Source organism: Pseudomonas agronomica (assembly GCF_025917275.1).
Lineage (GTDB): Bacteria > Pseudomonadota > Gammaproteobacteria > Pseudomonadales > Pseudomonadaceae > Aquipseudomonas > Aquipseudomonas agronomica.
Window position 1 is genome coordinate 1 of sequence record NZ_JAOSHO010000003.1, and the last position, 50455, is coordinate 50455.

41 protein-coding genes and 1 pseudogene are annotated in these 50455 nt (G+C 59.2%); 27 read left to right on the forward strand and 15 right to left on the reverse strand.

Features of this window, described 5'->3' with window-relative positions; all coding sequences use genetic code 11:
- The 5 genes from OC610_RS00535 to OC610_RS00555 form a co-directional block, all read right to left on the reverse strand.
- The coding region (locus OC610_RS00535; protein ID WP_264426024.1) for a TonB-dependent receptor at nucleotides 1–1253 on the reverse strand (1253 nt) is incomplete at its 3' end.
- Nucleotides 1254–1324: 71 nt separating this feature from the next.
- Complete coding sequence (locus OC610_RS00540) at nucleotides 1325–1714, reverse strand: DUF2946 family protein (protein WP_264426026.1); 390 nt, start codon at nucleotides 1712–1714, stop codon at nucleotides 1325–1327.
- Nucleotides 1715–1775: 61 nt separating this feature from the next.
- Entirely contained in the window at nucleotides 1776–2351 is a 576-nt protein-coding gene (locus OC610_RS00545) for a c-type cytochrome (RefSeq protein WP_264426027.1), read from the reverse strand.
- Complete coding sequence (gene soxC, locus OC610_RS00550; RefSeq protein ID WP_332880450.1) at nucleotides 2338–3645, reverse strand: sulfite dehydrogenase; 1308 nt, start codon at nucleotides 3643–3645, stop codon at nucleotides 2338–2340. Before soxC ends, OC610_RS00545 begins: the two co-directional genes overlap by 14 nt.
- 182 nt (nucleotides 3646–3827) lie before the next feature.
- Entirely contained in the window at nucleotides 3828–4445 is a 618-nt protein-coding gene (locus OC610_RS00555) for a TetR/AcrR family transcriptional regulator (RefSeq protein ID WP_264426028.1), read from the reverse strand.
- A gap of 191 nt (nucleotides 4446–4636) precedes the next feature.
- Here OC610_RS00555 and OC610_RS00560 point away from each other — a divergent pair, with 191 nt between their 5' ends.
- Together OC610_RS00560 and OC610_RS00565 are read left to right on the forward strand one after the other, a co-directional pair.
- Entirely contained in the window at nucleotides 4637–5518 is an 882-nt protein-coding gene (locus OC610_RS00560) for a DMT family transporter (RefSeq protein WP_264426029.1), read from the forward strand.
- Between the two features lie 158 nt (nucleotides 5519–5676).
- Nucleotides 5677–6999 (forward strand): APC family permease, encoded by a 1323-nt coding sequence (locus tag OC610_RS00565; protein WP_264426030.1) that lies wholly within the window; start codon nucleotides 5677–5679, stop codon nucleotides 6997–6999.
- Between the two features lie 124 nt (nucleotides 7000–7123).
- Here OC610_RS00565 and OC610_RS00570 read toward each other — a convergent pair.
- Nucleotides 7124–7198: pseudogene (locus tag OC610_RS00570) on the reverse strand (VOC family protein); the annotation flags it as partial.
- Nucleotides 7199–7387: 189 nt separating this feature from the next.
- Here OC610_RS00570 and OC610_RS00575 point away from each other — a divergent pair.
- The 3 genes from OC610_RS00575 to OC610_RS00585 are packed head-to-tail and all read left to right on the forward strand — an operon-like array spanning nucleotide 7388 to nucleotide 9881.
- Nucleotides 7388–7663: a metal/formaldehyde-sensitive transcriptional repressor gene (locus OC610_RS00575; protein WP_264426031.1), complete on the forward strand. Its 276-nt coding sequence runs from the start codon at nucleotides 7388–7390 to the stop codon at nucleotides 7661–7663.
- A 20-nt stretch (nucleotides 7664–7683) separates the two neighbouring features.
- On the forward strand, nucleotides 7684–8601 hold the full coding sequence (dmeF, locus tag OC610_RS00580; protein ID WP_264426032.1) for a CDF family Co(II)/Ni(II) efflux transporter DmeF: 918 nt from the start codon (nucleotides 7684–7686) through the stop codon (nucleotides 8599–8601).
- A 32-nt stretch (nucleotides 8602–8633) separates the two neighbouring features.
- Entirely contained in the window at nucleotides 8634–9881 is a 1248-nt protein-coding gene (locus tag OC610_RS00585) for an MFS transporter (RefSeq protein ID WP_408636509.1), read from the forward strand.
- 11 nt (nucleotides 9882–9892) lie between these two features.
- Here OC610_RS00585 and OC610_RS00590 read toward each other — a convergent pair whose 3' ends face one another.
- Complete coding sequence (locus OC610_RS00590) at nucleotides 9893–11014, reverse strand: hypothetical protein (RefSeq protein ID WP_264426033.1); 1122 nt, start codon at nucleotides 11012–11014, stop codon at nucleotides 9893–9895.
- A gap of 350 nt (nucleotides 11015–11364) precedes the next feature.
- On the opposite strand from OC610_RS00590, the gene OC610_RS00595 reads away from it, so the two are divergent.
- Nucleotides 11365–12423 carry an MBL fold metallo-hydrolase gene (locus OC610_RS00595; protein ID WP_264426034.1) on the forward strand — a complete coding sequence of 353 codons (1059 nt, stop codon included), beginning with the start codon at nucleotides 11365–11367 and terminating at the stop codon, nucleotides 12421–12423.
- 217 nt (nucleotides 12424–12640) lie between these two features.
- The gene (locus OC610_RS00600) at nucleotides 12641–14356 is read left to right on the forward strand and encodes an alkaline phosphatase D family protein (protein WP_264426035.1); all 1716 of its coding nucleotides are present in this window, start codon (nucleotides 12641–12643) and stop codon (nucleotides 14354–14356) included.
- 101 nt (nucleotides 14357–14457) lie between these two features.
- Here the strand turns inward: OC610_RS00600 and OC610_RS00605 are convergent, their stop codons facing one another.
- Nucleotides 14458–15993: an ATP-binding response regulator gene (locus OC610_RS00605; RefSeq protein WP_264426036.1), complete on the reverse strand. Its 1536-nt coding sequence runs from the start codon at nucleotides 15991–15993 to the stop codon at nucleotides 14458–14460.
- 272 nt (nucleotides 15994–16265) lie between these two features.
- On the opposite strand from OC610_RS00605, the gene OC610_RS00610 reads away from it, so the two are divergent.
- A complete protein-coding gene (locus OC610_RS00610; protein ID WP_264426037.1) occupies nucleotides 16266–17423 on the forward strand; it encodes an HD-GYP domain-containing protein in 1158 nt (385 codons plus the stop codon).
- A 57-nt stretch (nucleotides 17424–17480) separates the two neighbouring features.
- A complete protein-coding gene (locus OC610_RS00615; RefSeq protein ID WP_264426038.1) occupies nucleotides 17481–21872 on the forward strand; it encodes a response regulator in 4392 nt (1463 codons plus the stop codon).
- Nucleotides 21873–22037: 165 nt separating this feature from the next.
- On the opposite strand, the gene OC610_RS00620 is transcribed toward OC610_RS00615, so the two are convergent.
- The gene (locus tag OC610_RS00620) at nucleotides 22038–22964 is read right to left on the reverse strand and encodes an alpha/beta hydrolase (protein ID WP_264426039.1); all 927 of its coding nucleotides are present in this window, start codon (nucleotides 22962–22964) and stop codon (nucleotides 22038–22040) included.
- A 120-nt stretch (nucleotides 22965–23084) separates the two neighbouring features.
- Between OC610_RS00620 and OC610_RS00625 the strand changes: the two genes are divergently transcribed.
- The 14 genes from OC610_RS00625 (at nucleotide 23085) to OC610_RS00690 (ending at nucleotide 38768) form a co-directional block, all read left to right on the forward strand.
- Complete coding sequence (locus OC610_RS00625) at nucleotides 23085–23999, forward strand: LysR family transcriptional regulator (RefSeq protein WP_264426040.1); 915 nt, start codon at nucleotides 23085–23087, stop codon at nucleotides 23997–23999.
- Nucleotides 24000–24331: 332 nt separating this feature from the next.
- The gene (locus OC610_RS00630; protein ID WP_264426041.1) at nucleotides 24332–25636 is read left to right on the forward strand and encodes an MFS transporter; all 1305 of its coding nucleotides are present in this window, start codon (nucleotides 24332–24334) and stop codon (nucleotides 25634–25636) included.
- An 81-nt stretch (nucleotides 25637–25717) separates the two neighbouring features.
- Entirely contained in the window at nucleotides 25718–26938 is a 1221-nt protein-coding gene (locus OC610_RS00635; protein WP_264426042.1) for an alpha/beta fold hydrolase, read from the forward strand.
- A gap of 98 nt (nucleotides 26939–27036) precedes the next feature.
- The gene (locus OC610_RS00640) at nucleotides 27037–27873 is read left to right on the forward strand and encodes an alpha/beta fold hydrolase (protein ID WP_264426043.1); all 837 of its coding nucleotides are present in this window, start codon (nucleotides 27037–27039) and stop codon (nucleotides 27871–27873) included.
- A gap of 336 nt (nucleotides 27874–28209) precedes the next feature.
- Nucleotides 28210–29421, forward strand: coding sequence for an ABC transporter substrate-binding protein (locus OC610_RS00645; RefSeq protein WP_264426044.1), 1212 nt, complete (start codon nucleotides 28210–28212; stop codon nucleotides 29419–29421).
- The gene (locus tag OC610_RS00650) at nucleotides 29343–30368 is read left to right on the forward strand and encodes a branched-chain amino acid ABC transporter permease (RefSeq protein ID WP_264426046.1); all 1026 of its coding nucleotides are present in this window, start codon (nucleotides 29343–29345) and stop codon (nucleotides 30366–30368) included. Before OC610_RS00645 ends, OC610_RS00650 begins: the two co-directional genes overlap by 79 nt.
- Nucleotides 30369–30379: 11 nt before the next feature.
- Nucleotides 30380–32161 carry a branched-chain amino acid ABC transporter ATP-binding protein/permease gene (locus tag OC610_RS00655; RefSeq protein WP_264426047.1) on the forward strand — a complete coding sequence of 594 codons (1782 nt, stop codon included), beginning with the start codon at nucleotides 30380–30382 and terminating at the stop codon, nucleotides 32159–32161.
- Nucleotides 32154–32858 carry an ABC transporter ATP-binding protein gene (locus OC610_RS00660; RefSeq protein WP_264426048.1) on the forward strand — a complete coding sequence of 235 codons (705 nt, stop codon included), beginning with the start codon at nucleotides 32154–32156 and terminating at the stop codon, nucleotides 32856–32858. The genes OC610_RS00655 and OC610_RS00660 overlap by 8 nt, the downstream gene beginning before the upstream one ends.
- A 32-nt stretch (nucleotides 32859–32890) precedes the next feature.
- Nucleotides 32891–33661 (forward strand): SDR family oxidoreductase, encoded by a 771-nt coding sequence (locus tag OC610_RS00665; RefSeq protein ID WP_264426049.1) that lies wholly within the window; start codon nucleotides 32891–32893, stop codon nucleotides 33659–33661.
- 36 nt (nucleotides 33662–33697) lie between these two features.
- Nucleotides 33698–34828: a glycerol dehydrogenase gene (locus OC610_RS00670; protein WP_264426050.1), complete on the forward strand. Its 1131-nt coding sequence runs from the start codon at nucleotides 33698–33700 to the stop codon at nucleotides 34826–34828.
- Nucleotides 34829–34887: 59 nt separating this feature from the next.
- Nucleotides 34888–35850: a cyclase family protein gene (locus OC610_RS00675; protein ID WP_264426051.1), complete on the forward strand. Its 963-nt coding sequence runs from the start codon at nucleotides 34888–34890 to the stop codon at nucleotides 35848–35850.
- A gap of 149 nt (nucleotides 35851–35999) precedes the next feature.
- Nucleotides 36000–37022 (forward strand): LacI family DNA-binding transcriptional regulator, encoded by a 1023-nt coding sequence (locus OC610_RS00680; protein WP_264426052.1) that lies wholly within the window; start codon nucleotides 36000–36002, stop codon nucleotides 37020–37022.
- A gap of 172 nt (nucleotides 37023–37194) precedes the next feature.
- On the forward strand, nucleotides 37195–37731 hold the full coding sequence (locus tag OC610_RS00685; protein WP_264426053.1) for a 2,4'-dihydroxyacetophenone dioxygenase family protein: 537 nt from the start codon (nucleotides 37195–37197) through the stop codon (nucleotides 37729–37731).
- 89 nt (nucleotides 37732–37820) lie between these two features.
- On the forward strand, nucleotides 37821–38768 hold the full coding sequence (locus OC610_RS00690; protein WP_264426054.1) for a LysR family transcriptional regulator: 948 nt from the start codon (nucleotides 37821–37823) through the stop codon (nucleotides 38766–38768).
- Here OC610_RS00690 and OC610_RS00695 read toward each other — a convergent pair.
- The gene (locus OC610_RS00695; protein WP_264426055.1) at nucleotides 38748–40235 is read right to left on the reverse strand and encodes an aldehyde dehydrogenase family protein; all 1488 of its coding nucleotides are present in this window, start codon (nucleotides 40233–40235) and stop codon (nucleotides 38748–38750) included. The genes OC610_RS00690 and OC610_RS00695 overlap by 21 nt on opposite strands.
- Nucleotides 40236–40472: 237 nt before the next feature.
- On the opposite strand from OC610_RS00695, the gene OC610_RS00700 reads away from it, so the two are divergent.
- Nucleotides 40473–41642 carry a p-hydroxyphenylacetate 3-hydroxylase oxygenase component gene (locus OC610_RS00700; protein ID WP_264426056.1) on the forward strand — a complete coding sequence of 390 codons (1170 nt, stop codon included), beginning with the start codon at nucleotides 40473–40475 and terminating at the stop codon, nucleotides 41640–41642.
- 56 nt (nucleotides 41643–41698) lie between these two features.
- Nucleotides 41699–42655: a p-hydroxyphenylacetate 3-hydroxylase reductase component gene (locus tag OC610_RS00705; RefSeq protein WP_264426058.1), complete on the forward strand. Its 957-nt coding sequence runs from the start codon at nucleotides 41699–41701 to the stop codon at nucleotides 42653–42655.
- Nucleotides 42656–42705: 50 nt separating this feature from the next.
- Here the strand turns inward: OC610_RS00705 and OC610_RS00710 are convergent, their stop codons facing one another.
- The 4 genes from OC610_RS00710 to OC610_RS00725 form a co-directional block, all read right to left on the reverse strand.
- Nucleotides 42706–43812 (reverse strand): class II histone deacetylase, encoded by a 1107-nt coding sequence (locus tag OC610_RS00710; RefSeq protein WP_264426059.1) that lies wholly within the window; start codon nucleotides 43810–43812, stop codon nucleotides 42706–42708.
- Between the two features lie 35 nt (nucleotides 43813–43847).
- A complete protein-coding gene (locus OC610_RS00715) occupies nucleotides 43848–45011 on the reverse strand; it encodes an MFS transporter (RefSeq protein WP_264426060.1) in 1164 nt (387 codons plus the stop codon).
- A 22-nt stretch (nucleotides 45012–45033) separates the two neighbouring features.
- Nucleotides 45034–45915, reverse strand: a complete 882-nt coding sequence (locus OC610_RS00720; protein ID WP_408636511.1) for a transporter — start codon at nucleotides 45913–45915, stop codon at nucleotides 45034–45036.
- 126 nt (nucleotides 45916–46041) lie between these two features.
- The gene (locus OC610_RS00725) at nucleotides 46042–47019 is read right to left on the reverse strand and encodes a helix-turn-helix transcriptional regulator (RefSeq protein ID WP_264426061.1); all 978 of its coding nucleotides are present in this window, start codon (nucleotides 47017–47019) and stop codon (nucleotides 46042–46044) included.
- A gap of 265 nt (nucleotides 47020–47284) precedes the next feature.
- On the opposite strand from OC610_RS00725, the gene OC610_RS29535 reads away from it, so the two are divergent.
- On the forward strand, nucleotides 47285–48256 hold the full coding sequence (locus OC610_RS29535) for a methyl-accepting chemotaxis protein (protein ID WP_269807858.1): 972 nt from the start codon (nucleotides 47285–47287) through the stop codon (nucleotides 48254–48256).
- Between the two features lie 38 nt (nucleotides 48257–48294).
- Here OC610_RS29535 and OC610_RS00740 read toward each other — a convergent pair whose 3' ends face one another.
- The gene (locus OC610_RS00740) at nucleotides 48295–49623 is read right to left on the reverse strand and encodes an alginate export family protein (protein WP_264426062.1); all 1329 of its coding nucleotides are present in this window, start codon (nucleotides 49621–49623) and stop codon (nucleotides 48295–48297) included.
- A 286-nt stretch (nucleotides 49624–49909) separates the two neighbouring features.
- Here OC610_RS00740 and OC610_RS00745 point away from each other — a divergent pair.
- Nucleotides 49910–50455 (forward strand): amino acid permease (locus OC610_RS00745; RefSeq protein WP_264426063.1); only part of this gene is annotated, 546 nt, incomplete at its 3' end.

The window sequence follows — 50455 nt, forward strand, 5'->3', positions numbered from 1 at the left end:
TTACTGCGCGGCGCATCCATTCCCGGAATGTCCAAGAAGTGGCCCGGCTCGAAGCTGCCTGGACCAATAGTGTCGAAAGAGCCTTTGGACAATGGGTAGTTGGTTTGCTGATTGGTGTTGTAATCCACGCCCAAGGCCCAATCGCTGGCCAGGCCGAACAGTTGAGCCTGGTGAGTCAGCTCGATACGGTCACCGTTGACCTCCTGATCGTGCCGCTGGCGGTAACCGCCGGAGCGGGTGATGGCGCTGTTGTCGCTGTTGTAGCGGTAGACCTCAAGGTTGCGGTAATCACGCTGGCCGTCGTAATGGTAGAAGGTATTGCGCAACTGGGTGTTGTCGTCCAGATGGTAGTCGGTGATCGAGCGTATCCAGCGGGTGCGCTGCTCGTAGCGGCCGTCCTCGACGTTGTAGTTGTTGAAGCGGTTGTGCTTGTCGATCTGCAGCTGGCCGGTCAGCGGTTGCAGCACCGGCGCGCCCCAGTAGGGGCTGTCTTCCTTCTCCTCCAAGTATTCGATCGCCAACGTATGGGAGAGTCGGTCGTTGATGTCACTAAGCAGCGAGAAGGCCAGGTTGCCCGCACCGTTCTCCTGGCGATCGATGTAGCCGTTGCTGCTGGTGCGGCTGTAGTCGAGGCGTGCATAGTGGCGTGGGCCATCGCCGCTGTTGAGCGCTTTATTGAAGCCGACCGCGGTTTCCCAGGTGTCGTACCAACCGTAGCTCATCCGGCCTTCGAAGATGTCTTCCTCGCGGTTGGCAAGCTTGGTGATCACGTTCAGGCTTCCACCCACGGCACCGCTGCCGTTGAGGAACGAGGAGGGGCCGCCGAGCAATTCCACCCGGTCATAAATCCAGGCGCCGACCGGACGTGCTGCGCCGCCGTATTGCAGATTGATGCCGTTGAACAGCTGACTGATCTGGGCACCGTTGAAGCCACGGTACGACACATAGCCGCCCCAGCCGGGTGGCGCAGAAGCGTTAACCCCAGGCAGAGCGTTCGCCGCGTCTTGAAAGTTGCGTGCGCCGATACGTTCCATAGTCTTGCGATCGGCCACGCTTACCGAGGCGGGATTTTCCCGGGCGCTGAGATTCAGGCGCGAGCCGCTTTCGATGGGGGTATCCAGGTCCAGGCGGGTGGCCGGTTTCGGCTGGTCGGCCGAGGCGTTGATGTAGCTGGTGGGTAAGTTCAGGGCAGTGTCTTGCGCCCACGCGCAGGTGCTGCCCGCGAGCAGCGCGAAAGTAGTCAAGCGAAACATGAAGAGCTTCCTGGCTTAATTCGATGAGCACACACTCGCCGCGTGTCATGCAGCGGCAAGTGGTGATGATGTCAAGGCGAAGGAAGCAGGGCGGGGGAGGCGCGAGGATTAATCAGCGGCCAGCGCTGCCTGGGTAGGCAACGGGTCGGTTGTGCGGGCAAGGGCTTGGCTGGCTCGCCGGCAAGCCGGGCGAGCAGCCCGAAAAACGCCGCCAGCAGGATCGCACCGAACAGGCTGGCAATGACGCAATCGCCGACGACGGGCAGTGAAGGGGGGGGTACGTCCCGCAGGCTTTCGAATGCTGCCCCGCCGTCTGTAGAGCAAAACAGTCCGCCATTCAAACCGCTCAACTGCAAGCCGGCCATTTGTCCATGGCCTGTCGCGCACAGCAACGAACCGAACAGGACGCTGAAATACAGCACCCAGGCAATCATCGATTTTTCGCGGCTGGCCAGCTTCATCAGCAAAGCTCGTTGGGAAGGAACGGTTTTTCGGCGGGCGGATTCTACATTTTTTGATCCGTCAGTGGGCTTTTAAACAGTCCGACATGCAGGCAACCGCCTTGCTGTCCGGTCTGTCATCGATATAAAAACCGTCTTGATTCGGCATCCTTACATCCGCCAAGGTCGTCGCATCCACTGTCGCGTTGGCGTCCAGCAGCTTGTTCATGTGCAGGATGTAGCCGGTCACCGCATAGACTTGCTCGTTGGACAAAGACTGTGGCGCCTGGAAGGGCATGGCTCTGCGTATGTAGTCGAAAAGCGTCGTTGCATAAGGCCAATAGCTGCCGACTGTCTTGAGCGGTTTGTCAGTCGTCAGCGTTCCTTCGCCCCCCGCCAACGCAGGGCCGACGCCGCCTTCGAGCTTCACGCCATGACAGCTGACGCAACTACTCATGTAGACCTTTTCACCATCCGCCACCGTTGCGCGCCCTGGAGGCAAGGCCTTGCCGTCGGGTGCCACGTCGATGCTCCAGCTGGCGATCTGCGCTTCGGTAACCATGGTGCCCAAACCGTACTGGGATTGTGCCGAGGCGTGATTCAGCGCACAGGCGCACAGCAAACCGATGAGTAACGATCCACCTTTAAGCCCGTCCATTGGTCACCTCCCCATTGCTGGAAACACGCCACGGTTGCACCGAATTGTTGTGGTAGAAAGAGACCTTGCCACGTTCATCGATCAACTGTTCCAGCATCGGCTGAATATAGCCGGTCTCGTCGATGGCGCGGCTCATGATCATCAATTCCTGGCCGTTCCATTCGAAAGGCGCCCTGAAGGCAGTCAGCGCCTTGGTCAGAATGGGCTCCTGTAATTTGGCTTGCGTCCAGTTATTGCCGCCGTCGACGGAGACATCGACACGGGTGATTTTGCCGTGGCCGCTCCAGGCGATGCCACGCATCTCATGCAGGCCCTTGCGTGTCAGTTTCTGGGTGCCGGAAGGGTAGGTGACCAGCGATTTGCATTCCATGACAAAGGAAAATTTCCGAGCTTTGCCGTCGGCCATCAAGTCGGTGTATTTGGCAGTTTCTTCCCGGCTGTAGGCGGGCGCGTCGGTGACGTGCAGTCGGCGCAGCCATTTGATGTGGGTATTGCCCTCGTAGCCGGGGACAAACAGGCGCAGCGGGTAGCCCTGTTCCGGCCTTAGACGCTCGCCGTTCTGGCTGTAGACGACCATCACATCGTCCAGGCATTTCTCGATGGGAATGCTGCGTGTCATTGCCGCGCCGTCCGCACCTTCGGCAATGATCCACTTGGCTTGCGGTTTGAGCCCGGCTTCATCCAGCAGTGTCTTCAAGGTAACGCCAGTCCACTCAGCACAACTCACCAGGCCACTGACTTCGGCGGCGGTTTTGCCCCACGGAGGTAGAAACGATGGGTTGCCCGAACACTCCATGAAGTGCACGCGCGACACAGCGGGGAACTGGCGTATCTCGTCCACGGTAAAGATCAAGGCTGTTTCGGTGAGGCCGTGGATCACCAATCGATGTTGCGCCGGATCGATTTGTGGGACGCCCGCGTGATGACGCTCATAGAACAGGCCGTTCGGGGTAATGATGCCGTCCAGCTCCTGAAGTGGCGAGGTGCTGTAGGCGGACATCGTGTCCTTCAGGCCGGGATACAGATTCCTGACGGCTTTGGTTTCGAACGTTGAAGGTTTGCCATAAGGGCTTGCCGTCGGGGCGCCAAGACTGCGGGTCCATTGCGGAACTTCAAGGGGCTGGCTCGGATCAAGCGGGGCGATGTTGGTCGTCTCTGCGTTGACCAGGGCGCTATCACTCAGAGCAAAGGCGGCAGTGCCAATAACGGCCCCACTTTTTATCAGGAAATCCCTGCGAGCCAAAGATGCCTGAGACGTGTCTTGCTTGGTGGGGACCATGGATTTTTTTGTCATTGTTGTTCCCTCTGGTTCTTTGTCGGGATGGACCCAACGGCAAGTCTATAGACCGATCGGTCGGTCTGTAGGTAGCCTAGAACGAAAAACGCGCGTGGTCCAGTCGCAAGGACAACCATCGGTGATGGAGCGTGAATGAGGGGGCGAGGGCGGCGGCGCATTTGAGGCGCCGCTGATGGCAGTCAAGCCAGGGGTGGCTCAACCTTCAGTCCGGGCAGGAGGGTGTCGCAGAAAAACGTCGCGATGGATTCCGGGGAGCGCGGGCCTCCGGGCTTGATCCACAAATAGCTGTAGTGATGAATACCAAGGATAGCCTTCACGGCTAACGAGTCCGATGTGCGGAAGGTCCCCTCGCTCGCGCCAGTCTTGAGGATTTGGGACCAGAGCTTTTCATACTGGCGGTGCAGGTCGAGCAACTCGGTCTGGCGCTCGCCAATAACCGAATACACCTCCCGAAAACATACCGTCATTTCGGCCAGGTGAGTGACAATCGTGCGCATCACGATGGCAGAGAACTGGCGAAATTTATCTTCCGCAGGCAGATCGCTCTCGCATAAAGGCGTGCCTTCTGCGATGAGCACCCGCAGATACCGGCTGGTGATTTCGAACAGCAATTCGTCCTTGCTGCCGATGTGGTAATACAGCGCGCCGCGAGCCAGGCCAGTGGCTTTCTCCAACTCAGCCATGCCGGTCGCGTGAAACCCGCGCGTCGAAAACAACTGCGCGGCGATTTTCAGTATTCGCTCCTTGGTGCTTGTTTCAGCAGGTTCGGCAGCGACGACGGCGTTCTTTTTTCCCATGGGTCGATTCCAACCGGTTGAGCGCCAATCATACCCATGCGTGCGCGCTGAAGGATACAGACGGGAGAGGCTCATCCCTAGGTCGTAGGAAGATGTTGTATTGACCGATCGGTACAGAGGCGCTTAACGTATTTTTAAAGGCGCGGTGGCGTCGAGCGTTCTGAGAGCCTGCCTGGGCATTGGGATCGACCATGATAATAAGCAAACCCGTAACGAAGGCGCCCAGCTCGTCAGCATCGGCAAGACTGATAGCGATGATCTGTTTCGCCATGCTCGCCTTTGCGGCGAACTCACTGCTGTGCCGCCTGGCGCTTAAGCACACCGCCATCGATGCTGCGAGTTTCAGCGTTGTCCGGCTGTTCAGCGGGGCCTTGGCGCTATGGCTGATGTGTGCCTCGAGACGGTCGCCAACCATAGTCAAAGGCAGTTGGAAGGGCGCTGCAACCTTGTTCATCTATGTTTTTGCTTTTTCCTTCGCGTACCGTCATTTGGAGACCGGGACGGGGGCGCTGCTGTTGTTTGGCGCGGTTCAACTGAGCATGGTTCTGTACGGCATGTTCAAAGGCGAAAGGATGCACACGCGGGCAATCGTTGGGTTTGTATTGGCAATTGCTGGCTTGGTCAGCCTGCTGCTTCCAGGCGCAGCCGCCCCTGACCCCGTCAGCGCACTTACGATGTTGTTATCGGGAGTGGCATGGGGGATCTACTCGCTGCTTGGCAAAACTGTCGCCGATCCGCTGGCAACCACAGCCGGCAACTTCTTGCGCGCGATTCCCCTGGTCCTGATGGCAAGCTTGCCGTTTCTCTCAGAGCTGCGGTGGGATCCGCAGGGGATACTTTATGCGGTTCTTTCCGGCGCGCTTGCGTCAGGCGTCGGTTACGCGGTCTGGTACGTCGCGGTGCGTCATCTGGCAGCGTTTCAAGCCGCGACGGTGCAACTGAGCGTGCCCATCCTGGCTTCGCTGGCTGGCATTGTTTTTCTGGGGGAAAGCCTGAGCGTAAGGATGGCGTTGGCATCCGTCGCTGTGCTGGGCGGCGTTGCGTTGGTGTTGAGTAGCAAGCAGTACGGCTGATTGACACCGGATGAATGATTGTTCGTTTGGCTATGGCCCAGTTCATCATCGGTAATTTAGTGAACTTTTACCCTGCCAATTTATTCCACTGGTGCAGACGTTGTGCGGGGGCATGACGCGTGGAAGTTCGCCAAATCACATGGGTGACAGGGCCTTCAATGAAAGTTAACACGTCACAATCCAATAACTCTTTGCGTCGCGCTATCACAGGGCCGATGCTGTTCCTCTTCATACTTGGCGATGTGCTAGGCGCTGGCGTTTACGCTCTTGCGGGTACCATCGCCGGAGAAGTAGGCGGCGCGATCTGGGTGCCATTGTTGATCGCGCTATTGTTCGCAATGTTGACGGCAGGCTCGTATGCCGAACTGGTCTCGAAATATCCCCACGCGGGCGCAGCGTCGATGTTTGCCGAAAAGGCTTTTAAGTCTCCGTTGATATCTTTCCTGGTCGGTTTTTGCATGCTCGCCGCGGCGGTGACAAGCGCTGCCGGTCTCTCGCTAGCCTTCGCGGGGGACTATCTCGCGACGTTCATTGAAATACCACCCCACATTGCTGCTTTGATTTTCTTATTGGTCATTGCGCTTTTGAATGCGAGAGGGATCAAAGAATCCCTGGGGGCGAATATGATAATGACCTTGATCGAGCTCTCGGGGCTGATTCTGGTCATCGTTGCTGCGGGTAGCTTTTTCAGCTCTGGCGAAGCCGAACTCGCAAGGTCGCTTGAATTCAAGCCTGGGGTCAGCCCGGCGCTCGCCGTCCTGGGAGCTGCGTTACTCGCCTTCTACTCGTTCGTCGGTTTTGAAACTTCCGCTAACCTCGCGGAAGAAATCAAAGACGTTTGCAAGGTATACCCCCGCGCCTTGTTCGCGGCGCTGATCACTGCGGGTGTCATTTACATGGCCGTTGGGGTCGCCGCCTCGTCAGTATTGCCAACGGAGAAACTGCTCGCGACCTCGGCCCCGTTACTTGAAGTGGTTCGGGCTTCTGGGCTAAACATTTCGCCTCGTCTGTTCGCGTTTATCGCACTCATCGCAGTGGCCAACGGAGCCCTGCTAACCATGATCATGGCCAGTCGCCTCACCTATGGGATGGCAAATCTAGGACTGTTGCCAGACTTCCTGGCAAAGGTACTGCCGCAAAGGCGCACGCCATGGGCGGCCATTATCGCAACAACGCTCGTCGCAATCGCACTGACGCTTACGGGAACCTTGGCTACGTTGGCGCAAACCGTAGTTCTGCTTTTACTGTTCGTTTTCCTCAGCACCAACATAGCTGTGCTGGTGTTACGCAAGGACAAAGTCGCACAGGAGCATTATCAAATTCCTACCTGGGTACCCTTGCTGGCCATCGTGTCGTGTCTCGTATTGCTGAGTCAGCAAGATATGGGCACTTGGCTGCGAGGCGGGGCACTCATTTTGGTGGGTATGTTGTTGTATGTCTTTACTCGAATGACTGTCCCTGCCGTTGTAAAACCAAACTAGCCCGTGCTGTGCTTCCAGCTTCAGGCTCAAGGAAAAGCCTCTTGATTCGCCGCCATCAAGGCGTTCACCTCGCCGTATGTGCAGGCTTTCAAGGCATGGGTATCGAGTTGGCCATTGTGGAGGAGGTCCAACCGAATGCGCTGCCGTAGAAGGCTTTGCTACGGGCGATGTCGCCTACATTCAGCTCGATATTGTCGATTTGTCGGTCTTTGCCGCGAACGCTCGTGCTTGCCTCCCTGGCTGATGTCTAGGGGGCGAATGTAACGTAAGCGCGATGGTGAAAGTGCTTGCACAATTCGCGCATTGGGCCTGTTCAGGCACTTTAGATTGCCTGCGGATAGGGGTAGGGGGTATACCTATAATATGCAACGCATGGCAGAGGTATCCAATGGGTCATATCGCAGCAAACAAAGACGATCTTCTCAAACGGGTGAAACGTATCGCCGGACAGATCCAGGCCGTTGAGCGGGCCTTGGAATCGGATCTCGATTGCGCCAAGACACTTCATCTCGTGGCCGCCACCCGTGGCGCCATCAACGGTTTGATGGAAGAAATCATCGAAGACCACGCACGAGAGCACGTCGCGAACCCTGCTCTCAGCGAAGCAGCGCGCAACAAAGGCGTCGAAGAGCTGCTCGAAGCCATTCGCCGTTATTCCAAGTGAACGCATCCAGGTACACCCCCATGAGCAGCACACCCCCCACCTACACCCACCATCACATGTTCCTTGGCTCGGCACACGACGAAAACGCCAAGCGTACGCTTTGGGTCGTGGCACTGACCGTCGTGATGATGATTGGCGAAATCATCGCCGGCTATATCACCGGGTCGATGGCTTTATTGGCCGATGGTTTTCATATGGCAACCCATGCCGGCGCATTGGGCATCGCGGCCGCCGCCTACGCATATGCAAAACGCCACGCTTCCAGTCAGCGATACAGTTTCGGTACCGGGAAAGTTGGCGACTTGGGCGGGTTTGCCTCGGCGTTGATACTCGGCATGGTCTCCCTGGGGATTGGCGTTGAGTCTGTCATGCGTCTCTTGCAGCCAACAGACGTCCAGTTCGGCTCCGCGACGCTCATCGCGATTGTCGGTTTGATCGTCAACATTATCAGCGCACTGCTGCTGGGCCACGGACACAGTCATGAGCACGATCACGATGATCATGACCATCACCACCACGGGCACGACAACAATCTGAAATCGGCCTACTTCCATGTCATCGCAGACGCGCTGACGTCGGTGCTGGCCATCGCTGCGCTGCTCGCCGGCCGCTACCTCGGTTGGGTGTGGCTGGACCCGGTCATGGGCATTGTCGGCGCTATCGTCATCGCGCGTTGGGCATGGTCGTTGATGGGCGTCACCGCGGCTGTACTGCTGGACCAGACAGATGCCCACATTGCCGAGGAAATTCGCGAGCGGGTGGAGAAGAAGGGGGATGCCACCATTACGGACTTGCACGTATGGCAGATCGGACCGCAAGCCCATGCGGCCATTGTCAGCGTAATGGGTGACTACACTGTGGACGCCGATGGCATTCGTGAACGCCTCAAGCCGGTTCACGAAGTCAGCCATCTGACCGTCGAGTATCGCCGCGTCTGACCCAACGCTCCAGGTCGTTTCCGAGGCTTATGATGAAAACCACTGACAGGCCGGGCGGTGTTTCAACGACTGCGCCAATCCGCAAGGCTTCGACCGGCAATGCCTGGCGCACCATGCCAGGCGGTATCTGGGCACTGGGCTTTGTCTCGATGTTGATGGATATCTCCTCGGAGATGATCCATGCCTTATTGCCGCTCTACATGGTGACCGTACTGGGTACCTCCGTCCTGGCGGTGGGTCTCATCGAAGGAATCGCCGAGGCTACAGCCTCGATCACCAAGGTATTCTCGGGGGCACTGAGTGATCGATTGGGCAAGCGCAAACTGCTTGCGGCGCTGGGTTACGGATTGGGGGCGCTGTCGAAACCGATCTTTCCCCTGGCGGGCTCGCTGGACTGGCTGACCGGCGCCCGTTTTATCGATCGTATTGGCAAAGGGATTCGCGGTGCCCCACGCGATGCATTGATAGCCGACATCACCCCACCGGCGATAAGAGGGGCCGCGTTCGGCCTGCGCCAGACGCTGGATACCGTGGGTGCATTCCTGGGGCCGCTGCTTGCGATTGGCTTGATGTGGCTGACGGTGAACCACTTCCAGACTGTGTTTTGGGTGGCCGTCATCCCGGCCTTCCTCGCTGTTGCGGTGCTGCTTTTGTTTGTCCATGAGCCCGAACAGGTACCAGGAACGCAGCGGGTGCGCATGCCCTTGAGCCGACGGGAGTTGGCACGACTGGGCGCCGGCTATTGGTGGGTGGTGGGTGTTGCTGCGGTGTTCACCCTGGCACGCTTCAGCGAAGCCTTCCTGATCCTGCGAGGCCATGCTGTTGGACTGGCGCCGTTGTGGGCGCCTGCGGTTCTTGTCTTGATGTCCGTGGCGTACTCGCTGTCAGCCTATCCAGCAGGGGCACTGTCTGATCGTATCAACCGCCTGTCGGTGCTCGGCGTAGGGCTGGTCTTGCTGACCATTGCCGACCTGACGCTGGCATTTGTTCCGGGCATCGCTGGCCTGGCCGCCGGGGTGGTGCTATGGGGATTGCACATGGGGTTTACCCAAGGAATATTCGCTGCCCTGATCGCGGATTGCGCGCCGACTGAACTGCGTGGGACAGCATTCGGCATGTTCAATCTGTTGACGGGGTTGACCTTGCTGATGGCGAGCGTCACCGCAGGTGTTCTGTGGGATTCGGTGGGTTACCAGGCGACCTTCGTGATGGGAGCCGGCTTCGCCGTGCTGACTCTTCTGGGACTGTGGGTAATAAAGGTGAAAGTTCAGGTTCGGTAGCCATGCAGAGCCTAAGGCTTGCCTGACGGCGATTGTGTTGAAGAGGGCTGCCCGAAAGCCCCCGTGATCCTATCCATGAAGTTCAATACCAAGTCCACCGAATACCCGGCAATCAGCGCGATCCCGATCTGGGGTAAATTACTCAAGGCGTCCGTCTTCGAAGGGGTCAGCAACACCAGAGACGCGACGCCCAGGATCGGTCCGAGGGCCAATCGCGCGGACCCAAGCAGGCGCCGTGTCCTGGTGAACGTGAAGGTCTCCAATTGTGAACTGACGGAGCGCAACACAAACACGCAGCTACCCAGCAAACCGTACAACGCTGGCAAGAGCAGGCGATAGAGAATGTCGTATTGGTTTTGGGCCTGTTGGCGAGGACGGTATTCATCAACGGACTCGCCCAGGGACAATGTCGGACGCTCGGATGACTCCATAGGGGGGGGCATATCTTTCGCAGAAGATTTTGTCGTAATGGTCGGTTCATCAAAGAATGTAACCATCCAGAATGTCCTGGAGTAATTCAGCAAGTTGGCGGCAGAAGCGCGTGCCGACTGTATCGCGCGATTTTGTTCATAGGCTGCTACAAAGGCAGAATAGGCGGCGGTTTGTTTTGCCATGGTTTCGGTTATAAGGGGTAAGTGGGTGTTAGCGTCCATTGATTTTATAACCAGCGTCGCATTCTGACTCTCCACCCAGCGTTTCCATACGGTATCAACGGAGGCCTTGTTCTTCTCGACCAGGTCATCAAAACCTTGAATGCGAGAGGAGAGCTGCACCGCCTGAATTTGCGTGCACAATATTATCAGCAAGGTGGCCATCGACCCCCATGCGACATATTTGCTGGCCCGATTGGTAAACAAACCAATCGATGGACTCCCGGTAACCAGCCTTGTGTCTTGAAGGCTGGCGATGGTCACTGGCCGTACAGCGACGGCCAACTTCGACAGGGACGTCCAAAATGCCACTTCTTGGTCGACTTTCAATTCCCCCGTTTCGAGCGCCTGCTCTGCAGCAATGATTGCTTTCAAGTCGGCGTCGGCAATTGGGATTCCGGTTTGTGTAGCGAATGCCAACAGAAGCTTGGCTCGCTTGACCGAGTCTGCGAGATGATCGGTTTCAGGGAGCACAATGGGCATGTTCTGGGATCCCTCTGCAATGGAGCGAGATTATAGATCTGTTACATGGGCGTAACATGGGGGCCATTATTATGTCGCGAACAGGTGTCGCGCATCAAAGTTGAGAAATTTATTTTGAAGTGGTATGCGCTGATTAAGCTGGACGTTAGCAGTAGGCTATTTAAGTGTCCAGTTGCAGTTGTTGATCGGCTAAATAATTGTGGCGTTTTTTTGAGTTCTGCAATAACGCTATTTCAATTGCGTGCGTTATTTCTTTTTAAAAGCCAGCGCGATATAGCGGTGCCGCGGAAACTAAACTAGCGTGTAATGGCTGAACCGGAGAGCTTTAAGATTGGCTGGGGAGATTGGCGATGCGTCTGGTCACTGTGCTGATGCTGCTGTGTCTGGTGGGTTGCGCCAAGGATCTCACTCCCGGCCTGGTGGGTTGCGCCGAGGATCCTTCCCCAGGAAGCGACTGTCGTGAAGAACCCACCACCAACGAACACAATCTGAACGGGCCGAAGATCACCTACCTCGGCGTAGGCGGCTGGCTGCTCGACTGGCACGGCGAAGGTCTGTTACTCGCACCATCCTTCAGCAATCCGAGCATGCCGCCGATCTTCGTTCGCGCGAACGAGCAGCGTATCGCCGATTACCTGCCGGACGTGAAGAACGTCAAAATCATCCTGATTGGCCATGCGCATTATGACCACTTGCTTGATGTTCCATTGATCATGCAGCGCTACGCGCCTGACGCGATCGCCTACGGCAACAGAACGGCCGGCCACATCCTTGCCGTGCCGGAGTTGCACCTCAAGCACAGGTTCATCAACGTAGAGCAAAGGATGTATCGCGTGTACTGCACTACGCCCCAGTGCTACCAGGCCAATCCGGACCAGTGGACCAAGGTGGGCCGCGTGCGTTTCATGGCGATCCAGAGCCAGCATGCTCCCCACTTTGCAGGGGTGGATTTGCTCGAGGGCAGTTATTACGAAGACTTGAAGGCGCTGCCTGTGTATGTCCGCGACTGGAAAGAGGGCACCACCCTGGCGTTTCTGATTGACCTGCTCGATGACGCTGGCAGGCCTGCCTACCGTATTCATTACCAGGACTCTGCGAGCAATCCGCCATTCGGTTTCCCGCCCTTGATTGCGGATGGCAAGGATGTAGACGTGATGATCATGTGTGCAGCGTCGACTTCTCAGGTCTCGCAATATCCTGACGCACTGCTGCGCTATCTGCATCCGCGCAGGCTACTCATCGGGCATTGGGAAGATTTCTTCGGCAATGATCTGGGCAGGCCGCCGCGGCTGCTCAGAGCCCAGAAAGAACACCAGATGCTCACCCGTATCAGTACCGGATTCAAGGACACACGGATGGTCATGCCATTCCCGTTGAGCGAAGTCGCATTACGCGACGACGAGCCATGACCGAAGCACCGGATGGCGGGGAGGGAAATTCGAGCGGTGTCCCTTGTCGAGCGTCATCGGCCTTAACCACTGAGGATAGCAAGGAGGTGTTGTTCAATCTCAAGCCAGAAATCAGGAACTGAACCCGGTCCTCGATGCCCCTCTGCGCTTTCTTCGCAATGGCTGGCTCGGATGTGGACGGAACCGTTGCACAAACCAGCCTGGAAGGATGCCCCCAATGAGTACGCTTCGCGCACCCGCACTCGGTCCCATCGTGGGACACACTACCCATCGTTCGTGTCGGTTGTGGATTGCCGCCTCGGATTGCCTCGATCAAAAAGGACTCGATGAAGAGGTCCGCTCCATTGGTGTGCTCGGTGTCGTGGGAAAAAACGGCAAGGTCAAGCCGGGCGATATCTTCTATTTTCGCCTGCCCCGCGAATACGACCGTACCGGCACGTTGAATCTCGGTGTCGACAAGTCCCTCTGGAAAAATGCGGCAGAGGAAAAGAAGCTGCAGCCTTACACGCTCGATCCCGCCACCACCTACACGGTGCGCATGGCGTCGCTGAATCAGGATGACGCTTATCCCAATGACAGCAATGTCACCAGCGAGGAGATTGCCTCCAAGCTCCCAGACGCGTCCGTGTGGGCGGACAAGTTGAATCTCGAAAATGGTTTGGGCGAAGCCTTTGCCGAGGCAACGTTCACCACACAGCCGGCGCCAGGGCAAGCCGCATCTCCACTCAGTTTTCTGCTGGGCTCGTGCCGTTATCCCGGTTTGCTATGGAAGCGCAAGGAAGCCGACCGCGTCTTTCGCCCCATGCTCCAGCAGCACGAGGCCAGGCCGGTCAACCTGTCACTCATGGTCGGGGATCAGATCTATGCGGACATGTTCAATCGCATGGTGCCCATCGGCCTGGCGGACACCTACGAGGAGTTTCAAGAGCGCTACCATATTGCGTTCGGGTCGCGAAACATGCGCAAGCTGTTGAGTCGCGTGCCGACCTACATGATCCTGGATGACCACGAAATCGAGGACAACTGGTCACAGGATCGCCTGCACCAGAGCAACAGCAAACGGATACTCTTCAACCTGGCCATCGGTGCCTACATGAGTTACCAGTGGAGCCACGGGCCGCGTTTCACCGACAGCTACGTCAATGATCCGGCGTACGGGGTGCCAGCCTCGCTCAAGCGGATGCGCACGCTGAACCTGTTCTACGACTTCGTCTGCGCCGGCTACCCGTTCTTTGTCCTCGACACCCGCACCCAGCGTTTTCTCGCCGACCTGCCGCGGCTGGCCGACAATCACCTGCTGGGCCGGCCCTCGCTTGATCCCAACGAGCCGAGCCAACTGGACCGGGTCTGCGCGTGGCTGGCGCACATGCAGCAAACCCGTGGCAACGTGCCGAAGTTCATCGTAACGTCCAGCGTCTTCCTGCCCAACGGGGTGGATACGTTGCTCAGCGATGAACACAAGGAGAAGGATGATGCGTGGCCGTGTTTTCCCAACACGCGTCGGCGGATTCTGCAAACCATGGTGGACGCAAACGTGCAGAACGTGATTTTCCTCTCCGGCGACATCCATTGCTCCAGTGTGGCGCAGCTGGAGTTCTCGGCCCCCGCTGCGGCGCTCAAGGCTTACTCCATCGTCTCTTCCGCATTTTATTGGCCGTTTGCTTTTGCCGATGGCGACCCCGCTGGCTACGTCCACGATTCCCGCGCTGCGAATACCCAGGATGGCTTCGCCATCAGTCCCGCCCAGGGCACCTTGCACTACAGGGCGTGGGGTTTCACCCAGGATGATAATTTCTGCCGAATCGACGTGGACCCGGTGGCAGCGGAACTGGCCGTGCAAGCGTTCGACGGGGATGGGGATCCGATTGCACGAAGCCACGGAGACGGTCAGATACGCAAGATGCCGGAGAGGTTGAAATTGGCGCCTTGGTAAGGCGGCGTACATCCCCCGAGGATTAGCCTGACCGCGTGAGTCGCAACAAAACGGTCGAACCAGAGCTTGATAGCCCTGGCGATCACGAAGGCAAGCCTGACTCAGTTCCTGGACGGTAGCTGCAGCCGTAACCGTGTCAGGTTCGCCTCGTCATCGACCTCAAGCGTCAAGCTGCCTTGCTGGGCCATGGCTAATAATCTGGCTGAGTAGGTTCCAAGTCCCGTACCACCAGATTTGCCATGGCTTGCATATTTTTCGAAGAACTGTGACCGAAATCCCACGGGTACCGCCGGCTCGTTCTCCATGATCAATTCAATCGGCTCGGTAGGTGTCAATGTCAGTCGCACGCGGCTTTTCTCGGGAGCCGCCTCGCAAGCATTCTTCAACAGGTTGTTAAGTAGCGAAAAACACAGCAGTTCATCTCCACTGGCGAGCACCGGTGTCGATTCGTTGGTGTTCTGCGCCACGACCTCGATGGTCAGTTTTTTTGCCTGGTAGGTCAGCCTGGCCGATTCGCACAGGCGCCGTACCAGGGGCAGCAGTTCGACCGCGACCGGCTTGAGTTCGAAATGACCGGTTTCGATTTTGTAGATGTCGCCAGCCATGTCGATCATGCCAAGCAGGTTCCGGCTGTCGGTTTCCAGGCTCTGCAACATTTGCAACTGGCGCGGCAGCAGGTTGCCGCCTTCGAGCAGGTTGCGGGCCAGCCCGAGGATATTGCACAGCGGCGCCTTCAGATCATGCCGTGAAATACAGCTGGCCTCCTCGCGCAAGCGTTCCAGCTCCAGCATGGTGTCGTATTCCTGCTGCAGCGCGTTGCGCTGCTCGACCAGGCGCAGCAGATTGCTCACCCGAAGGTGCAGCGACTTGGGATCGACCGGCTTACTGACAAAATCCACTGCGCCCAGCTCCAACCCACGCAGTTGTGCCGCCGGATCGCTCATGGCGGTGATAAAAATGACCGGGATGCGGCTAGCGCTGGGATGGCTGCGCAGGTGCTGGGCCAGCTCGAAACCATCCATGTTCGGCATCATCACATCCAGAAGCAGCAGGTCTGGCGGGGGCTCGGACGTACAGATGGCCAACGCGCGGCGTCCGTCGCGAGCCGCCAGTACGCGGTATTCGTCTTGAAACAGCCCGGCAATCAGCGCCAGGTTGTCCGGTACGTCATCGACGACCAGCAATGTCGGACGGTATTTCTCCTCCTTTGTCTCTTGCGCGGGTTCAGTGATCGCGGGTGGTGAATGCAGCCGAGGACGGTGGTGCATGGCCCGTGTGATGCGCTGCGAAAGGTCGTTGGCGGTAAAGGGCTTGATCAGAATGCTGCTGACCCCAGCAGCGATGGCCTCGGTGATTTGGGCGCGGGAGCTCTCTGCGGTAATCATGATGAAAGGCAGCATGGCCAACTGGGGGTCGCTGCGTACCTTGCGCAACAGGGTGAGCCCGTCCATGACCGGCATGTTCCAGTCGGAAAGAATCATGCTGACCTTACGCGTCCTCAGCAGAGCGAGTGCTTCCGCGCCATTGGCAGCGGTCAGTATGTGTCGTGCACCCAAGCGCTGTAATTGACTGCTGTTGACCTTGCGCATGGTGTCCACGTCGTCGACGACCAGGAATACGGTATCAGCGATGATCATGACGCCTGGGCCTCCAGTGGAAAGGGGGGGCAACGCAGTCAGGCGCTTGGTACCGAGTCGCCTTGCAGCGTACCTTTGCCTGGCGGCCAACCGCGCCGCGCAGTGCACCTGGAGGAGAGGCTAGACCAGTATTCGGGGCAGGGCAGATTTATACCGCCAGGCCTGCGTCTTGGCTGGCGCGGCAGTACCGCAGAAGCCAGCTACGCTTTACTCCATTGGGGGGCACGAAGTCACTTCGGGATGCCACCTCCTTGGCAAGGGAGCCGCTCGCCATGAGCATCGGACAGCGCCACGATCTGCAGGCCACTATTCTTTTGGTCGACGACACACCGGATAACTTGCTGTTGATGGCTGACCTGCTCAAGGATCGCTACCGGGTCAAAGCCGCGAACAGTGGTGAAAAAGCCTTGCGGGTGCTGAGCGGCGACGCCTTACCGGATTTGATCCTGTTGGATGTCATGATGCCGGGGCTGTCCGGTCACGAAGTGGCGGACCAGCTCAAGCGTGATCCGCGAACCCGCGACGTTCCCATCATCTTTCTCACGTCCCTGGCGGCCATCGAAGATGAGGTCCATGGCCTGGAATTGGGTGCGGTCGACTACATCACCAAGCCGATCAATCCGGCATTGGTCCTGGCGCGGGTGGATACCCAGCTCAAGATCAAGGCTGCGGCGGACTTCCTGCGTGATCAGAACGATTACCTCGAAAAGGAAGTGGAGCGCCGCACCCGCGAGGTGATGGCCATCCAGGACGTGACGATCCAGGCCATGGCTTCCCTGGCGGAGACACGCGACAACGAGACCGGCAACCACATCCGGCGAACCCAACACTACGTGAGGGTGCTGGCCGAGCTGTTACGCGATCATCCTCGTTTCAGCCATTTTCTCAACGACGAGACGATCCGCCTGCTGTTCAAGTCGGCACCTTTGCATGACATCGGCAAGATCGGCATTCCTGATCACATCCTCCTCAAGCCGGGGCGTTTCACCGCCGAGGAGTTCGAAATCATGAAGACTCACACCACGTTGGGGCGTGATGCCATCCAGCGCGCCGAGGATCAGCTCGGCGTTCAGGTGGACTTCCTCAGCCTGGCCAAGGAAATCGCCTACAGCCACCAGGAAAAATGGGACGGTAGCGGGTATCCCCAGGCGTTGATCGGCGACGACATTCCCATCAGCGCCCGGCTGATGGCGGTGGCGGATGTCTATGACGCCTTGATCAGTCGACGGGTCTACAAGGACGGCATGCCCCACGAGGAGGCCGTCGAGATCATTCGCCAGGGACGAGGCTCGCATTTCGATCCGGACATCTGTGACACCTTCCTGGCGAACGTCGAACAGTTCCAGGCCATTGCGCAGCGTTTCGCCGATAGCGATCAGGACATGGCCAAGCAGGCGGCGGCCCTGGAGCGTATCGGCCAGAAGCCTTGAGCGAGTCCTGCGGTCGCCTTCGCCAGCTTCTTTTCATCGTGGTCATCGGGGTATGTCATGGTCAGATTGCGCACGTTGCTTGAGCGTCTTCCGCTTCGCCACAAGCTGATCCTCGGCTTTGCCACTCTCCTGCTGTTAGTGCTGGTGCTCGGTGTGCAAAGTCTGCGCACCCAGGAGTCGCTGAAGCAGGACATGCAGAACCTCTATAGCCAGGAGCTGGTGGGCATGGAGCACTTGCACGAGGCGCGGGTGCAATTGCCGCACCTGGTGCAGACGTTGCAGCGGGCCGTGGGAACGAACAGCGCGGATATCCGCATCGAATCACTGAAACAACTGCATGAGATTCAAAGCCGTCTGCAGCAGGCTCTGGCCCAGGCCAAACCCACCCTCAGGCGTTCGGAAAATCTTGCGCGTCTCGCCGAGTTCGACGTGCTGCTGGACCAGCTCCAGCATGACAGCGAACAGGCTTTCCAACTGATTGATCAGGGTCGCCAGGGCCAGGCATTACTGCTGCTCAACAGCAGTGAGTTCCAGCAGCTCGACCAGAAGGCGGACGCCCTGTTGTACGCAGTCGCCCAGATCAAGGAAGCGTCGATCCGCGACACAGCCAAGGACATTGCCGGTTTTGCCGAACGCAGCACCACGCAGACCTACATTCTATTGCTCGGCGGATTGTCGCTGGCGCTCCTGCTGTGCGGCTTGGTCAGCCAGTCGATCCGCAACCCGCTCAACCGAGTGCGAGTCGCCGTGGACCAGTTGGCGGCAGGGAAACTCGACCAACCGATTCCGCATACGGAGTTGAACAATGAAACAGGTGACCTGGCGCGAGCCATCGCCAAACTGCAGATCGAGTCGCAACAGCTGGAGCGCCAGCGGTCGGTCAAGGCGCAAATCGCCCAGCTGCAGATCGATCTGCAGCAGGCAGAGGCGCCTGGCGAGCTGGCGCTGGTGTTCTTGCAACATATGGCGAACCTGCTCGGTATCTGCCAGGGCGTTATCTATAGCGCTCACCAGGATTCCACCCGGCTGGTGCTGATGGGCGGCTATGCCACCGATCCCGAGCGACCACCGCAGGCGCAGATCGCGTCCGGCGATGGCCTGCTGGGCCAATGCGCGGTCGATCGTCAAGCGCGCCAGATGCGGGCGCTACCGGAACACTACTGGCGCCTTCACTCGCAGCTCGGCGAGACCCCGGCCACGTGCCTGCTGCTGCACCCGATCCTGCGCGGCGAGCGGCTGCTGGGCGTGCTCGAACTCGCCGCACTGACGGCCTTGGATGATGACCAGGCACTGCTGCTCCAGGAAGCCACCCCTCGCCTGGCTGCGGCGATGGCTATCCTGGAGCGTAATCAGGCCGTCCAGGCACTGCTGGAGGAAACCCGTCGCCAAGCCGATGAAATGGCCAGGCAAACGCTGTTGTTGGAGCGTCAGGCCCAGGAACTCGAAGCCCAGCAATCGGCACTGCGCGCCACCGAGGCGTGGTATCGCGGGATCATCGAGGCAGCGCCAGACGGCATGCTGGTGGTAGGCGCCGACGGGAGCATCTTGCGGACCAACCAACAACTGGACCGGTTGTTCGGTTACAGCGCCGGGGAGTTGGTGGGCGAGGCGATCGAGCGCCTGGTGCCCGTCGCCAGTCGCGGGCGCCACGTCGAGCTGCGCAACGGCTTCATGGCCCATGGCGATACCCGGCAGATGGGCGCCGGCCTGGAGGACCTGAAGGGTGTGCGCAAGGACGGCAGCCTGTTTTCCGTGGAGATCGGCCTGTCACGCCTGCCGAACCTGGAAGGTCGCGGCATATGCGTGTGCGCCTCGGTGCGCGACGTCAGTGAGCGTCGCCAACTGCAGGCGGCGCTCAAGGCCAGCGAAGCGCAACTGCGCGCGGTGCTCGATAGCAGTCCGGTAGCGATGCTGATCAGAGATGTCGAGGGCCGGCCAACCTACTGCAATCCGCAGTTCGAGCATCTGTTCGGCGTCGATATTGTTCAACTCGAAGGGATCGATCCCAGGCGCTTCTGGGTCGATCAGCCGGCACACCAGCGCTTCGTCGAGGCGGCGGAGCAGGGCGCCGTGCTGAACTTCGAGGCCACTCTGCAGCGCACCGAGGGGCAGCGCTTCGATGTGCTGGTGTCGGCGGTGCCATTGGAGCAGCGCGAGCGAATCATTCGCGCCCATTGGTATTTCGACATCACCGACCGCAAGGCCGCCGAGGCCGAAGTGCATCTGGCGCGGGAGATTGCCGAGGAGGCGACCCGGGCCAAGAGCGACTTCCTGGCCACCATGAGTCATGAAATCCGCACGCCCATGAACGCCATCATCGGCATGAGCCACTTGGCCCTGCGCACCGACCTGGATCATCGGCAGCGCAACTACATCGAGAAGGTTCATCGTTCTGCGGAGAATCTGCTGGGGATCATCAACGACATCCTGGATTTCTCCAAGATCGAAGCTGGGAGGATGAACCTTGAATCCATCCCCTTCCACTTGGAAGACGTGCTCGAAGGCTTCGTCAGCATGATTGGCTTGAAGGTCGAGGACAAAGGCTTGGAGCTGCTGTTCAGCACCCCGCCGGGCCTGCCGACTGCGCTGATGGGCGATCCGTTGCGCCTGGGTCAGGTGCTGATCAACCTGGGCAATAATGCCGCAAAGTTCACCGAGCAAGGCGAGGTCGTGGTGGGCGTGGAACAGAATGGGGGAGACGCGGAGCAGGCGCAGTTGCATTTCTGGGTTCGCGATAGCGGTATCGGCATGAGCCCGGAACAATGCAGTCGGCTGTTCCAACCCTTTAGCCAGGCTGACAGCTCCACCACGCGCAAATACGGTGGCACCGGCCTGGGCCTGGCCATCTCCAAGCACTTGGTGGAACTGATGGGCGGGCGTATCTGGGTGGAGAGCGAGCTCGGTTGCGGCTCCATTTTCCATTTCGAAGTGAGCCTTGGCGTGCAGCGTGATGCCCAGCCGCGGCGGATGTTCACCGCTGACGAACTCTTGGGCATTCGCGTGCTGGTGGTCGACGACAACGCCAGCGCGCGCGAGATTCTTTCCAGCATGGCGTGCAGTTTTGGTGTTGAGGTGGACGTGGCGCAAAGTGGGCGCGTGGCGCTGGCGATGCTGGTGGAGGCGGAGCGCAAGGCACTACCCTATGACCTGGTGCTGATGGATTGGCGCATGCCCGGCATGGACGGTGTGGAGACGGTGCGGCAGATGCACGCCGCCAATCTGGCACAGACACCTTCGGTGATCATGGTGACCGCGTTTGGGCGCGACGAGGCACGCGAAGAGGCTAGCCGGCACGGTATCCAGTTACCGGTGGTGCTGACCAAACCGGTGACGCCGTCCACGCTGCTTGAGGCGATCGGCACCGTGCTTGGCAAAACCCCCCAGGCCGATACCCGGGCCAGCGAGCGCTCCGGGCAGAGCGCCCATGCGATGGCCAGCCTGCAGGGCGCGCGCCTGCTGCTTGTCGAAGATAACGAACTGAACCGTGAACTGGCCTGCGAGCTGCTGGGCAGCGCTGGCATTGAACTGGGCGTGGCCGTCCATGGCGAAGAGGCTCTCGAGCTGTTGGCGCGGGATGACGATTTCGACGGTGTCCTGATGGATTGCCAGATGCCAGTCATGGACGGCTATACCGCAACCCGCAGGATTCGCGAGCAGCCGCGCTGGGCAACGTTGCCCGTGATCGCCATGACCGCAGACGCCATGGCGGGAGACCGCGAGCGTGCGCTGGGCTGTGGCATGAACGACCATATCTCCAAACCCCTGAATGTCGAGAGCATGTTCGTCACATTGGCCAAATGGATACACCCCGGGCCCGGCCGTAGCGCCCATGCCCGGCAGGTACCAGTGCTGGCGGAGGGACGCTTGCCCGCTGAGCTTCCCGGAATCGACCAGAAAGCTGGCCTGGCCACTTGCATGGGCAAAGCCGACCTTTACCTGCGCATGCTGTGCAAGTTCAGGTCCGGTCACTGTGCCTTCCGCGCCGAGTTCCTGGCCGCCCGTAGCGATGATGATCGTTCAGCGTCGACTCGGCTCGCCCATACCTTGCGAGGCACGGCGGGTAACATTGGTGCCCGGGACGTCGCGAATGCTGCCATCGACCTGGAGCAGGCTTGCCTGGCCGACGCCAAGGAGGAGGTCGTGGCGGATCGGCTATGGGAGGTGGAGCGGTGCCTGAGCCTCGTATTGGAAGGGCTGGCGGGGCTAGCGGAACCGCGACCAACCAACGAGTCGCTGCCCGTTTCGCATTCCGATGTCGAATTGAAGGTGCGGTTGGCCCACGCCAGGGACCTGTTGGCCGAGAGTGACACAGAGGTGCTGACGGTCCTGCACCAATTACAGGGGCTGGCGTCAGACCCCCGGGTGGCCGAGCAACTGCGTCGGATCGTCCGGCACGCCGAGCACTTCGATTTCGATCAAGCCTTGGCGCTGTTGGAGAATCTGACCTGACCTGGCCAAAGGAAGCGGAGAGTAGGGGCGGCGGTGCCGAGGGCTGTGGGAGCAGGAAAATAATCGGCACCATTTACGTAGGGCTTCAAGCCAATTGTTTGCCGGGCAACGGCGCCTATGGCATAAGCGCGACACCACAAAAGCGGTCGCGCCTTAACACTCCCCTCAGCGGTTGGCTTCGATCAGCCCCGCCTCGATGAAGCGTACTGAACTTTCCATCGCCAGCTGACCTTCCGGTAGCATCTGGGAGTAGAAGTGCCAGGCATGAAACATTGCTGGCCATACTTCCAGATTGACCCGGACACGGTTATCCGCCAAGTGATTGGCGAGACGCATTGCGTCACTGAGCATCAACTCGTTCTCGCCAATCTGTACCAGAATGGGAGGCAGTCCGGTGACGTCCGCGAATACTGGAGAGGCCAGAGGGTGATTGGCCAATGTGTCCCCCAGGAATGCCCTGGCAAGAATATCCAGCACCGGCTTTGAGTTCAGAGGATCCAGGCCTTCACGGTTGCTCATTGAAGCACCGGTGTGTTCAAGGTTGGCCCATGGCGAGATGGAGGAGCCGACCGCAGGCAATGCAAGCCCTTTGGATTTTGCCGCCACCATGACGCTGATAACCATCGCGCCCCCCGCTGACTCGCCTGCAAATGCGATCTTGCTGGCCGGGGTGTTCTGCTCCAGCAACCACTCATACGCACGCAAGGTGTCGTCGATGGGGGCGGGGAACTGATGCTCGGGAGCGAGGCGGTAGTCAGGCATGTACACCCGGGCTCCGAGCATTTTTGCGTAGTTGCCGCCGATGCCGTGGTAGCCGTCAGGACGGCCGACGATGTAGGCACCACCGTGGATGTACATCAACACGGCGTCGGTCTTTAGTTCGTCTGGGGTAGCCAGCGTGCCGGGCACGCCGCCCATGTCGACGGGTTCGAATTTGACGCCGATCGGCGCTGGATTTTGCGCGAGCATTTTCGCGTAGGCGTCGCGTATGTCGCTCATTTTCGTGGTGGTATCGATTCCCTTCAGAACGGGGACCAGATCGCCAAGGCTGTTGGCCCAGGTTTGGACGGCTGCTTGTACTTCAATGTTCATAAAGACCTCAATCAGGATTACGCAGTGGAGTCGCTAATTGAGATGTTATGCTCGGTATTGGGGAATAGGGTTCCCCATAACAGGTGCCAAGCGGCCCGAACATTGCGACCCAGAGGCCCCATGGAACTCCACAACCTGAACGATATCGCAGCGTTTGTAAGCTCGGTAAACGCTGGAAGCTTCACGGCGGCAGCCAAGCAACTCGGTCTTACCCGCTCGGCAGTAGGGAAGTCGATTGTCCGGCTGGAAGCCCGATTGCAGGTGCGTTTACTCAACCGTACAACCCGCAGCCTGAGCATGACGGATGATGGTCAGATTCTGTATGAGCGATGTGTTGGCGTGTTGCAGGATCTGGACGATGTGGAGGACGCCCTCGCGTTTCGTCGCTCTACACCCAGTGGGAGATTACGGATGAGCCTGCCCGTTGCCTTGGGCAGGCTTCACGTTCTCCATCACATCCAGTGCTGCTTGGAAGATTGGCCTTCGCTCGGCATCGACGCCACGTTCTCCGACAGGCTGGTGGACCTGATCGATGAGGGGTTCGACTTGGCGATTCGCATTGGTCCTCCCAAGGAGGACTCCAGGTTACTCACCCGCACGGTGGCATATCAGCAAATGATCACCTGCGCTTCGCCAAAATACCTGGCTGCGCATCCGACCCCGCAGACGCCCGGAGACCTGTCAGCACACGCGTGCCTGCATTTCGTGAGCGGTGGAAGATTGCTTCCCTGGAATTTTCGAGTGAACGATCAGCCTGTTTCCATCATTCATGCTGGGCGTTTGCAGATGGACAGCGCTGAGGCTTTGCATCAATCCGCTATCGCGGGCTTGGGAATCGCAACGCTGCCATCCTATGTCATTAACGATGAGCTACGCAGTGGCAAGCTCGTTCAACTGCTCGCAGAGTATGCCGAGGCAGCGGAGCCTATCCGGGTGATCTACCCGAGCAAGCGACACCTGTCTCCCAAGGTGCGCCTCTTCATCGATAAGCTTGTTGAAGCATGGTCGCCCTGTCCGCCATGGGAGCGACGTTAGAGCAACGTAGGTTTAGCTTGCCCCTTCCAAAGCGAGAGCCCCCCTCGCATCTCGTCAACCTGTGCCAAAAATTCAAAGCAGGTGTGATTTTCTAGCTATATCCATCAAATCTCGTCGAGCCGTAATCTTGGATACGGTGGCTTGGAACACTTCCCATGTTCTTGGTCATCTGTAACGCCGACGATGTATGTGCTGTGCACTGATCATCTGTAGGGACAATAAAAATAACATCTACGGGAGATAATCCTATGGGACTCGCTCAAGAAAAAGCTGGTGCTGTTCCGTCGTTTACACGGGTGTCCAAAGGAGCGGGTGCCGCCTCATGGGGAGCAATGGCTTTGCTCTGGCTGGTCTATGCCATGGATGCGAACTCACGTCAGATGTTCTTCATGGTATTGCCCTCGATCACCAGCGAGTTCAAGACCAGCGCCGAGCTGACGGGGCTACTCGCAGCGTTCATCACCATTGCGACATCATTGATCGCCGTGCCTTGCATGATCTGGGCAGACAAAGGCGGGCAGGGCTGGATGAGGAAATATCGCCACCTGCCGATCGTGATTGCCTACACCCTGTTTACCTTTTTGACCGGTTTGAATTTTCTCACCGCCTCACTGGGTATGCTCGTCGCGTTGCAGGTGGTCTCCCACGCGTTCGGTGGTGCGGGTGAGGCAATTGAAGTCACGTCCCTGTCCGAATGGTGGTCGCGTGAGCGGCGCGGTTTTGCGCTGGGCCTGCACCACACGGGCTATCCGTGGGGGACGCTGATCGGCGGCCTGGCAATCAGTGCATTGCTGAACGCCTACGGTCCTGAGAACTGGCGCCTGGCGTTCCTGCTGTTCCCCGTGCCAATGATCATCATCTTCTCGATCTACTGGTGGTTCTGCACCAAAAAACGCTACGAGTCCTTCGTTGATCATGTACGTGATGTCGGTGAAACCGTTCCGGCACTGAGCGCGGCGCAAGGGACGGTGGTAGCTCCCGAAGGTGCTTTTCGCTCCGCCATCCGCAACCCGAACATCAGCACCATCGCCCTGGTCTCGATGCTCGCCATCGTCGGTTATTTCGGCATCAGTTTCTGGCTGCCGCAATACCTGGCCTTCGTGGCTCATTACAACTTTGCCGAGGCAGCCGCCTATTCGGTGCTGTTCACCATCACCGGCGGTCTTGGGCAAATAGCCTGGGGCTGGATCTCGGATCGGCTGGGTCGCAAGTTATGCCTGGTGATTGTGTTCGCCTGGCTGGCAATCGGTATGTACCTGTTCAAGTTCTCGTCGGTAAGCCTGACCTGGCTGATCTGCATCCAACTGTTCGCCGGGTTTGCCATGAACGCGCCCTACACGCTGCTCTATGCGATTGCCTTTGACTCGGCCAAACCTGGCACCACAGGCATCGCCGGTTCCATTGTCAACGTGGGGATTTACGCAGGCGGCTTCGGTCCCTTTGTGATCGGCATGTTCATCGGCGCCGGTGGTGGGTTCGATCAAGCCTCCGGCTACAACTACGCCCTCTATTTCATTTCCGGACTGATGATCATAGCCGCGCTGGTTACGGCTTTCTTCACCCGGGAAACCACGGGATGGTTCCTCAAGCACGACAAAGCGTGGGTGTCCAAAGCCTCTTGCAACATGGCGACCTGAGACCCTTCGGCTCACGCCATGCGTAATGCCTGCAACCTATAAAAAATCCCTCGTGGGATGTCCAATGTCAGGAGAAATTACATGACACTCATAAAAGATGGTCAGTGGTTGAATCAGTTCGCCGAGGAGCTCAACAGCGACGCTGACTGGACAGCCGCGGCGCGCTATTTCGATGGACGGATCCAGTTCAAGCACGACAGTGGTTTTTCCACCCTGGCGGTTCTATCTGGCAAGGTCGTCGCGGTTTTTCCCGAAGGGAGTCCATTGGGAGCCGATATTGTCGTTTCCGGCCCGGATGATGAATGGCAGCGCGTTCTGGATGGCAAGATTGACTGGTTCGAGGCTCTCTCGCCAGGACTGGGCAGGCTTGAGTTAGAAGGGAATGTTGTCGCGGCCTGGCAATACGTAGATGTCATGGCCCGGGCGTTTGATGCGATGAAGCGTGTCGGCAAGCCAAAAGGGGAAAGCCGCGTCTCCTGGTCCCCCGGCCCCAAACCGTCGGGCAAGGAAACCACTGGGCACTACATCACCGTTGATGGTGTTCGCGTCTATTACGAGGAAGCGGGGCAGGGTCACCCCATCGTCTGCTTCCATGCCGCGTCCCAGGACTCGCTCATGTATCGCCATGTGCTTGATGGCTTGTCGGATGAGTTTCGGGTGATTGCAGTCGATGCACCCGGTCATTCAAAGTCGGAGCTACCAGCCTCCGGTCCGTTTCATAGCCTGACACGCCACGCCGAGTTCAACGAGCGCTTGATGCAGGCCCTGGGGCTGGAACGCCCGACAATCATCGGATGTTCCATGGGAGGCAATCTCGTATTGGAGCTGGGCGCCCGTAACCCTGACGCCTACAGCGCGATCATTTCAGCCGAAGGGGCTGATTACACGCCGACAGTCTCGGATTTCTTCCTCGACATGCTGCTCATGAACGGCACGCAAATCATTGGCGCATGGTCGCGTTCGATGACGGGTTATCGGACGCCGCCCGACCGCGCCCAGGAAGTGGTCTGGCAGATCTCCCGCACTACGCCGCAAGTCATGCGTGGAGACCTGACCGGCTACGCCAATTTCGATCAGCGCTGCGAGGTAGGAAAAATCAAGGCGCCGGTGATGTTGCTGCGCGGTGATGCTGATTGGTTGGTCTATCAGGAAAAAGTCGAAGAAACGGCATCAAGAATTCCCGGCAGCAAGATCGCCGTGCTCGCTGGCACGGGGCACTACCCAATGACCGAGAACCCTCTTGAATTCTGCGACACCGTCCGAAGCTTCCTGCGTGAAGCAGGGCTTGGAAGCACAAGCTGACACGCTCCGAGCAACCCTTCATCTTACAAAAATAAAAGTGAGCAGGCGTGCAATGCCTCGCTTGCTTATTTGAAAGCTGGTCTTCGAGGAGAATCAACATGCTGCCGGTCGCCAATTCGCAAGGTAAAAACGTTCAGGTCAATGGCACGACGCTTTGGGTGGAAGATACAGGCGAGGCCCATCTTCCCGTCGTTCTTTGTCTTCATTCCTGTTTTCTCGACGGAGCGATGTTCGATGGCCTGGTCGAGGCAGCTGCAGGAAAGTTTCGGGTCGTACGCCCTGACTTCAGAGGGCAGGGCAAAAGCGCACTGGACGATGTCGATATCATCACCATGGACCAGTGCGCTGACGACATGGCCGCGTTGATTGAAGCGCTGCAGTTGAAGGACATCAACGTCATGGCTCAGTCGATGGGCGGCGATGTGGCCTTTCGACTGATCGCCAAGCACCAAAACCTGTTTCGATCCCTGGTGGTGGCTGGATCTTCGGCCTGCGGTGAGCCGCCGGAGCAAGGAGCGCGTTTTGCGCAATGGGTTATCGACGCGGGTGAACAAGGGTTCACCGGTGACATTCTCGAGATGACCATGGAAGTGATGTTCGGCAAGACTACGCGTAACAACCCCGAAAAGAAGGAGCTGATCTCGTTCTGGCGCAAGCGCATTGAGGCGCTGCCCAAAACGCTGCGTCCTGCCATGAAAGGCGTTATGCACCGCGAAAGCTCTGTCGCGCTGTTGTCTTCGATCCAAATCCCAGTGCTGATCATCAACGGAGAGGAAGACATGCCGCGCCCTCCGGCGTGGTCCGATGAAATGAAGCGAGAGCTGCCCAATTCGAAACTCATTCGCCTCGGCAAGATAGGGCATAGCCCGACCTTGGAAGCGCCCGAGCAGGTGCTTCCCGCGATCATCGAGTTCTACTCCGATCCACGCGTATAGAGGAACGGCATTCTTGGCTCGCTGCATTTAAAAAAGCTGACGTTTTCGCGAGCAATTACCGCTTTTGCACGGCGCGGAGGCTTTGGCGTTTTCCGCTCCCGTGACTTAATAAAACTGAAGCGTTTTCAGACAGGAGGCCACAGCCATGCGCTTGACACTGCTCAGTTTCTGGCAATAAATATGAAGCGCTTCATAAATTAGCTTGATTGATAACAAATCTAAAAGCGAACCTTTCATGCACACGTGCGCGTTGGCTTTGACACGCACTAAAAGAAAAATATGAAACGGTTCAAATAGTGCCCCGGTGCGCTGGCTCCAAACCAGGAGATAACAACAATGAGTACAAAAAACTGGGCTAAAACCGCCTGCGTCCTGCTTTCCCTGACCACGCCAATTGCCGTGTATGCGGACGTCAAAATGGGTGCTCTCTATCCCTTCAGTGGTTCTCTGGCTCTGCTTGGAGATGAGAGCTATCGTGGCCTTGAAATCGCCGTGGCGGAGCGTAACGCTGCTGGAGGCTTGAAGGGCGAGCAAATAAAATTACTCAAGGCCGATGCGGTCGATGCAGGCCAGGCGGTAGGTGCCGCTCGGAAACTGACGTCTGTTGAAAATGTCACCGCCGTGTTCGGCAGCTATTCTTCAGCGCTTTCATTTGCCGCCACCCAAGTTACGGAAATGGCCGGTGTGCCGTATTTCGAGCTGGGCGCAGTTTCGGACAACATCACCGAGCGTGACCTCAAATACGTCATGCGTAGCAATCCAACCGCGAAAAACTTCGCGCAAGGCACCATTACCGCCATTACTGAAATCGTGGCGCCCTCGCTCAAGGTTGATCCCAAGCAGCTCAAGATTGCGATCATTCACGAAGACGCGTTGTACGGCACGACCATCGCCGGGTTCCAGAAGCAGCTGGCGCAAGAGAAGGGCTTGAGCGTGGTCGAGGTGTTGCCCTATTCAGCCAAAGCCGTGGACCTCTCATCGCTTATCCTGCGTTTGAAAGGGTCGCAAGCGGACGTGGTGTTGCAGACCAGTTACCAGAACGATACGACCCTGTTTTTCCGTCAGGTCCGTGAAGCCGGTTTCAAACCTAAAGCCGTGATCGGGGCCGGTGGCGGTTATTCCATGCAGGACACGGTAAAAGTTGTCGGCGCAGAAAACATGGAAGGTGTTCTGGATGTGGATTTCCCTCAGTTCCAAACCAATGAAAACGGTGCGCCGGGTATCAGCGCGTTCACCAGAGCTTATAAGGATCGCTTCGGTAGCGAGCCGCGCTCAGGCCACAGCCTGATCAACTATGTTGGCGCAAAAATCTTCCTCGATGCCATGGAAAAAAGTCCTTCGTTGGAGGCTGATGCCATCCGCGCATCGGTGGCGAGCGTGGATACTCCTGCGGGTGGAACGGCCGCAGGCATCGGCGCCAAATTCGCTGAGAACGGCCAGAACCAGCGCGCCAACACCGCAATCATGCAGTGGCAGAACGGACTGTTGAAAACCGTCTACCCCGAAGCGGCAGCCGTAGCAAAAGCCCGTTTTTCCGACCAACCCTGAAGCCTGCAACCCTGCTGAAGCTCGATTGCTGGGCTTCACGGGTTCGTTCGCGCGCAAAGAGGGCGCAAACCGTGGAAATTTTTATTCAGCTCCTTTTGAACGGCTTATTGCTCGGTGGCACGCTGGCCATCATCAGCATCGGCCTGACCCTTATTTTCGGCATCGTCAGGGTCGTCAACTTCGCCCACGGCGAGTTCCTGATGATGGGGCTGTACGCGGTCTATCTGATGAACGCGCACTTTGGCATTCATCCCTATGTAGCGATCATTCCCACCACGATCATCTTGTTCGCCGCGGGGGCCGCCATGCAGCGGTTCATCATCCAGCCGCTGCTCAGCGCCGAAGGGCATATCCAGATATTTGCCACCGTGGGTGTTTCGATCGCCTTGATGAACGGCGCGCTGTTGATCTTCGGCGCCGACGTCATGACGGTGCAGAACATCAGTCTCGGGACCGGTGCGGTCAGCATGGGCGCATTTCGTGTAAGCAGCGGTCAGTTGATTACCTTCGCGATGTCAATTGCCCTGGTCGCAGGCTTGCACTGGTTTTTGCAGAACACCTTCCTGGGACGAGCTGTTCGGGCCACTGCCCAACATCGTAACGCCGCGCAATTGATGGGCGTCAACGTCAAGAAAATCTACATATTCGCGTTCGGCCTGGGTTGCGCCTGCCTGGGTATCGCATCAGGTCTGATCGCGCCTCAGTACCCGGTCTTCCCAACGGTTGGTACGTTCTTTGTCCTGACTGCATTCGTGATCGTTGTGCTCGGAGGACTGGGCAGCCTGTCCGGTGCTCTCGTTGGCTCGATGCTGATCGGCATCGTCGACAGTCTCGCCGGTTACTACATCGCGCCGGACCTCAAGGAGGTCGTCTATTTCTCGATTTTCCTGGGCATCCTGGTGTTCCGCCCGACGGGTCTTTTTGGCGCCGGTCGCGGGTCTGAGTAAGGAGAATGGTCATGAAAATTTCGCACCCGCGTGTCTATGTCAGTGTGTTGGCCCTGGCGCTGTTGTTGGTTATTCCCCTGACGGCTGACTCACCGTTCATTTACCACCTGTTCATCTTGATCTGCAGTTATGCCGCGCTTGCCAGCGCCTGGAACATCGTGGGCGGTTTCGCCGGTCAGCTCTCGCTTGGCCATGCCGTGTTTTATGGAGTGGGCGCCTACACAACGACACTGCTGATGATCAATCTCGGCATCAGCCCATGGATTGGGATGTTTGTTGGCGCGATCCTGTCGTCCATCGTGGCGGTGCTGATCAGTTGGCCATGCTTCAGGTTGCGCGGGCCGTTTTTTGCCTTGGCAACGATTGCGGTGTTGGAGGTTGTGCGTTTGATGGCGATCAACCAACACGACGTGACGGGCGGCGCCGCAGGCTTGGGCGTCCCCCTCAAGTTGGGCGTCGAGTGGATGCTGTTTCGCCCTCGCTGGCCTTACCTGCTGATCGCCTTTGGCTTCCTGATCATTACCCTGGCCGTGTCGTGGAAGATCAAGAACTCCCGTCTGGGCTACTACCTGATTGCTGTTCGCGAACGTGAAGACGCGGCGCATGCGGTGGGTGTGAACTCGGTCAAGGTCAAACTGATCGCCGTGATCCTGTCGGCATTCCTCACCAGCCTGGTGGGCAGTTTCCATGCGATGTACCTGACCTTCATCGAACCCGGCTCAATGTTTTCCCTGGAGATGTCCATCCAGATCGCCATGTTTGCCCTCATTGGCGGATTGGGCACGGTCTCGGGTCCTCTGATCGGGACGATGCTGGTGCTGCCATTGGCAGAGTTGGCGCGCGGCTGGTTGGGGGACTTGAGCAGCGGTGTACATGGCCTGGTCTACGGCGTCGTGTTGGTGGTCGTGGTGCTGACGATTCCTCAAGGCGTGGTGGGACGATTCGGTGCGCGCGTGTTTGGCTGGATCGACGCCTTGCCCGGCGGTCGCCGCCCCGTTGAAGGTCCTGACGGAGCGATAAAGACACCTTTGCCCGAAGCATCCTCGGCCACACGGGGCGAGCCTATTCTGGTAGCGGAAAATCTGCATAAGTACTTTGGTGGACTGCACGCCACAAACGACGTTTCACTCAGCCTGGCCGAGGGCGAAATCGTTGGCGTGATCGGTCCGAATGGCGCCGGCAAGACCACCGTCTTCAACCAGCTCTCCGGTTTTCTCTTGCCCTCCGAAGGCCAGGTCAAGGTTCGCCTGCGCAATGGCGAATGGGTGACCCCGAGCAGCCCGGCGGAATTCGCCAAGGCGGGTATTGGGCGCACCTTCCAGATCGTTCAGCCGTTCGCTGATCTGAGTGTCTGCGAAAACATCATGCTCGGTGCCTTCATGCACACGGCTGATGCCAAGCAGGCGAGGGTGGTCGCCGAGCAGGTCGCGGAACTGACCGAACTCACCGCTCTGCTCGACACGCGGGCGCGCAACCTCACGGTCGGCGGTATGAAACGACTTGAAATGGCGCGTGCCCTGGCCACTCGTCCGCGAATCCTGTTGCTGGACGAAGTCATGGCCGGACTCAACCCGACAGATGTCGCCAAGGCGATCGCGGTCATTCGCAGGGTCCGCGATTCGGGCGTCAGCGTCTTGATGATCGAGCACCTCATGCAAGCCACGATGAGCTTGTCGGACCGTATTGTCGTGATCAGCTCGGGCGCGCTTCTCATGCAGGGCGCCCCCAACGATGTGATCAGCGATCCCCAGGTCATCGAAGCGTATCTCGGCAAGGAGTACAGCCATGCTTAAACTCAATAACATCCATAGCGGGTATGGCGGCACTGAAATCCTTCGCGGCGTGTCCTTCGAGGTCAATGCCGGGGAGGTCGTCACCATCGTTGGCGCAAACGGTGCCGGTAAAACCACGACCTTGCGCAGCTTGTGCGGCATTGTCACGCCTTCCCAGGGCACGATCGAATTCGAAGGACAACGCATCGAGGGCAATCGCCCGGATCAGATTGTCGATGCGGGCCTCACGTTGATTCCAGAAGGGCGGCAGTTGTTTCCCTTCATCAGCGTGCGCGACAACCTGTTGATGGGCGCCTACAAACGCAGCGCTCGGGCGGGCTACAAGAAGCGTCTCGACGATGTCCTCGATCTTTTCCCGCGGGTCCGCGAGCGCTTGGATCAGAACGCCGGGACGCTCTCGGGCGGCGAGCAGCAAATGGTCGCCATTGCCCGTGGCCTGATGGCCGAACCTAAATTGCTGATGTTTGACGAGCCGTCGCTGGGCCTGTCTCCGCTGCTCGTTTCCCAAGTATTCGAGATCATCAACAAGATCCTGCAGTTGGGCACCACCGTGCTGATCGTCGAGCAGAACATCGTCCATACCCTGCGCATTGCTGATCGCGGCTATGTGCTCGAAAACGGCGAAGTCGTGCTGAGCGGCACCGGTCAGGAGTTGCTTGAGAACCCTCACGTCAAGCGTGCCTACCTGGGCCTTTGACTATCAGTTTTGCAATAAGACGAGGACAGGTCATGACAGATTCCAGACACTCCGGTCGTACCGTACTGGTCACCGGCGCCGGCAGCGGCATCGGCGCGGCCATTGCGCAGTTGTACTGCGAGGAAGGCGCCGTGGTGGCGCTGGTCGATGCTGACGCCGCGAAGGTGCAACAGCACGCCGAGTCACTGCGCGAAGCAGGTTTTACAGTCGGCTGGGCGCAGGCCGATGTTGCGGATTATCAAGCGTGCGCTGATGCCTGTGAACGCTTGATCGACGAATTGGGCCCGATCGATACCTTGATCAACAACGCCGGTATATCGCCCAAACACGACGGCACGCCTGCACCGATCTGGACGATGGCACCCGAGGAGTGGCAGCGGGTGGTCGATATCAACCTCAACGGCTCTTTCAACCTCGTCCGAGTGCTGGCACCGGGCATGGTGGAGCGCCGCTTCGGGCGCATCGTCAACATGTCCTCGGTGGCTGGCAGCGCGTTTTTGCCGATTGTCGCGGCTCACTACAGCGCCACCAAGGCGGCGATCATCGGTTTTACCCGTCACCTGGCCGGCGAGCTGGGGCCGTTCGGAATCACGGCAAATGCGTTGGCGCCAGGGCGGATTGAAACCCCTTTGCTCAAGACCGTTTCAGCACAGGCCAATCAGGCCGTTGTCGACGAGACGCCGTTGCGCCGGCTGGGCACTCCGCTGGAAGTGGCCCGGGCCGCGTGTTTTCTCACCTCCAGTGAAAGCGATTTTATTACCGGCCAAGTCGTCGACGTGGCGGGCGGATGGTTGATGCGATGACTGGTGAAGTCGCTCGGTTTCACACGGTAGCCACTCTTGAGGGCGTCGATCATGGTTAAAACAATGGGTTTCCCCGGACGGTACGAGCAGGGGCCTGGCGCTTTGAAACAGTTAGGCAGGGTACTGACGGACATGGGGCGAGCGCGTCCGCTGGTGCTGTGCGATGAGTTTGTTGCCCGGCATTTATGGCCGCAGGTCGGCGCTGCCTTGCAAGCGGACGGCTTCGCGGCTTTGCACATTGAGTTCCCGGGTGAGTGCACGCGTGCGGCCATCGCCCGGCTGTCGGAACAAGCCTTGATTCACTCGCCGGACACCATCATCGCGCTGGGTGGCGGCAAGACCATCGATACGGCGAAAGGCCTGGCGGTCAACCTTGATGTCCCGATCATCGTCTGCCCGACCATTGCGTCGAGCGATGCCCCCACCAGTCGATTGATCGTCCTCTACGACGATGATCATAAAGTGGTCGGGGTGGAATTCCTGAAGATGAATCCCTCTGCGGTCATCGTTGATACTCACGTCATCGCTCAGGCACCGGCGCGTTTTTTTGCTGCGGGTATTGGCGACGCCATCAGTAAAAAATTCGAAGCCCATCAGTGCCACTCCGCAGGCGGCAATAACTCCTTCGGAACACCGGCGCTGCACACCGCGCTGATGCTGACCACTATGGTTTTCGACACGCTGATGCAGTCTGGCGTGTCGGCTTACCAGGCTGTCTGTCGTAAAGAAGTCAACGACGACGTCGAACGGGTCATCGAAGGCACCGTGTTGATCAGCGGTGTGGGTTTTGAAAGTGGTGGGCTGTCCCTGTCCCACGCACTGGTACGAGGGTTGACGGCCATACCGGCGATGGCGTCGATGCTGCACGGTGAGTTGGTGGCTTTCGGCACGTTGGTCCAGATGGCGGTGGAGGGGCGTCCCGTCGAGGAGATCGATAAGGTTGCCCGCCTGCTGCGTGATGTGAAGCTGCCCGTCACATTCGCCGAATTGGGGCAGAACACTCCGTTCACCACCGCTCAGATCGACACCATGGTGCAGGCGACCTTATCGGCTGCCTACGCCAGGAACATGAATCCGCCCTTGAATTACGAGCGCCTTGTCAGTGGGTTGGCAGCGGCTGACCACATAGGCTCGCGCCTGAAAAACGTGACGTCATCCGCCTTGTGAACCGCTGTTATTCAACGGCCACCTTGCGGCTTTACAACTATAAAAGTGAGATCGAAGAAATGAACGAAAAAACGGTGCCTCATGTTCATGAACTGCTGAAAGACTCGCCAAAAAACTGGGGCAAGTGGGGCCCGGATGACGAAGTAGGTGCCCTCAATTATCTGACGGGTGTTGAAGTGCTCAAGGGCGTCGCCGAGGTCAGGCAAGGCAAGACCTTCACGTTGCAAGTGCGAATGGCCGACCCAAAAGGCGACCCGATCTGGCCGGGGCGCTCGCAGGCGAAGCGGATGAATGTCATGGACCGGGGCCATTACAACTGCGGCAAGGGACCGCACTTTCCGGGCTCCTATGAATATGCCGATGACGTGATGTTTTTCCATCTGCAAGGGTCGACCCAATACGATGCGCTGGGGCACGTCTGGTACGACGATCAAATCTGGAATGGCTACAGCGCTGATACCACCATCGGTTCACTCGCCAAGGCCAGCGTCGCGCCGATCGGCGAGCGAGGCGTCGTGGGGCGCGGGGTGCTGATCGACATGGCGCGTTTTCGCGGTAAGGACGTACTCGATCCAGGCGAGACGTTCAATCACCTGGACTTGATGGATGCCGCGCACGCCCAGGGCGTAACCATTCAAAAGCGCGACATCCTGATCATCAGGACGGGCTGGATCGGCTCTTTTTACTATCGGGATCCAGAGGAGTTCTATAAGGATTTCATCGAGCCCGGACTTACCTACAGTCCGGAGTTGGTCAATTGGTTTCACGAGATGGAAATTCCCAATCTCGTGACGGACACCATTGCCAACGAAGTGACCGTTGACCCTGTGTCGGGCGTGGCGTTGCCTCTTCATAACGCGCTGATGCGTAACCTGGGCGTCACGCTGACCGAAATCGCACAACTGGACCCTCTGGCGGCGGATTGCGCCGAGGATAACCAATGGACATTTCTTTATACGGCCGCGCCTTTGAAAGTGGTGGGCGGTACGGGGGCGCCGGTCAACCCGATCGTGATCAAGTAGGTGCAACGCTTTAGGGGATCGGTCGATCCCCTCTTTTTCTGCATTCAAATGACCCCTTCGAATTTAAATAGTTGTTAGCATGACGACCGGTCCCGTCTCGAACAATCGAGGCCAGGAAGCCGAGCCGATCAAGGAATGCTGACCTTGCGATGAAAAATATTGAAAAGCCCAAACTCAAAGACGTTGCCGAACTAGCGGGCGTTTCCATTGGCAGTGCGTCCCGTGCACTCTCGACTCCGCATCTGGTCAAGCCGGCGACGCTCGAAAAAGTGGCGGCGGCGGTGCTCAAGCTCGGTTATGTTCGAGATGGAGCCGCAAGAGCACTCGCTTCGCGCCGGACTCATAGCATCGGCGCCATTTTCCCCACCTTCAACATCCCCGTTTTCGCCGACGCCGTGCAGGCGCTTCAGCAGCGCCTGAATGAACTGGGTTACCACCTGATTATTTCCTCACATGAATACGATCCGGAACGTGAGCTGATCAGTGTGCGCAACATGATCGAGCGCGGCGTCGAGGGTTTGCTGCTGGTCGGGACCGAGCATCGGCCTGCGGTTTATGACGCACTGAATGCCTCGCATTGCCCCTTCATCCTGATGTGGTCATTGGATGGTTCTCACCCTCACCATTGCGTCGGCTTCAGCAACGAGGAGGGCGGGCGCATGGTAGCCAGGCATCTCCTGGACCTGGGCCACAAGGACATTGCGATGATCAGTGGCGTTGTGGCCTATAACGAGCGGGCCAAGTACCGGCTCAAGGGCGTGACGCAGACATTGAAGGACGCAGGGATCGAGCTTGCGCCCAATCGGATCATCGAGCAGCCGTTTACGCTGGAGGGCGGCCGAGCGGGGCTCAGGATGGCAATGGAGTTGACGCCCAGGCCCACTGCGATTGTCTGCAGTACGGACGTCACCTGCATGGGCGCCATAGCAGAGGCACGCTTGCAAGGCATCGATGTGCCGTCGCAATTGTCGATCACGGGGTTTGATGACATGGAGTTCGCAGCGGTCTCGGTACCTGCGCTCACGACTGTTCGCGTGCCTGCCACGGACATTGGCATCAGCAGCGCCAGCAACATCGTTGCGATGATTGAAGGTCGTCCGGTCGCCAAGCGTGATCGCGTACAGATTGACCTGATCGTCAGACAGAGCACTGCCCCTGCAAAGGCCTGGTAGGGGCAAACAAAGATCCAGATTCATGCATGAAATCCTGTGAGCGGACGTCACAGGTGGTGTGAATTTGTAGCTATTTTCATCAAGGTATCGCTGCCATAACCTTTCAGTCAGCCGAAATCAGGGCGCAACCAACGTGCTGTGAATTCGTGAATAAAAACCGAGAGGCCTGATAATGAATACTCCTGTCAAACCCGATGAACTCGCGATTCCGTACCAGTTGCCCCAAGTCCCCTACATGACGCCTGATATGGTTCATCCTGGGGTCATGACCCAATGGCTCGAGGATGACGAGCTGTGGGTGCCGGTCACCAGATCCGTCTCCTTCAAACCGCTGCTGCTCAATACCAGTGGCGGTTATTACATCAACCTGCTGCGCGTGCGCCAGGCCGGCGTGCTTTCCCGTCACCGCCACACCGGTGGCGTGCATGCGATCGTCCTGAAGGGGCGCTGGTACTACCTCGAGCACGATTGGGTGGCCGAAGAAGGCTCCTTTGCGTATGAGCCGCCAGGTGAAACCCATACCCTTTTCGTACCTGAAGACGTGTCGGAAATGATCACCTGGTTCCACGTCCAAGGGGGCTACACTTACGTCGATCCCCAGGGCGTCGCAGTGGGCTACGAGGATGTCTTCACCAAGCTTGAGGCCGCCCGGGCACACTACAAGACATTGGGTTTGCCGGACGACTACATCGAGCAGTTCATTCGGTAATCCGGACCGTATGAAAAACGCGCTTCGGCGCGTTTTTTCGATGGCTGTCCAGGGGAATATCAGCCTGAATACTTACGCTTGGATAGGCTATGGATAATTACTCCCAGCTACTCGCTTTTATCTGGTCTACCGAGTGCGGAAGCTTTTCTGCTGCCGCTCGCGCGCATCACATCACTCCCTCGGCCGTCAGCAAGTTGATCACTCGCTTGGAGGACAGGCTGCAGGTTCGACTGTTCCAGAGAGGGTCGCGCATCCTCACGCTGACTGAGGAAGGGGCCGCCTACCTGCGCAGTGCCAAGGCCGTTGTCGAAGCGATGAACGAGGCCGATTCCCTGGCAGAAGCATTGCCCTCCAGAGTCAGTGGCACCCTTCGAATCCATACGATGACGTCCTTTGCCAAGCACCAGATCGTACCTTGGCTGCCTGAGTTCCTGGACTTGTATCCATCACTGGACGTCGAAATTCAGTTGGGCGCTCAATTTGTCGACCATTTTGAACAGGGCCTCGACATCGCCATCCACAGTGGAGTGCTGCCCAGTTCATCACGTATCGCCAAGCGCATAGGCGAATGTCAGTGGCTGATCTGCGCGTCGCCCCAGTACCTCGCTGAGCATGGCACTCCCGCATCGCCAGCAGACCTGCTGGATCATCGCTGCTTCAACTTCAGCTTCGTGAGCCCTTGGAACAAGTGGTCGTTCCTTCAGGAGGGAGAGGGCGTATCAGTCCCGGTCAAAGCCAGTGCATCGTTCACTCAAGGTGATCTGCTGCGAGACATGGCGTTGTCAGGGGCTGGGGTCGTCAAACTGGCCGACTTTCACATCGGGCTCGACGTGAAAGCCGGAACGCTGGTGCCGCTGCTGGAGGATTTCAAATCGGGCGTCATCGAACCGATTTATTTGCTTTATTCCGATCGAAAACACCTGAGTCCGCGCATCCGGGTGTTTATCGACTTCTTTCAGAACAAGTGGCGCGAGAACCCTTGGAAGGTGAATTCGAGTTCAGGCGGAGCGTCCGTTTCAGTAGCGAACCATCACTGACTTCAGTTCGGTGTAGTCGTCGATGAAGGCACTGCCAAACTCGCGGCCCACGCCCGAGGATTTGTTGCCTCCGAATGGTACCGCCGGGTCGAGCAAGGTGTGCATGTTCACCCAGACGGTTCCGGCGTTGATGGCGGGTACCATGTGCAACGCCTTGCCCAGGTCATTGGTCCAGAGGCTGGCGCTCAAGCCATAAGGCGTGTTGTTCATCAGCTCCAGCAGTTCGTCTTCGGTGTCGTAAGGGAAAAAAGTCGCAATCGGGCCGAAGGTTTCTTCGCGGAGCAGTGTGTCGTTGACCGTGTTAGCGAGAATCACCGTCGGCTCGACATAGCAGCCCGGACGGTCGATCAGGTTGCCGCCATGAATGATGGTGTTGTTTTCTGCTCGCGCCTTGGCGAAATACTCACCGAGCTTGAGTTGATGCTGGCGATGGGTGACCGGGCCGAATTCAGTGCGCTCATCCAGGGGGGAGCCGATGTTGAGCGTGCTCAAGCGTTGCGCCAGTTTTTCCATCACCGGATCGATCTGCGACCGATGGACGAAGAACCGCTCGGCGGCGGCACAGATTTGTCCGGAATGAAGGAAGCCGGCCTCGATGATGCCGTTGACCGCCTTGTCCAGATCGACATCGCGCAGGAAACCCGCCGAGTTTTTCCCGCCAAGCTCCAACGTGGCGCGGGTCAGGCCGGCGCCCATGGCACTTTGGCCGACAGCGATGCCGGTTGGCACCGAACCGGTAAACGAAACCTTGTCCGTGCCCGGGTGCTCGACCAGGCCTTTGCCCACCAGGCCGCCCCCGGTCAGCACGTTCAACGCACCCGCAGGCAGGCCGGCTTCAATGGCCAGTTCGGTGATTCGCAGTAGCGTCAGCGGGGTGAACTCACTGGGCTTGATGATGATGCTGCAGCCGGTCACCAGTGCCGAGGCGAGTTTCCAGATGGCGATCATGGTCGAGAAATTCCACGGCACGATACCCACGACCACCCCAACCGGCTCACGCAGGGTGAAGGCGGTATAACGCTCACCGGCGAATGATGGCAGCGACGGGGTGATGGTCTGGCCGCTGATCTTGCTGGCCCAGCCCGCGTAGTAGCGCAGGAAATGCGCGGCCTGGTCGACTTCGAAGGCTCGGGAAATCTGGATGATCTTGCCCGATTGGCAGGTTTCGATCTGCGCCAGTTCCTCGCGGTGTTGTTCAAGCAGGTCGGCCAGTTTGAACAGTACATTGCCGCGTGTCGCCGGTGCGACCTGGCTCCACTGTTTGAAGCCACGGCGCGCTGACGCCACGGCCGCGTCGATATCGGCCGGGTCGGCGTCCGCGACTTCGGCGATGACTTGGCCTGTCGCCGGATTGATCACCTGCAGCGTTTGGCGGGCATGACTCTGGACGTAGCCGCCGTCGATAAATAACGCATGTTGTCGACTGAGGAAGGCTTCGACCTGAGGCAGCAATGGAATATCGCTCATGGGGTTTTCCTGCGCGTGAACAAAGAAAACCGTGAAGTTAATCCACTGGGCAATCCCAGGCTTGACTGTGCCTGCCGGTCGCCATGACCGTGGCTGCCACGCCTGTGAAAAGTACAATCTTGACTCTGGAACGTGCATTTCATGCCCGGAAGGCCCGCTCCATACTGGTCCTGCATCCGGCGCCCGGCCTCGTTTTTCAAGGCCCGCCGGACATCCAATAATAAAGCAGGGCCATCCATGAAAAAGCCAAACCCGCTCCTTGAAGACCTCAAGTCCATCCTGCCGGTTATTGCGGCCAACGCTTTCCAGGCCGAGCGAGACCGCCAGGTACCCGCCGAGAATATTGCCTTGCTCAAGGGCATCGGCCTGCACCGTGTGTTCCAGCCCAAAGCGTTCGGCGGCATGGAATTGTCGCTGCCACAGTTCGCCGACTGCATCGCCTTGCTCGCCGGGGCCTGTGCCAGCACGGCCTGGGCCATGAGCCTGTTGTGCACCCACAGCCATCAATTGGCACTGTTCTCTGCCAAACTGCAGCAGGAAGTCTGGGGCCTGGATCCGAATGCCACGGCGAGCAGCAGCATCGCGCCCTTTGGTCGTACCGAGGAAGTCGAGGACGGTGTGCTGTTCAGCGGCGAGATGGGCTGGAGCAGCGGGTGCGACCACGCCGAATGGGCGATTGTCGGTTTCCGTCGGCCGAATGCCGAGGGCACCCAGGATTATTGCTTCGCGGTACTGCCGCGCAGTGATTATCAGATCCGCGACGACTGGTTTGCCGCCGGCATGAAAGGCAGCGGCACCAAGACCTTGATCATCGACAAGGCCTGGGTGCCGGAGCACCGTATCCAAAAGGCCAAGGACATGATGGAGGGCAAGTCCGCAGGCTTCGGCCTGTACCCCGACAGCAAGGTGTTCTATTCGCCGTACCGTCCTTATTTTGCCAGCGGCTTCTCCACCGTGAGCCTGGGCGTCGCCGAGCGGATGCTCGAAGTGTTCCGCGAAAAAACCAGGACCCGGGTGCGTGCCTACACCGGCGCGGCGGTCGGTGCGGCAACGCCGGCCTTGATGCGCTTGGCCGAGTCGACGCACCAGGTCGCCGCGGCGCGCGCCTTTCTGGAAAAGACCTGGGCGGAGCATGCCGAGCACAGTGAACAGCAACGCTACCCAAGCCGCGAAACCCTGGCGTTCTGGCGCACCAACCAAGCGTACGCCACCAAGATGTGCATCCAGGCGGTGGATCGCCTGTTCGAAGCCGCGGGTGGCAATGCCTGGTTCGAACACAACGAAATGCAGCGCCTGTTTCGCGATTCGCACATGACCGGCGCCCATGCCTACACCGACTACGACGTCTGTGCGCAGATCCTCGGCCGTGAGCTGATGGGCCTGGAGCCCGATCCGAGCCTGGCCTGAAGCGGTTCCTGATAACAACAATGAGGACGGCGCTTCACGCCGTCCGGGAGTCTTGCATGTCTGATAACAGCGCTTGCGTCGCGATTGAATCGACCTTCGACCCACGGGCCTTTCGCCGCGCCCTGGGTAACTTTGCCACGGGGGTGACCGTGGTCACCGCCGCCACGGCCTCCGGCCAGAAAGTGGGCGTCACCGCCAACAGCTTCAACTCGGTGTCTCTCGACCCGCCGCTGGTGCTGTGGAGCCTCGACAAACGCTCCAACAGCCATGCGGTGTTCGAACAGGCGAGCCACTTCGCGGTCAACGTCCTGGCGGCGGACCAGATCGACCTGTCGAACAATTTCGCCCGGCCCAAGGACGATCGCTTCGCGGAGATCGAGTACCAGCCTGGGGAAGGCGGGGCGCCGGTATTCGCTGATTGTGCGGCGCGGTTTCACTGCGAGAAATACCAGCAGGTTGACGGCGGCGATCACTGGATCATGATCGGCAAGGTGGTAGCTTTCGATGACTTCGGTCGCGCGCCGCTGCTCTACCATCAGGGCGCCTATTCCATGGTGCTGCCGCACACGCGCATGACCAGGCGTGACGACAGCCAACCGCCCAGCAGCCATTTCCAGGGGCGCTTGAGCCACAATCTGTACTACTTGATGACCCAGGCCGTGCGCGCCTACCAATCCAGCTACCAGCCCCGCCAACTGTCCACCGGCCTGCGCACCAATGAGGCGCGGATGTTGATGGTGTTGGAGAACGACGCCAGGCTCAGCCCCAGCGACTTGTTGCGGGAAGTGGCCATGCCGGTGCGGGAAATCGAGGAGGCCGTGGCCAACCTCAAGCGCAGAGGATGGGTGAGCGACGATGCCGATGGCGTACGGTTGACCGCTGCCGGCATCGAGCAGACCGAGGCCCTCTGGGCGATCGCGGGCGAACAGCAGGAGATGGTGTTCGCCGAGTTCAATGAAGAACAGATCGAGACGTTCAAGACGGTCCTGAAGCAGTTGATCCGCCACTGCTGATCGTAAAAAAACCGAGGCCGTTCAAGGCCTCGGTTTTTTTTGCGTCACCTTCAGTGCGCTTCGGCCAACCTGTCGATCCAGCGTCGTTGGAACGCCGCCAGGGCCTCGTTCGGTTGTTGCAGTTGCACGAAGTCCAACATCGGGTCCATGACTTCAGTCCGCACGCCCGCCAGTTCCTCGACGGTGGCCAGCCCGCAAAACGGCACATACGCTTCGGAATACCCGCCTTCATGCACCAGCACGAGACGGCCATGGCACAGCCGTTCGGCTGCCTTGCGTACGCAGCGAGTCATTTGCCGGAACGAGTCACTGTGCAAGAGCATCCGTGCCAAGGGGTCGACGGCATTGGCATCGTAACCACAGGCGACAATGATCAACTCCGGCTCGAAACGTTCCAAGGCCGGGATCACGATGCGCTCCATCGCGTAGAGGTAAGCGTCATGACCGCTGCCGGGCGGCAACGGAATATTGATATTTGCCCCCAACCCCGCATCGCGGCCGCGATCCGTTTCGCCGCTGTAACCGGGTGGGAAACAGCCGTCTTGATGAAGAGAAAGGGTCAGCACGTCATCCCGCGCTTCGAAAATTGATTGCGTGCCGTTGCCATGGTGCACGTCCCAGTCGATCACCGCGACTTTGCCCAGGCCACTGCGCGCTTTTGCGGCTTCGATGGCGATGGCGATATTGGCCAGGAAGCAGAAGCCCATGGCGCTGTCGGCGAGGCAGTGGTGGCCCGGCGGGCGTGACAGGGAATAGGCATTGTCAACCTCGCCGGACAGCACGGCTTCTACCGCGGCCATGGCCAGGCCGGCGGAGAGCTTGGCGATTTCATAGCTGCCGGGGCCGATGGGCGCGTTCGGTCCCAATTCGCCGCCGCCGGCATCGCTCATCGCCTTGAAGCGTTGCAAGTACTCAGGCGTATGCACCCGCAGCAGGTCCTCATGCGTGGCCGAAGGGGCGCTGCGCACCTGTAGATGGCGCGTCAGGCCGGAGACGTCCAGCAAACTCTTCAACCGCCGTTTGGTTTCCGGCGATTCGGCGTGGCCGGCGGCGGCAGGTGGCTGCACCCAACCACCTGCAGGCAAGGTCAGGGCATGCAGCCCGGCGCTGTGCCAGAGGCTGAGTTCGTCGAAGAAAAATGCACATTGTCGGCTCATCGTCTTTCCATTTTTTCTAGGGTAAATAAGGCCATTCATGCGGTTGGGCGGCTGCTTAGCATCAACGCCAGGGACAGCAGGGTGATGCACGCACCGCCGACCAGCAGCGATTGGAAGCCGCCACTGGCTTCGATCAGCCGGCCAGCGACGGTCGGGCCGATGGCCAGGCCACCGCCGATCACCAGGTTGGAGGCGTTCATCAGTTTTGCGGAGTGGTCGAGGTCGGCCAGGCAGGCCAGGATCAGCGGCAGGATGAAGGTCCAGGTGAACTTGAACAGCAACGCCGCCACCGCAAAGCGCAGCAGGTCGGGTTGTTCGCGCAGCAGCAGCACCGAGCCCGCCATCAGTCCGTAACCCAGCAGCAACAACAGCAAGCGTGGCAAGCGATCACCGATCAGCGAGGCGCAGCCGGCACCGACAATGCCCATCACCGTGGCGAGCGCCAGGACCTCACCGCTGGATTGCGCGGAGATGCCGGCCTGGGTGCCGATGGAACCGATAAAGGTCCAGACACCGCTCAGGCTGATGTAGAAGCTCAGGATGCCAAGGATGCCCAGTGCGGCCTTCCATTTCGACGCGAGGGCGACGTGTTCGGTCGCTGTTTCAGGCGGTGGGCTGCCCTGGGGAAAGTAACGCGCCAGCGGCAGGAACGCGCTCATCAATGCGGCGAGGATCAAGTAGCAGGCTGACAGGCCATAGTCTTCGAACAGGCGTGGCAGGATGCTCAAGCCAATCGCCCCGACCACCAGTTGCCCCATGACCCATAAGCCATAGACGCGGCCCGGGTTGGACGTCGAAGCTGCGCTGGACAGGCAGATGATCATCAATGAGCCGCCGGCCAGGGCGCTGCAGAAACGCAAGGCCAGCAGCGCGGAGTAGTCGTGGGCAAGCATCGACAGCAGGTTGGCTGCAATAAACACGATCCCCGCCACCAATGCGGCGCGGCGCCAGTCGACACGTTTGAGCCACCAGAGCGCGGGCAGGGTGGCCAGGCTCATGGCGCCGAGTTCGGTCGAGAACAGATCGCCGATCTGTGACGGGCTCAACTGCCATTGCAGCGCCAGTTGCGCCGCCACGGCCGGTGCGGTCATGAGGATGGTCGGTGTGATGGCGGCGAACAGCACAATGGCTGCCAGCAATGCCCATTGCGATGAAGCCAGCGAGCGATGATTGCCTAGCGGTTTGGTCCGGGTGTTCATGGTCAAACTCCGATGAGTGGATTCAGAACACATGGACCAGGCGCAGCAGTGCGTCGGTGCCGTGGTAGCCGTTGTCGGTGGCGACGTTCTGCGAAAGGCTGAACATCACCTGGTTCTGTTTATCGAGCCAATGACCGACTTCGAAACCCGCTTGGGTGTAGCGCTTGTGGGTGTCGTCGATGCGCTGGTCATTGATCCGCAGTTCGCCGCCATCGGCATGGATCAGCCGCAGTGCGCCATAGGTGGCGGGTGTGAAGTCGTAGGAGGCGAAGGCTTGCAGGCGATACAACGGGTCTTGTTTCAGCTCGCCGCCAAAGTAGTCGTCGTTCTTGCCGTAGAGTTGGGCTTCGAGGTTGGCTTCCAATACCCATTTTTCGCCGATGCCCTGGGTGTAGTTGTAAACGAAGGTCGCCCCCCAACGATTGGCCCCGGGCGATACATCGGGATTCTGGCTGTGGTACTCGCCCACTGGCAGGGTAATCAGGGTCAGCAAGCCGCTGTAAGTGCGAGAGGCAGGGTCGTTGATCAGGAACACGGTGCCGCCGACCTGAGGATCGCCAAACCCGCTTTCGCCCGTGTGTTGGCTGGCACCCGGCAGTCGGGCGTTGATGTCGGCGAAAGGGATGATGAACTGTGGCGTGCAGAGGGTGCCGCAGATGTCAGTGAAAAACACCTGGCGATACGCGACGGCGTTGACCTTGAGGTCGGCCTTGCCAGTGCTGTCAGCCGGGCCGTGAAAATCGTTGGCGCGGCTTGCCGGCAAATAGACCACGCCCAGGGTGGTGCCGGGAGGCGCGCCAAGGAAGTCCCGGGCATTGAGGTCCGCGGCGCTGGCATGCAGGCTCGACAGGCCACTGATGAGAGCCAGTGCTGCGTTGCGGGTGTGGGTTCTGGTCATGAACATTGCGTCTCTTCTTTGAGTTGTTGTGCGGCGAACGGATCGCCCGTTATCGGCAGAGGAAAAAAGGCAAAGGCATCCCTTGGCAGCCAAAAAGGCCGCCAAAAAATCAGAGCGAGTCAGCGGTACGGATCAGTCAGGTGGGGCGTGCAGCAGATGGGCGATTCGGGCTTTGTCCTTGACCCCGAGTTTGCTGTAGATGGCGCGGATGTGATGACGCACGGTGTTGGGGGACATGCCCAGGTCCCGGGCGACTTCCTTGTAAGTCTTGCCTTCGCCGAAACCCTGGGCCACGGCGTTTTCCCTTGGGCTCAGTTGCATCAGCACCGTCCGGCTACGGGCGGCCAGCAGGTAAAGGTCGCCAACTGTCGAGGCTTCGACCTGCAAGTGCTTGCCTTCATACCCTTCGGCATCCATCGCCACCGGCAGGCAAGGGCCGGTCCAGTCGGGCCATTCGCTCAACAGCAAATCTATGAAGCCATGTTCGGCGCAGTGCAGGGTGCCGTGCTGGTCGCACACGGCGAGGGCGAGATTGCGTGGGTGGGTCAGGGCCTCGCGCATGGCCACCAAGGTGCGAATCTGATTGGCCGAAACTGCGGCTACCAGATGACGCATGAGGTGGGTCAACAACAGGCAGTCGTGTTCGGTAAAGCGCGCGGCATCAGGCACGCGGTACAACGTGAGGTGATCGCTGAGATGGGTTTGAGGGTCGACATACACCACGCACAGCAACTCGCCAATGGCGTAGGACTCGCCAAGCCAGTTGAGGCCGGAGCCGCTCGTGGGGCTGCGCATGTCGACGATGACGGCTTGACCCGGGGCGTCGTGGACCCTGTCGATGGTCACATCGACATGGCGGATCGACTGCCAGTCGGACAGGTAGCTGCGGGGCAGTCGATAGAGGTATGAACTGTGCTCTTCGGGCAAGCCGTCTATCAACGCTGCACGGCCCCACCACGCGCTGTCGAAGGGCAGCAACTGGCTGATGCAGCTCAGTGCCGCCTCGTGGAAGTGTTCGATGTCCTTGTCCTGCGCCAGGCGCTGAAGCTCCAGTGTCGTTGCGCTGAACGCCTCGAGGAGGCTGGCTTGACCATGATCATGACGGCTCATTCGTAAGTACCTCTGTGCGACATTCTTATTGTTTTCGTCACGAAGTCATTAAGGCCGGAACGTCGTATGGACGTGGGGCAGGGCCTGGGACGAGTATCGGCGCGTTCAGGGAGGATCACCATCCTACAGATGCATGATGGCGCCTGGCGTCGGGTTTTATGCGCATGGCAGCCAGGCGCAAGCGGTGCAGCAGGCTCGTACAAGCAATCCCTCGCGGTATGCGATCAGATCCAGCGTTTCGACTCGATGCGCTGAGGACAGACCGATGTTATTCAAGAGAAAACAGCCGATGCAGGACCTCGCTGCACTCCTCGGGCAGATGGTGGCGGGAAAGGCGCTGGATACCCAGGCGCTGCAGGCTTACCCGTCGGTGCAGGCCTGCCTGGCGCAGCTCGCGCAACAGCGGACGCGCGCCGACCGGCAAATACAATTGGCCGAGGCATTGGCCAAGGACCAGGCCGCCCAGCGGGCAGCCGACGAGCAGGCCCTTCAGGCGCTGCGCCAACAACTGGAACAAGCCCGGCAGCGCGAGGCGGAACTGGACGTCGAGCTGCAGCACAATCGATGGCTTTGCGAGCAGCATCGGCAGGAAACGCAGATCTGGGAACTGCTGCTCTGCACCATGACCGAAGGCTGCTGGGACATCACCGTGGTCAACGGTGACGTGCAGGACCCGCGCAGCCAGATGCGGATTTTCAATCAGTTTCGCCTCCTGCTCGGGTACGCCCCCGATGAGTTGCCCGATGGTTGGGACGCTCAGGTCAGCATCACCCATCCGGATGATCTGGCCAAGATCATGGCGATCTTCGATCAGGAGATCCTCGCCCCCCGTGGCAGCGGTGAGTACGTGTTCGAATATCGGATGCGTCACAAGACCCGTGGCTACATCTGGTGCCGCGAGCGCGGTCGCGCCGTGCGGGACGCGCAAGGGCGCCTGACCCGCGTGCTGGGTGCGGTACGGGACATCAGTGACGAGCAGTCGGCCCGAACCACTCACCAACAATTGCTTGAGCACAATCAGGCCACCTACGGCCAGATCGCCACGGTGGTGAGTGTGATCAAGGGCATCGCCGACCAGACCAACCTGCTGGCGTTGAACGCCGCCATCGAAGCGGCCAGGGCCGGAGAGGTGGGACGTGGTTTTTCGGTGGTGGCCGATGAAGTGCGCAAGCTGGCGGAAAACACCCGCCAGGCCACTCATCAGATCCAGACGATGTTGCACCAGCACAAACAATAGAACGCTGCAGGAGCTACGCGAGGCAGCTCCCGAGCGGGTCAGAAGGGGACGGCCACGGTCAGTTGGCTATAGAGGTTGGTGCCGTTGCCGCCCACCTGGTTACCGCCGTTGTCCGAGTCCTTTTTCGGTTGGTAGACGCCTACCAGCGGGCTGATGATCAGGTGGCTGTTGACCGCCCATTCGGCGTACAGGTCCAGTTCCCGGGCGTCCAGGTTCAGCGCACCGCGGGTGCGCAGGGTATTGAAATCGAAGTACAGCGCGCCGACCGTCAGGTTCTCCAAGGGCGTCGCCTTGAGCCCCACGTGATGAATGCCGGTGTTGCTGTTGAACGGGCCGGCGTAGTTGGAGGCCACCTCGCCTTGGAACCAGGTGCCGTAGCCGGTGCTGAGCCCGGTGAACAGCGGGTCCCATTTTTGCGAGTAGCGGGTGTAGCGGTAGGTCAGCTTCGGCGCCCAGGCAACGTCGGCGAAGGTGTAGCCGGCTTCGCCGTACCAGGCTTTTTCCGGTCCGGCGTCCTTGTCCTGCCATGCGTATTCGAAGGCGAAGCTGGCGTTCTCGATACCCGCGCTGCCTTCGCCGCGCAGGCTATAGGTATCGAGGTCTTCGCGTTGTTTCTGGAAGTCGCTGGCCCATTGGTCGGTGACACCGATGCCGTGGATCCAGGTCAGCCCCAGGGTCCCGGCGGCGGCCGTGTAGTCGAGGGTGCCCGCCGCCAGCTCGGTTTCTGCCTGGGCACGGTTATCGGATTTAAGCCACAGCATCGAGCCATGCAGGCCGTCCTGCCCACCGAGGCGCAGCACGGCGGTGCGATCGAAGGCATGCCGCGCGGCGAGGTAGTAGGCGCCCCCGCGATTCAATGCGCCGTCGGCCGGGCCCTTGCCCAGGTTGGGGCCGTCGTCGTTGATCAGGAAGCCGCGGCCCAGCTTGACCACCTGGCGACCGGCGGAAAAATCCACGCCGTCCTTGCCCAGGGCCGCAAACAGGTCGGCCGAGCGCCAGCCCAGGTAGGCGTCTTCGATTCTTGTGGTGCGTTCCGAGCCATCGGTGTTGCCGGCGGCATCGCCGTCGCCCCAGGTGCCGGAACTGACCCAATTGAGTGCCCCGTAGCCCGTGCCGTACCCGGCCAGGCCCTGGTCGCCGCTCAGCCCATACTTGATGAACCCTTCGCGCCAGGTTGAGCCGCCTGGCGTGCCATCGTAGTTGTGGCGGCTGTTGAACAGCCCGTAGACGGCCAGGACGTCGGCGTTGAGGTGGGTGTCTTCATCGGCATAAAGCTCATAGGCCTGGGCCGACGAGTAGCCGATCAAAAGCGCGATCCCCAGGCCAACGGCCTTGGGCAGCGAGTGGTTTTTTGGTGTTTGCTCCATTGTCATTCCCCAGCATGGATAGGTCGAGGACGCATTAAGATGAGCGGGAGCGGGGAAGTCTTTCACCTGCGTGCCATCTAATTGATCCTGCCAGCCAAGGCCTGTGTCCTGGCAGGCAGCAACAAGAACCACGGCAGACATGGGCAAGACGCTCAGCGTGTTCGAGGCGCACAGTGATTTTCGCTCGATGTCGTTTTGATCAGGACTGGCTGGGGAGGGCGTCAATGCCAGTGCCTTGTGCGGCTCGATGCATCCACTCAGAAATCCGCTTTCGAGGATCCGAACCATGTCGATCAATGACCGGCTTACGAAGCATTTGAAACGAGGCAGCGTCGGCTTTCCGACCGCGCTGGCCAGCACCATCGGGTTGATCATGGCCAGCCCGGTGATCCTCACCGCGACCATGGGTTTCGGTATCGGCGGCAGCGCCTTCGCGGTCGCGATGCTGATCGCGGTGGTCATGATGCTGGCCCAGGCCACCACGTTCGCCGAGGCCGCCGCGATCCTGCCGACCACCGGCTCGGTCTACGACTACATCAATTGCGGCATGGGCCGTTTTTTCGCGATCACCGGCACGTTATCAGCGTACCTGATCGTGCATGTGTTTGCCGGTACCGCTGAAACCATCCTGTCCGGGGTCATGGCCCTGGTGAACTTCGAGCACCTCAATACCCTGGCGGAATCGGCTGGCGGTTCCTGGTTGCTTGGTGTCGGGTTCGTCGTGGTGTTCGGCGTCCTCAATGCGTTCGGTGTCAGCGCCTTCGGCAGGGCCGAGATCATCCTGACGTTCGGCATGTGGACCACCTTGATGGTGTTTGCGGTACTGGGCCTG

What these genes read in the sequence shown, in the direction of transcription:
- OC610_RS00540 (WP_264426026.1), bottom strand. Translation starts at nt 1,714, where the DNA reads ATGAAGCTGGCCAGCCGCGAAAAATCGATGATTGCCTGGGTGCTGTAT.
- OC610_RS00545 (WP_264426027.1), bottom strand. Translation starts at nt 2,351, where the DNA reads ATGGACGGGCTTAAAGGTGGATCGTTACTCATCGGTTTGCTGTGCGCC.
- soxC (WP_332880450.1), bottom strand. Translation starts at nt 3,645, where the DNA reads ATGACAAAAAAATCCATGGTCCCCACCAAGCAAGACACGTCTCAGGCA.
- OC610_RS00555 (WP_264426028.1), bottom strand. Translation starts at nt 4,445, where the DNA reads ATGGGAAAAAAGAACGCCGTCGTCGCTGCCGAACCTGCTGAAACAAGC.
- OC610_RS00560 (WP_264426029.1), top strand. Translation starts at nt 4,637, where the DNA reads ATGATAATAAGCAAACCCGTAACGAAGGCGCCCAGCTCGTCAGCATCG.
- OC610_RS00565 (WP_264426030.1), top strand. Translation starts at nt 5,677, where the DNA reads ATGAAAGTTAACACGTCACAATCCAATAACTCTTTGCGTCGCGCTATC.
- OC610_RS00575 (WP_264426031.1), top strand. Translation starts at nt 7,388, where the DNA reads ATGGGTCATATCGCAGCAAACAAAGACGATCTTCTCAAACGGGTGAAA.
- dmeF (WP_264426032.1), top strand. Translation starts at nt 7,684, where the DNA reads ATGAGCAGCACACCCCCCACCTACACCCACCATCACATGTTCCTTGGC.
- OC610_RS00585 (WP_408636509.1), top strand. Translation starts at nt 8,634, where the DNA reads ATGAAAACCACTGACAGGCCGGGCGGTGTTTCAACGACTGCGCCAATC.
- OC610_RS00590 (WP_264426033.1), bottom strand. Translation starts at nt 11,014, where the DNA reads ATGCCCATTGTGCTCCCTGAAACCGATCATCTCGCAGACTCGGTCAAG.
- OC610_RS00595 (WP_264426034.1), top strand. Translation starts at nt 11,365, where the DNA reads ATGCGTCTGGTCACTGTGCTGATGCTGCTGTGTCTGGTGGGTTGCGCC.
- OC610_RS00600 (WP_264426035.1), top strand. Translation starts at nt 12,641, where the DNA reads ATGAGTACGCTTCGCGCACCCGCACTCGGTCCCATCGTGGGACACACT.
- OC610_RS00605 (WP_264426036.1), bottom strand. Translation starts at nt 15,993, where the DNA reads ATGATCATCGCTGATACCGTATTCCTGGTCGTCGACGACGTGGACACC.
- OC610_RS00610 (WP_264426037.1), top strand. Translation starts at nt 16,266, where the DNA reads ATGAGCATCGGACAGCGCCACGATCTGCAGGCCACTATTCTTTTGGTC.
- OC610_RS00615 (WP_264426038.1), top strand. Translation starts at nt 17,481, where the DNA reads ATGGTCAGATTGCGCACGTTGCTTGAGCGTCTTCCGCTTCGCCACAAG.
- OC610_RS00620 (WP_264426039.1), bottom strand. Translation starts at nt 22,964, where the DNA reads ATGAACATTGAAGTACAAGCAGCCGTCCAAACCTGGGCCAACAGCCTT.
- OC610_RS00625 (WP_264426040.1), top strand. Translation starts at nt 23,085, where the DNA reads ATGGAACTCCACAACCTGAACGATATCGCAGCGTTTGTAAGCTCGGTA.
- OC610_RS00630 (WP_264426041.1), top strand. Translation starts at nt 24,332, where the DNA reads ATGGCTTTGCTCTGGCTGGTCTATGCCATGGATGCGAACTCACGTCAG.
- OC610_RS00635 (WP_264426042.1), top strand. Translation starts at nt 25,718, where the DNA reads ATGACACTCATAAAAGATGGTCAGTGGTTGAATCAGTTCGCCGAGGAG.
- OC610_RS00640 (WP_264426043.1), top strand. Translation starts at nt 27,037, where the DNA reads ATGCTGCCGGTCGCCAATTCGCAAGGTAAAAACGTTCAGGTCAATGGC.
- OC610_RS00645 (WP_264426044.1), top strand. Translation starts at nt 28,210, where the DNA reads ATGAGTACAAAAAACTGGGCTAAAACCGCCTGCGTCCTGCTTTCCCTG.
- OC610_RS00655 (WP_264426047.1), top strand. Translation starts at nt 30,380, where the DNA reads ATGAAAATTTCGCACCCGCGTGTCTATGTCAGTGTGTTGGCCCTGGCG.
- OC610_RS00660 (WP_264426048.1), top strand. Translation starts at nt 32,154, where the DNA reads ATGCTTAAACTCAATAACATCCATAGCGGGTATGGCGGCACTGAAATC.
- OC610_RS00665 (WP_264426049.1), top strand. Translation starts at nt 32,891, where the DNA reads ATGACAGATTCCAGACACTCCGGTCGTACCGTACTGGTCACCGGCGCC.
- OC610_RS00675 (WP_264426051.1), top strand. Translation starts at nt 34,888, where the DNA reads ATGAACGAAAAAACGGTGCCTCATGTTCATGAACTGCTGAAAGACTCG.
- OC610_RS00680 (WP_264426052.1), top strand. Translation starts at nt 36,000, where the DNA reads ATGAAAAATATTGAAAAGCCCAAACTCAAAGACGTTGCCGAACTAGCG.
- OC610_RS00685 (WP_264426053.1), top strand. Translation starts at nt 37,195, where the DNA reads ATGAATACTCCTGTCAAACCCGATGAACTCGCGATTCCGTACCAGTTG.
- OC610_RS00690 (WP_264426054.1), top strand. Translation starts at nt 37,821, where the DNA reads ATGGATAATTACTCCCAGCTACTCGCTTTTATCTGGTCTACCGAGTGC.
- OC610_RS00695 (WP_264426055.1), bottom strand. Translation starts at nt 40,235, where the DNA reads ATGAGCGATATTCCATTGCTGCCTCAGGTCGAAGCCTTCCTCAGTCGA.
- OC610_RS00700 (WP_264426056.1), top strand. Translation starts at nt 40,473, where the DNA reads ATGAAAAAGCCAAACCCGCTCCTTGAAGACCTCAAGTCCATCCTGCCG.
- OC610_RS00705 (WP_264426058.1), top strand. Translation starts at nt 41,699, where the DNA reads ATGTCTGATAACAGCGCTTGCGTCGCGATTGAATCGACCTTCGACCCA.
- OC610_RS00710 (WP_264426059.1), bottom strand. Translation starts at nt 43,812, where the DNA reads ATGAGCCGACAATGTGCATTTTTCTTCGACGAACTCAGCCTCTGGCAC.
- OC610_RS00715 (WP_264426060.1), bottom strand. Translation starts at nt 45,011, where the DNA reads ATGAACACCCGGACCAAACCGCTAGGCAATCATCGCTCGCTGGCTTCA.
- OC610_RS00720 (WP_408636511.1), bottom strand. Translation starts at nt 45,915, where the DNA reads ATGTTCATGACCAGAACCCACACCCGCAACGCAGCACTGGCTCTCATC.
- OC610_RS00725 (WP_264426061.1), bottom strand. Translation starts at nt 47,019, where the DNA reads ATGAGCCGTCATGATCATGGTCAAGCCAGCCTCCTCGAGGCGTTCAGC.
- OC610_RS29535 (WP_269807858.1), top strand. Translation starts at nt 47,285, where the DNA reads ATGTTATTCAAGAGAAAACAGCCGATGCAGGACCTCGCTGCACTCCTC.
- OC610_RS00740 (WP_264426062.1), bottom strand. Translation starts at nt 49,623, where the DNA reads ATGGAGCAAACACCAAAAAACCACTCGCTGCCCAAGGCCGTTGGCCTG.